The sequence below is a fragment of the Streptomyces melanogenes genome (assembly GCF_014649795.1).
In the GTDB taxonomy this organism is placed as follows: domain Bacteria; phylum Actinomycetota; class Actinomycetes; order Streptomycetales; family Streptomycetaceae; genus Streptomyces; species Streptomyces noboritoensis.
Map to the genome: position 1 here is coordinate 56,683 of NZ_BMTS01000016.1, position 57,671 is coordinate 114,353.

At 71.5% G+C, this 57,671-nt stretch carries 47 protein-coding genes (2 of these 47 only partly in view); 22 read left to right on the top strand and 25 right to left on the bottom strand.

Annotated features, from left to right (window positions below; genetic code table 11):
• On the bottom strand, nucleotides 1-727 hold the 5' portion of the coding sequence (locus tag IE252_RS30065) for an alpha/beta hydrolase (RefSeq protein ID WP_190092574.1). The gene continues 386 nt to the left of window position 1, outside the view; only the first 727 of its 1,113 coding nucleotides appear in the window; its start codon is at nucleotides 725-727; its stop codon lies off the left edge, out of view.
• 153 nt (nucleotides 728-880) lie between these two features.
• Between IE252_RS30065 and IE252_RS30070 the strand changes: the two genes are divergently transcribed.
• On the top strand, nucleotides 881-2,728 hold the full coding sequence (locus tag IE252_RS30070) for a phosphatidylglycerol lysyltransferase domain-containing protein (RefSeq protein WP_190092575.1): 1,848 nt from the start codon (nucleotides 881-883) through the stop codon (nucleotides 2,726-2,728).
• A gap of 129 nt (nucleotides 2,729-2,857) precedes the next feature.
• Here the strand turns inward: IE252_RS30070 and IE252_RS30075 are convergent, their stop codons facing one another.
• Nucleotides 2,858-4,348: an MFS transporter gene (locus IE252_RS30075; protein ID WP_373298640.1), complete on the bottom strand. Its 1,491-nt coding sequence runs from the start codon at nucleotides 4,346-4,348 to the stop codon at nucleotides 2,858-2,860.
• Nucleotides 4,349-4,505: 157 nt separating this feature from the next.
• On the opposite strand from IE252_RS30075, the gene IE252_RS30080 reads away from it, so the two are divergent.
• The 6 genes from IE252_RS30080 (at nucleotide 4,506) to IE252_RS30105 (ending at nucleotide 8,112) form a co-directional block, all read left to right on the top strand.
• Nucleotides 4,506-4,988: a MarR family winged helix-turn-helix transcriptional regulator gene (locus tag IE252_RS30080; RefSeq protein WP_229848863.1), complete on the top strand. Its 483-nt coding sequence runs from the start codon at nucleotides 4,506-4,508 to the stop codon at nucleotides 4,986-4,988.
• A gap of 64 nt (nucleotides 4,989-5,052) precedes the next feature.
• Nucleotides 5,053-5,946, top strand: a complete 894-nt coding sequence (gene folP, locus IE252_RS30085) for a dihydropteroate synthase (protein WP_190092576.1) — start codon at nucleotides 5,053-5,055, stop codon at nucleotides 5,944-5,946.
• The gene (locus IE252_RS30090) at nucleotides 5,943-6,404 is read left to right on the top strand and encodes a nuclear transport factor 2 family protein (protein ID WP_190092577.1); all 462 of its coding nucleotides are present in this window, start codon (nucleotides 5,943-5,945) and stop codon (nucleotides 6,402-6,404) included. The genes folP and IE252_RS30090 overlap by 4 nt, the downstream gene beginning before the upstream one ends.
• A 207-nt stretch (nucleotides 6,405-6,611) precedes the next feature.
• The gene (gene folB, locus IE252_RS30095) at nucleotides 6,612-6,971 is read left to right on the top strand and encodes a dihydroneopterin aldolase (RefSeq protein ID WP_101389407.1); all 360 of its coding nucleotides are present in this window, start codon (nucleotides 6,612-6,614) and stop codon (nucleotides 6,969-6,971) included.
• Nucleotides 6,968-7,582, top strand: a complete 615-nt coding sequence (folK, locus tag IE252_RS30100) for a 2-amino-4-hydroxy-6-hydroxymethyldihydropteridine diphosphokinase (protein WP_190092578.1) — start codon at nucleotides 6,968-6,970, stop codon at nucleotides 7,580-7,582. The genes folB and folK overlap by 4 nt, the downstream gene beginning before the upstream one ends.
• Nucleotides 7,583-7,632: 50 nt before the next feature.
• On the top strand, nucleotides 7,633-8,112 hold the full coding sequence (locus IE252_RS30105) for a DUF3180 domain-containing protein (protein WP_190092579.1): 480 nt from the start codon (nucleotides 7,633-7,635) through the stop codon (nucleotides 8,110-8,112).
• 21 nt (nucleotides 8,113-8,133) lie between these two features.
• Here the strand turns inward: IE252_RS30105 and IE252_RS30110 are convergent, their stop codons facing one another.
• From IE252_RS30110 to dacB, 7 genes are all read right to left on the bottom strand, one after another.
• Entirely contained in the window at nucleotides 8,134-9,123 is a 990-nt protein-coding gene (locus IE252_RS30110) for a hypothetical protein (protein ID WP_229848864.1), read from the bottom strand.
• A 71-nt stretch (nucleotides 9,124-9,194) separates the two neighbouring features.
• On the bottom strand, nucleotides 9,195-9,800 hold the full coding sequence (gene folE / locus IE252_RS30115; RefSeq protein ID WP_190092580.1) for a GTP cyclohydrolase I FolE: 606 nt from the start codon (nucleotides 9,798-9,800) through the stop codon (nucleotides 9,195-9,197).
• Nucleotides 9,801-9,907: 107 nt separating this feature from the next.
• Nucleotides 9,908-11,935, bottom strand: a complete 2,028-nt coding sequence (ftsH, locus tag IE252_RS30120) for an ATP-dependent zinc metalloprotease FtsH (protein ID WP_190092581.1) — start codon at nucleotides 11,933-11,935, stop codon at nucleotides 9,908-9,910.
• 181 nt (nucleotides 11,936-12,116) lie between these two features.
• Entirely contained in the window at nucleotides 12,117-12,656 is a 540-nt protein-coding gene (hpt, locus tag IE252_RS30125; protein WP_067161225.1) for a hypoxanthine phosphoribosyltransferase, read from the bottom strand.
• A gap of 45 nt (nucleotides 12,657-12,701) precedes the next feature.
• On the bottom strand, nucleotides 12,702-13,763 hold the full coding sequence (gene tilS, locus IE252_RS30130; protein ID WP_190092582.1) for a tRNA lysidine(34) synthetase TilS: 1,062 nt from the start codon (nucleotides 13,761-13,763) through the stop codon (nucleotides 12,702-12,704).
• Between the two features lie 209 nt (nucleotides 13,764-13,972).
• Nucleotides 13,973-15,112 carry an Rv3626c family coenzyme F420 biosynthesis-associated protein gene (locus IE252_RS30135; RefSeq protein ID WP_190092583.1) on the bottom strand — a complete coding sequence of 380 codons (1,140 nt, stop codon included), beginning with the start codon at nucleotides 15,110-15,112 and terminating at the stop codon, nucleotides 13,973-13,975.
• A 54-nt stretch (nucleotides 15,113-15,166) separates the two neighbouring features.
• Nucleotides 15,167-16,582, bottom strand: a complete 1,416-nt coding sequence (gene dacB / locus IE252_RS30140; RefSeq protein WP_190092656.1) for a D-alanyl-D-alanine carboxypeptidase/D-alanyl-D-alanine endopeptidase — start codon at nucleotides 16,580-16,582, stop codon at nucleotides 15,167-15,169.
• 212 nt (nucleotides 16,583-16,794) lie between these two features.
• On the opposite strand from dacB, the gene IE252_RS30145 reads away from it, so the two are divergent.
• Both IE252_RS30145 and IE252_RS30150 read left to right on the top strand, forming a co-directional pair.
• The gene (locus IE252_RS30145) at nucleotides 16,795-17,289 is read left to right on the top strand and encodes an inorganic diphosphatase (protein ID WP_101389400.1); all 495 of its coding nucleotides are present in this window, start codon (nucleotides 16,795-16,797) and stop codon (nucleotides 17,287-17,289) included.
• A 130-nt stretch (nucleotides 17,290-17,419) separates the two neighbouring features.
• Nucleotides 17,420-19,060: a threonine/serine exporter family protein gene (locus IE252_RS30150; RefSeq protein ID WP_190092584.1), complete on the top strand. Its 1,641-nt coding sequence runs from the start codon at nucleotides 17,420-17,422 to the stop codon at nucleotides 19,058-19,060.
• A 101-nt stretch (nucleotides 19,061-19,161) separates the two neighbouring features.
• On the opposite strand, the gene IE252_RS30155 is transcribed toward IE252_RS30150, so the two are convergent.
• A complete protein-coding gene (locus IE252_RS30155; RefSeq protein ID WP_190092585.1) occupies nucleotides 19,162-19,854 on the bottom strand; it encodes a DedA family protein in 693 nt (230 codons plus the stop codon).
• 177 nt (nucleotides 19,855-20,031) lie between these two features.
• Here IE252_RS30155 and IE252_RS30160 point away from each other — a divergent pair, with 177 nt between their 5' ends.
• Both IE252_RS30160 and gad read left to right on the top strand, forming a co-directional pair.
• Nucleotides 20,032-20,397 (top strand): YbjQ family protein, encoded by a 366-nt coding sequence (locus IE252_RS30160; protein ID WP_190092586.1) that lies wholly within the window; start codon nucleotides 20,032-20,034, stop codon nucleotides 20,395-20,397.
• Between the two features lie 13 nt (nucleotides 20,398-20,410).
• Complete coding sequence (gene gad, locus IE252_RS30165; RefSeq protein ID WP_373298641.1) at nucleotides 20,411-21,841, top strand: glutamate decarboxylase; 1,431 nt, start codon at nucleotides 20,411-20,413, stop codon at nucleotides 21,839-21,841.
• A gap of 108 nt (nucleotides 21,842-21,949) precedes the next feature.
• Here the strand turns inward: gad and IE252_RS30170 are convergent, their stop codons facing one another.
• The 3 genes from IE252_RS30170 to IE252_RS30180 all read right to left on the bottom strand — a co-directional run bounded on the left by IE252_RS30170 (nucleotide 21,950) and on the right by IE252_RS30180 (nucleotide 25,043).
• The gene (locus IE252_RS30170; RefSeq protein ID WP_190092587.1) at nucleotides 21,950-22,549 is read right to left on the bottom strand and encodes a PadR family transcriptional regulator; all 600 of its coding nucleotides are present in this window, start codon (nucleotides 22,547-22,549) and stop codon (nucleotides 21,950-21,952) included.
• A gap of 50 nt (nucleotides 22,550-22,599) precedes the next feature.
• Nucleotides 22,600-24,057 (bottom strand): aldehyde dehydrogenase family protein, encoded by a 1,458-nt coding sequence (locus IE252_RS30175; protein WP_190092588.1) that lies wholly within the window; start codon nucleotides 24,055-24,057, stop codon nucleotides 22,600-22,602.
• Between the two features lie 122 nt (nucleotides 24,058-24,179).
• The gene (locus IE252_RS30180; RefSeq protein ID WP_101389393.1) at nucleotides 24,180-25,043 is read right to left on the bottom strand and encodes a Sco1979 family transcriptional regulator; all 864 of its coding nucleotides are present in this window, start codon (nucleotides 25,041-25,043) and stop codon (nucleotides 24,180-24,182) included.
• Between the two features lie 311 nt (nucleotides 25,044-25,354).
• Between IE252_RS30180 and IE252_RS30185 the strand changes: the two genes are divergently transcribed.
• The gene (locus tag IE252_RS30185) at nucleotides 25,355-25,858 is read left to right on the top strand and encodes an ATP-binding protein (RefSeq protein WP_190092589.1); all 504 of its coding nucleotides are present in this window, start codon (nucleotides 25,355-25,357) and stop codon (nucleotides 25,856-25,858) included.
• A 91-nt stretch (nucleotides 25,859-25,949) separates the two neighbouring features.
• On the opposite strand, the gene IE252_RS30190 is transcribed toward IE252_RS30185, so the two are convergent.
• A complete protein-coding gene (locus IE252_RS30190) occupies nucleotides 25,950-26,189 on the bottom strand; it encodes a DUF397 domain-containing protein (protein ID WP_190092590.1) in 240 nt (79 codons plus the stop codon).
• Nucleotides 26,190-26,429: 240 nt separating this feature from the next.
• Here IE252_RS30190 and IE252_RS30195 point away from each other — a divergent pair, with 240 nt between their 5' ends.
• Entirely contained in the window at nucleotides 26,430-26,924 is a 495-nt protein-coding gene (locus IE252_RS30195; RefSeq protein ID WP_190092591.1) for a hypothetical protein, read from the top strand.
• Between the two features lie 9 nt (nucleotides 26,925-26,933).
• Here the strand turns inward: IE252_RS30195 and IE252_RS30200 are convergent, their stop codons facing one another.
• The 3 genes from IE252_RS30200 to IE252_RS30210 form a co-directional block, all read right to left on the bottom strand.
• Nucleotides 26,934-29,027 carry an FUSC family protein gene (locus tag IE252_RS30200; RefSeq protein ID WP_190092592.1) on the bottom strand — a complete coding sequence of 698 codons (2,094 nt, stop codon included), beginning with the start codon at nucleotides 29,025-29,027 and terminating at the stop codon, nucleotides 26,934-26,936.
• A gap of 282 nt (nucleotides 29,028-29,309) precedes the next feature.
• Nucleotides 29,310-30,443 carry a DUF2786 domain-containing protein gene (locus tag IE252_RS30205; protein WP_190092593.1) on the bottom strand — a complete coding sequence of 378 codons (1,134 nt, stop codon included), beginning with the start codon at nucleotides 30,441-30,443 and terminating at the stop codon, nucleotides 29,310-29,312.
• Entirely contained in the window at nucleotides 30,440-30,859 is a 420-nt protein-coding gene (locus tag IE252_RS30210) for a winged helix-turn-helix transcriptional regulator (protein ID WP_190092594.1), read from the bottom strand. Before IE252_RS30210 ends, IE252_RS30205 begins: the two co-directional genes overlap by 4 nt.
• 106 nt (nucleotides 30,860-30,965) lie before the next feature.
• Between IE252_RS30210 and IE252_RS30215 the strand changes: the two genes are divergently transcribed.
• Both IE252_RS30215 and IE252_RS30220 read left to right on the top strand, forming a co-directional pair.
• Complete coding sequence (locus IE252_RS30215) at nucleotides 30,966-31,787, top strand: NAD(P)H-binding protein (protein WP_190092595.1); 822 nt, start codon at nucleotides 30,966-30,968, stop codon at nucleotides 31,785-31,787.
• Between the two features lie 56 nt (nucleotides 31,788-31,843).
• Nucleotides 31,844-33,544 (top strand): bifunctional 3'-5' exonuclease/DNA polymerase, encoded by a 1,701-nt coding sequence (locus IE252_RS30220; RefSeq protein ID WP_190092596.1) that lies wholly within the window; start codon nucleotides 31,844-31,846, stop codon nucleotides 33,542-33,544.
• Nucleotides 33,545-33,663: 119 nt separating this feature from the next.
• On the opposite strand, the gene IE252_RS30225 is transcribed toward IE252_RS30220, so the two are convergent.
• From IE252_RS30225 to pdxR, 5 genes are all read right to left on the bottom strand, one after another.
• Complete coding sequence (locus IE252_RS30225; RefSeq protein WP_229848865.1) at nucleotides 33,664-34,905, bottom strand: hypothetical protein; 1,242 nt, start codon at nucleotides 34,903-34,905, stop codon at nucleotides 33,664-33,666.
• Nucleotides 34,906-35,004: 99 nt separating this feature from the next.
• Nucleotides 35,005-35,541 carry a SigE family RNA polymerase sigma factor gene (locus IE252_RS30230; protein WP_190092597.1) on the bottom strand — a complete coding sequence of 179 codons (537 nt, stop codon included), beginning with the start codon at nucleotides 35,539-35,541 and terminating at the stop codon, nucleotides 35,005-35,007.
• A 63-nt stretch (nucleotides 35,542-35,604) separates the two neighbouring features.
• A complete protein-coding gene (locus IE252_RS30235; RefSeq protein ID WP_190092598.1) occupies nucleotides 35,605-38,559 on the bottom strand; it encodes an AfsR/SARP family transcriptional regulator in 2,955 nt (984 codons plus the stop codon).
• Nucleotides 38,560-38,855: 296 nt separating this feature from the next.
• Complete coding sequence (locus tag IE252_RS30240; protein WP_229848866.1) at nucleotides 38,856-40,640, bottom strand: alpha/beta fold hydrolase; 1,785 nt, start codon at nucleotides 40,638-40,640, stop codon at nucleotides 38,856-38,858.
• Nucleotides 40,641-40,706: 66 nt separating this feature from the next.
• Nucleotides 40,707-42,137 (bottom strand): MocR-like pyridoxine biosynthesis transcription factor PdxR, encoded by a 1,431-nt coding sequence (gene pdxR / locus IE252_RS30245; protein WP_190092599.1) that lies wholly within the window; start codon nucleotides 42,135-42,137, stop codon nucleotides 40,707-40,709.
• A gap of 250 nt (nucleotides 42,138-42,387) precedes the next feature.
• On the opposite strand from pdxR, the gene IE252_RS30250 reads away from it, so the two are divergent.
• From IE252_RS30250 to IE252_RS30270, 5 genes are all read left to right on the top strand, one after another.
• The gene (locus IE252_RS30250; protein WP_190092600.1) at nucleotides 42,388-43,899 is read left to right on the top strand and encodes an FAD-binding oxidoreductase; all 1,512 of its coding nucleotides are present in this window, start codon (nucleotides 42,388-42,390) and stop codon (nucleotides 43,897-43,899) included.
• Nucleotides 43,900-44,090: 191 nt separating this feature from the next.
• Nucleotides 44,091-44,456: a hypothetical protein gene (locus IE252_RS30255; RefSeq protein WP_190092601.1), complete on the top strand. Its 366-nt coding sequence runs from the start codon at nucleotides 44,091-44,093 to the stop codon at nucleotides 44,454-44,456.
• Complete coding sequence (locus IE252_RS30260) at nucleotides 44,453-48,769, top strand: polymorphic toxin type 17 domain-containing protein (RefSeq protein WP_190092602.1); 4,317 nt, start codon at nucleotides 44,453-44,455, stop codon at nucleotides 48,767-48,769. The genes IE252_RS30255 and IE252_RS30260 overlap by 4 nt, the downstream gene beginning before the upstream one ends.
• Nucleotides 48,770-48,840: 71 nt before the next feature.
• Nucleotides 48,841-49,089, top strand: coding sequence for a hypothetical protein (locus IE252_RS30265; RefSeq protein ID WP_190092603.1), 249 nt, complete (start codon nucleotides 48,841-48,843; stop codon nucleotides 49,087-49,089).
• 10 nt (nucleotides 49,090-49,099) lie between these two features.
• Nucleotides 49,100-49,315 (top strand): hypothetical protein, encoded by a 216-nt coding sequence (locus tag IE252_RS30270; RefSeq protein WP_190092604.1) that lies wholly within the window; start codon nucleotides 49,100-49,102, stop codon nucleotides 49,313-49,315.
• A gap of 285 nt (nucleotides 49,316-49,600) precedes the next feature.
• Here the strand turns inward: IE252_RS30270 and IE252_RS30275 are convergent, their stop codons facing one another.
• The 3 genes from IE252_RS30275 to IE252_RS30285 form a co-directional block, all read right to left on the bottom strand.
• Nucleotides 49,601-53,635, bottom strand: coding sequence for an nSTAND1 domain-containing NTPase (locus IE252_RS30275; RefSeq protein WP_190092605.1), 4,035 nt, complete (start codon nucleotides 53,633-53,635; stop codon nucleotides 49,601-49,603).
• A gap of 1,255 nt (nucleotides 53,636-54,890) precedes the next feature.
• Nucleotides 54,891-55,415, bottom strand: coding sequence for a hypothetical protein (locus IE252_RS30280; RefSeq protein ID WP_229848875.1), 525 nt, complete (start codon nucleotides 55,413-55,415; stop codon nucleotides 54,891-54,893).
• Between the two features lie 112 nt (nucleotides 55,416-55,527).
• On the bottom strand, nucleotides 55,528-55,977 hold the full coding sequence (locus tag IE252_RS30285) for a DoxX family membrane protein (protein ID WP_190092607.1): 450 nt from the start codon (nucleotides 55,975-55,977) through the stop codon (nucleotides 55,528-55,530).
• Nucleotides 55,978-56,155: 178 nt separating this feature from the next.
• On the opposite strand from IE252_RS30285, the gene IE252_RS30290 reads away from it, so the two are divergent.
• Nucleotides 56,156-57,394, top strand: coding sequence for an amidohydrolase family protein (locus tag IE252_RS30290; protein WP_190092608.1), 1,239 nt, complete (start codon nucleotides 56,156-56,158; stop codon nucleotides 57,392-57,394).
• Between the two features lie 103 nt (nucleotides 57,395-57,497).
• Nucleotides 57,498-57,671 carry the 5' end (the start) of an FkbM family methyltransferase gene (locus IE252_RS30295; RefSeq protein ID WP_190092609.1) on the top strand. The gene runs 750 nt beyond the window's last position, so 174 of the gene's 924 nt are visible here — the first part of the coding sequence; the start codon lies at nucleotides 57,498-57,500; its stop codon lies off the right edge, out of view.

The following is a 57,671-nucleotide window of genomic DNA, read 5'->3' on the forward strand; positions in this document are numbered from 1 at the left end:
TCCCGATGAAGCCCCAGTTCTGCGGCTTGGTGCCGACCCGGTAGGTCTGGGAGACGGCCTTGGGCAGGTCCTGGGCGAAGAAGGTCTCGGTCTGCGGGCCGCCCGGGACGTCCACGCACTCGGTGTCGCGCGGCGGCGCCACGGTCGGGCGCATCATCACCAGGATCATCGGCTGCGCCTTCTTCTGCTTGACCTGCGCCCACGCCGTCTTCGGGTACCTCAGCCCCTTGATCAGGTTCTCCGCGGTGCCCGGGTAGCCGGTGAGCACCACGGCCGCCGGGAACTTCTGGTTCTCGTACTTCTTCTGGAAGTACTCCGGGGGCAGATAGACGTAGGCGGGGCTGGCTATTTTGGAGCGCTGGCCCTGGACGACCACCTTCTGGATCTCACCCCCCGCCGCGGGGTTCCCGGCACCGGGGGTGTCGGGCTTCTGCTTCCCCGTGACCTTGATGTCCTTGCTTCCGGCGGAGTGGTCGACGACCACGCCCATGCCGTTCTCCTGGCCGAACAGGTCCGCCCACGAGCCGTAGAAGAGGAAGGAGTTGTTGGCCGCGAGGCCCACCGAGGCGAAGAGCATCAGCTGAGTGCCGAGGAGCAGGCCGATCCGGCCCAGAACGGCTCGCCAGCTGCGGTTGGCCAGCTTCGGCCAGAGCCAGATGGTGAGCGCGAACAGCACCACCGCCAGTACGACGGCGAGCGCCAGAACCTTGTTGCTCGTGAGACCCATGAGTCGTCGAAACTTTCTGACTGAGATTTTCCTGAGACCGAGGGAACCCGCCCCCGGGAAGTGCCGTCCTAGAGGGCGCAAATTGTCCGGAACACAGCGGCGACCTTGTCACTGTGGCGGACAACAGAATCTCTCGCGGAGTCACGGGAAGCGATGTCTGTCAGGATAGATGGGGACAAAAAGGGTTCGGTTCCGGCCGGCGCGCGCAAAGTCCTCCGCGGACCGCGCCCCGAGACGGTACCTTCACTGGTCGGCAGGGCCGCGACGTTCGTGGGCCTGCTCAACATCGCCGCCGGCATCTTCCCGCGCTTCCGCGCCAGCCGGATGCACGCCGTCACCGAGGTCCTGCCGGGTACGACGGGTCCCTTCGCGGCGGCCCTGGCCCTCAGCACCGGCGTTCTGCTGCTGCTCCTGGCGCACGGCCTGAAGCGGCGCAAGCGGCGGGCCTGGCGGGCCGCGGTCGCCCTGCTGCCGATCGGCGCGGTGGCCCAGTTCCTCTACCGGCACTCGGTCGTCGGCGTACTGATCTCGATCGCCCTGCTGGTGCTGCTGGTCAGGCACCGCAGCGAGTTCACCGCGCTGCCCGACCCGCGCAGCCGCTGGAAGGCGCTGGCCAACTTCATCCTGCTCGGCTCCGGCTCGCTGGGCCTGGGCCTGGTGATCGTCTCGGTCCACCCGGGCCGGGTCGTCGGCAACCCGTCGATCGCCGACCGCATCCAGCACGTGATGTACGGCCTGTTCGGCTTCGAGGGCCCCGTCGAGTACGCGGGCGACACCAGCTGGACCGTCGCCTACTCGCTGGGCGCGCTCGGCCTGCTGACCGCGATCACCACGATCTACCTGGCCTTCCGCCCGGAGCACCCGGCGGCCCGGCTCACCGAGGACGACGAGCGCCAGCTGCGCGACCTGCTCGCCAAGCACGGCGCCCGCGACTCGCTCGGCCACTTCGCGCTCCGCCGCGACAAGGCGGTCGTCTTCTCCCCCAGCGGCAAGGCGGCCGTCACCTACCGGGTGGTCTCCGGTGTGATGCTCGCCTCGGGCGACCCGATCGGCGACGTCGAGGCCTGGCCCGGCGCCATCGAGCGGTTCATGGACGAGGCCAAGGCCCACTCCTGGACCCCGGCCGTGGTCGGCTGCTCGGAGACCGGCGGCGAGGTGTGGACCCGCGAGACCGGGCTCGACGCCCTGGAGCTGGGCGACGAGGCGGTGGTGGACGCCGCGGATTTCTCCCTTTCCGGGCGCGCCATGCGGAACGTACGCCAGATGGTCAAGCGCATCGAGCGCAATGGCTACGAAACCCGCGTACGGCGCGTCCGTGATCTCTCCGTAGGTGAGCTGGAACGGATCCGGCGGGCCGCCGACGACTGGCGCGGCACCGACACCGAGCGCGGCTTCTCCATGGCGCTGGGGCGGATCGGCGACCCGGGCGACGGCGACTGCGTGATCGCCACCGCCCACAAGGCCGACGACGACGGCTCGGGCGAGCCGGGCCCGTACGGCGACCTCAAGGCAATGATTCACTTCGTCCCCTGGGGAACCGACGGAATGTCGCTGGAGCTGATGCGCCGCGACCGCTCCGCCGACCCGGGTATGAACGAGCTGCTGATCGTCGCCGCGCTCCAGGCGGCGCCCAAGATCGGCATCGAACACGTCTCCCTGAACTTCGCGATGTTCCGCTCGGCCCTCGCGCGCGGCGAGAAGATCGGCGCGGGCCCGGTGCTGCGCCTCTGGCGCGGACTGCTGGTCTTCCTGTCGCGCTGGTTCCAGATTGAGTCGCTGTACAAGTTCAACGCAAAGTTCCAGCCACGCTGGGAGCCGCGCTTCATGGTCTACCGCGCCCACGGCGACCTGCCGCGCATCGGCTTCGCGGTGATGCAGGCGGAGGGCTTCGTGAACGTCGCCCTCCCCCGCCCCTTCACCCGCTTCAGCCGCACCCACCGCCAACGCCCGTGCGCCCACCTGACGGCAACGGAGGGCGAGAGAGCGGTAAGGGCGGCGTAGCGCCGCTTGAGGGGGCGGCGGAGCCGCCATCTAAGGGGCGCGGGGAACTGCGCGACCAGCCATGCACGGTCCGCAGCTTGTAGACGACAGAAAAAGGGGCCCGGGGAAACTCCCCGGGCCCCTTTCGCGTTACGCGGAGACGGACTCCGCAGCCTTCTCGGCCACAGCAGCCTCCGGCTGCTCCGGCTTCGGCCGACGGTCAGAGTGCAGCCCGACCAGCGCAACCAGGACGACCAGCAGGAACGCACCGCCCGCGAGGGCGAAGCTCAGCGTGAACTGGCTCTCCTGCGGCAGCGGCGGCACCCCCGCAGGCAGGTGCTCGATCGTCTTCGACGCGAGCAGCGACGTGATCACCGCACTGGCGATCGCACTGCCGACCGACCGCGAGATCGAGTTGATCCCGTTGGCGATACCCGTCTGGTGGTGCGGGACGCTCGCCACGATCAGCGCCGGCATCGCCGCGTAACCGAAGCTGATGGCGACGCCGATCACCATGCCGGCCAGGATCACCGAGGCGCTGGAGTCGTGCGCGCCGGTCAGCCAGGCGAAGCCGATGACACCGAACGCGGCACCGGCGGTCAGCGTGAAGCGGGCGCCGATGCGGCGGACCAGCATGCCGCCGATCTGGGCCGCGAGCAGCGACATGATCGTGGTGGGCAGCAGGTACTCGACGGAGGCGCGCAGCACCGACGCGGTGAAGCCGTAACCGGTGACCTTCTCCGGCATCTGCACCAGGTACGAGACGCCGATGAACTGCGAGAACATCGCGAAGCCGAGCAGCAGTCCGGCCGCGTTGGTGAAGAGCACCGGGCGGTGGGCGAACATCTTCATGTCCACCATGGGCTCCTTGACCTTGCGCTCGACCAGGACCCAGACCCCGGCCATCACGACGGCCGCGACGAACAGGCCGAGGGTGCGGACCGAGGTCCAGCCCCACTCGTGGCCCTGCGAGATCGGCAGCAGCAGGAGGACCAGGAGGGCGGCCAGCGTGCCGGCGCCCAGCCAGTCGGTGCGCCCGCCGGGCTTGTGGCGCGAGGCCGGGACGCCGACGACGACGGCGACCAGGGCCACGATGGCGAGCACGGCGGCCAGCCAGAAGACGCGGTGGTAGTCGGGGTTGTCGCCCTGGGTCAGCAGGCCCGCGCCCACCAGGGCGAGGCCGCTGCCGAACGCCAGGGTGCCGCTGACCAGCGCCATCGCGCCGTGCAGCTTCTCCGGGCGGATCTCCTCGCGCAGCACCGAGAGGGCCAGCGGGAAGATCGCGGTGGCGGCGCCCTGCATGACGCGGCCGACGATCAGCCAGAGCAGCGAGCTGGTGGTGGCCGCGAGCACCGAGCCCGCGACCATCAGCACCAGGACGCCTATGAGCGTGGGCTTCTTGCCGTGCATGTCGCCGAAGCGGCCGAGCAGCGGGGTGAAGACGGCGGCGGAGAGGAGGGTCGCGGTGGTGACCCAGCTGACGTTGGCGGTGGAGGTGCCGAGGTCGTTCTGGATGATGCCGAGGATCGGCACGACCAGGGTCTGCATCATCGAGACGACCATGGCGGCCAGCCCGAGGACCAGGACGAGCGCGGGGCCGCCGGTGGGGCGCGTGGGCGCCACGTGATGTGTGGGAGTCACGGTTTCTTCCGTAGGAGTACGTAGGGAAGGGGTCGCTTGAGGTCTTCAATGCTCTTCGATACTTGACTACCTCAAGTGCTTGATTACCCCAAGCAACTAGACTGACGGTAAACCTCAAAGGTTGAGATCGTCAAGTTTCTCGCGGTAAGGTGGCGTCATGTCTGGAACCAGCCGCCCGGCCGCCGTGACCGACGCCGTCACGAACGACGCGCTCATGGACGCCCTCTGGGACTCCCTGGCGGACTACTACGGCGACTTCACCGCGGCCGCCGCCGAGGCCGGCCTCACCGCCAGCCAGGCCAAGGCCCTCACCGTGCTGCGCCGGGGCCCCGCCGCGATGCGCTCGCTCGCCACCACGCTCCACTGCGACGCCTCCAACATCACCGGCATCGTGGACCGCCTCGAAACCAGGGGCCTGGTCCGCCGCGAGGCCAGCCCCACCGACCGCCGCGTCAAGAACGTCCTGCTGACCGACGACGGCGTCCGCACCGTCGAATCGATCCGCGCGGGCATGCACGGCACCCACAGCGCCCTGGACGCCCTGGCGGACGCCGATCGCGGCGCCCTCCACGAACTGCTGCGCCGCCTGTTCCCGGGCCCCGCCGCCCGCCCGGGCCCCGGCCCGCGGGCCCTCGGCTGACGTACGGCCGGGGCCCGGCGGAGGTCTGGTCCGAAGACCACCGGCTGACGCCTACGCTGGACGTATGAGTACGTTGCGCCGACGGGGCACGGTGACCGGACTGCCCGAGTGGGACCGCTGCGCGGTCATGGGCGTGGTCAACGTCACGCCCGACTCCTTCTCCGACGGCGGCCGCTGGTTCGACACCGCCGCCGCCGTCAAGCACGGCCTCGACCTCGTCGCCGAGGGCGCCGACCTGGTGGACGTCGGCGGCGAGTCCACCCGCCCCGGCGCCTCCCGCGTCGACGAGGACGAGGAGCTGCGCCGGGTTGTCCCCGTGGTGCGCGGCCTCGCCTCCGAAGGCGTCACCGTCTCCGTCGACACCATGCGCGCCGCCGTCGCCGAACAGGCTGTCGCGGCGGGCGCGTCGCTGGTCAACGACGTCAGCGGCGGCCTCGCCGACCCCCACATGATCCCCGTGGTGGCCGCCACCGAGGCCCCCTTCGTCGTCATGCACTGGCGCGGCTTCAGCCAGGACATGAACAGCCGCGCGGTGTACGCGGACGTGGTCGGCGAGGTCGTCGCCGAGCTCCACGCGCGCGTGGAGGCCGTCGTCGCCGGCGGCATCGCCCCCGAGCGCATCGTCATCGACCCCGGCCTCGGCTTCGCCAAGCAGGCCGAACACGACCTCGCGCTCGTCGCCCACCTGGCCGAGCTGCGCGCCCTGGGCCGCCCCCTGCTCGTCGCCGCCTCCCGCAAGCGGTTCCTGGGCCATGTCCTCGCCGGGGACGGCTCCGGCCCGCCCCCCGCCCGCGAACGGGACGCCGCCACCGCCGCCGTCTCAGCCATCGCCGCCCACGAGGGCGCCTGGGCGGTCCGGGTCCACGAGGTCCGCGCCACCGCCGACGCCGTACGCGTCGCGCGCGCGGTCGAAGGCGCGGCGGGCGGCCCGGCCCGGCCCGCCGAGGGGACCGCGTGACGGCCCGCACCGACGTCGAGGCCGTCGAGCTGGCCAACACCGCGTTCTACGAGACGCTGGAGCGCGGCGACTTCGACGGGCTCTCCGAGCTCTGGCTGAGCGCCACCGACGCCGGGGACACCTCGATCTCCTGCGTCCACCCCGGCTGGCCGGTCCTCTCCGGCCGCGGCGAGGTGCTCCGCTCGTACGCGCTGATCATGGCGAACACGGAGTACATCCAGTTCTTCCTGACCGACGTGAAGGTCGTCGTCCTCACCGACACCGCCCTGGTCACCTGCACCGAGAACATCCTCAGCGGCGGCCCCGCCCAGGAGAGCGGCGAGCTCGGTCCGCTGGTGGGACAGCTCGTCGTCGCCACCAATGTGTTCCGCCGCACACCCGAGGGCTGGAAGCTCTGGTCCCACCACGGCTCCCCCGTTCTGGCCGAAACGGGCGACGACGAGGGTTCCGAGGACTGAAGCCCGGGCTGCCGGCGGTTGAAGACCCGGATCACGAGGATTGAAACAGGGGGCTCGGGGTAGGGGCGGATACCAGTCCCGACGCCGTCTGTCCATAGCCCCCGTGGGCGAGCGTTGTCAGTGCCCGCAGGTAGATTCGATGGTGGGTATCGAGCCGCCCGCACGCGGCGGGTGCCCGACCGACCAACGACAGCAGGAGTGATTCGCGTGGATCGTGTCGCGCTGCGCGGCCTCAAGGCCCGCGGGCACCATGGCGTCTTCCCCCGGGAGCGCGAAGAGGGCCAGACCTTCATCGTGGACCTGGTGCTCGGCCTCGACACCCGCCCCGCGGCGGCCGACGACGACCTGGCGAAGACCGTGCACTACGGAGTGGTGGCCGAGGAAGTCGTGGACGTGGTCCAGGGCGAGCCGGTCGACCTGATCGAGACGCTGGCCGAGCGCATCGCCCAGCAGTGCCTGAAGCACGCGGGGGTCCAGCAGGTGGAGGTGTGCGTCCACAAGCCGGACGCGCCGATCACCGTCCCCTTCGACGACGTGACCATCACCATCACCCGGAGCCGAGTATGACTGTGTTCTCCCACGAGAGCCCGCAGAGCGACCCGACCGTGCAGCCGGTGCCCGCCTCCGTCGTCGAGCAGGTGGACGCGGCCGACGTCACCCTCTCCAACCCGAAGCGCGCCGTGATCTCCCTCGGCTCCAACCTCGGCAACCGCCTGGAGACGCTCCAGGGCGCGATCGACGCGCTGGAGGACACGCCGGGCCTGCGGGTCAAAGCGGTCTCCCCGGTGTACGAGACGGAGCCCTGGGGCGTCGCGCCCGGCTCCCAGCCGTCGTACTTCAACGCGGTCGTCGTCGTGAAGACGACCCTCCCCCCGACCTCCCTCCTGGAGCGCGGCCAGGCCATCGAAGAGGCCTTCGACCGGGTCCGCGAGGAGCGCTGGGGCCCGCGCACGATCGACGTCGACATCGTTGCCTACGCCGATCTCGTCCTGGACGACCCGGTCCTGACACTGCCCCACCCGCGCGCCCACGAGCGGGCGTTCGTCCTCGCCCCCTGGCACGACGTGGACCCGCAGGCCCAGCTCCCCGGCCGCGGTCCCGTCGCCGCGCTGCTCGACGCGATCGGCCGCGAAGGCGTGCTGCCGCGCCCCGACCTGGAACTCCGCCTGCCCGAGTAGTCGTTAGGCTGCTGACGGCGAGTAGGTTCCGACACGAAGGGCACTCTTCGGTGAAACAACTGAGGCTGGGCGTACTGGCGGGACTCTTCGCCGTCGCCGGAGTGCTCTCCTGGGCAGGGGCCCGGCTGTGGGACTCCCTGGGCACCCTGCCGAGCGTCCCGCTGGCCGCGCCGATCGTGCTGACCGTGATCGCGGTCATCCTCCTCGCCACGGCCCTGTCCATCCGCTCCCGGCTGCGCGCCCAGCGCGAGCGCCGCCCCGGCGCGAAGGGCGTGGAGCCCCTGATGGCGGCCCGCGCCGTGGTCTTCGGCCAGTCGAGCGCCCTGGTGGCCGCCCTGGTCTCGGGGATGTACGGCGGAACGGGCGTCTTCCTCCTCGACTCCCTGGACATCCCGGCCCGCCGCGACCAGGCGATCTACGCGGGCTTCTCGGTAGCGGCCGGCATCGCGGTCGTGGCGGCGGCGTTCTTCCTGGAACGCGTCTGCAAACTCCCGGACGACGAGGACGAGGGCACGGCGCCGGTGGCGTGAGGAGGCGCCTCCTGGCCCCGGTCACCACTCCTGGCGTACGAGGTGGCCGTTCACCGGGAAGGTGGGGTGCGGCTCCAGCCGGAAGTCGTAGAGCGTGAACGGCTTGTCGGGCACGGCGCGGAAGCGCACCTCGTGCACTTCGGCCCATGCCGACTCCGTCAGCTCCAGCGGGTGCCTCTCGGTGCGGAACGTGCCGCGTGCGGGCCAGCTGTCGGCCAGCACGAGGCGGGACACCTTGCCGTCGGTGCGGGGCGTGAAGCGTGCCCCCACGACCTTCGCGATCTCCGCGAGAAACGGCACGTTGGCACTGACGACGACCCGCGCGGGCCACCGCCGGACGCGGCAGCCGTCCCCGTCGACATAGCCGTCGAGAAATCCCTCGAACACCTCCCGTTCGCGCAGCACGACGCGCGGGAAGCTCTGGCGCAGGTGGTGCGCATCCCCGCCGACGTACTGGCGCAGCAGGTCCGCGAGGTACGACGAGACCACGCGCACCCGAAAGCCCGGCAGGTCTCTCCCCAAGTAGCCGGACGGCCGGGTGACGGGCTCCAGCCGTGCCGCCAGGCCGGTGGCGGCGGTGAGCGCTGCCGCGTACCGGGCGGCGAACTCCTCGTCGTTGACCACGAGCGAAACGTAGTTCTTGCCGACCGTTCCGTCCGCGCAGGTCGCTCCCAGGAAGTAGCCGAACTGACGCCCGGGCCGGATCGTCAGCCGTTCCCGGCGCCATTTGCGTGCCGGTGTCCACGCCAGCACGGTCCCCGCGGCATCCCGCGCGTGCACCCAGCCGTCGGGAGTCCCGAGCAGGGCATCAGGGGCCACGGAGAACGTCGTGTGGTCGGTCACGACATCCACGACCTCGCGCGCCTTGGCCGCGCTCACCTCCATCACAGAGGTCTGCACGCTGCACTTCCCGTCGAGCGTCCACAGACGGGCGCCCAAGGTGACGTCCCGCGCGCGTGCCCGTCCGCCGACCACGTTCACCGTCTGACGGCTCGGAACCCCGTACCCCATCGCAGTCCCCCCGGATCAACGATCGACTTCCCCTGATCCGGGACCGTACCGGGCGCCACTGACAAACCGGTCTACCGCGCCAGTATCAGACTCATCGCCTCGGCCCGGGTCGACGCTTCCCGCAGTTGCCCGCGGACCGCCGACGTCGTGGTCTTCGCGCCCGGCTTGCGGATGCCACGCACCGACATGCACATGTGCTCGGCTTCGATCACGACGATGGCGCCCCGCGCCTCCAGAATGCGCATCAGGGAGTCCGCGATCTGCGTGGTCAGGCGCTCCTGGACCTGCGGACGGCGGGCGTACACGTCCACCAGCCGGGCCAGCTTCGACAGGCCGGTGATCTTGCCCGACTCAGCCGGGATGTAGCCGACGTGGGCCACTCCGTGGAACGGCAGCAGATGATGCTCGCACAAAGATACGATTTCAATGTCCTTTACCAGGACCATCTCGTCGTGCCCCAAGTCGAACGTCGTCGTCAGGACGTCCTCGGGCTCCTGCCGCAGCCCGGCCAGGATCTCCCGGTACGCCCGAGCGACCCGCCCCGGCGTCTCCCGCAGCCCTTCCCGGTCCGGGTCCTCGCCGACCGCGATGAGGAGCTCGCGCACGGCGGCCTCGGCGCGCTTCTCGTCGAATTCGCCGATGGGGCCCTCGCCGTCCAGCGTCACCGGGTCGGTCATCTGTGCCTCGTTCCTCGTTCGTGTGCACGGGCGCACGACAGCGCCGCGCCCCCACAGGCTAAAACCTGGGGGGCGCGGAGTGCATTCCGGGTCCGAGGAGCCGGGGGTCAGCTCTCGGGGCGGTCTTCCACGCCCGGGAGCTGCTCGGTCGGGACCGAGTCGGTCGGGGCCGCGCCGTTGGCGGTCGAGGCGCCGTTGGTCAGGGCGAGCTCCCTGGGCGACAGGACCGGGGGGCGGGTCGACGGCGTGCGCCGCGACGAGCCCGTCCAGGCCGGACGCGCGGGGCGCCGGACGATGGGGGCGAAGATCTCGGCGATCTGCTCCTTGCCCAGCGTCTCCTTCTCCAGCAGCTGGAGGACCAGGTTGTCGAGGACGTCGCGGTTCTCGACGAGGATCTCCCAGGCCTCGTTGTGCGCCGTCTCGATGAGCTTCTTGACCTCTTCGTCGACGAGCGCCGCGACCTCTTCCGAGTAGTCGCGCTGGTGCGCCATCTCACGGCCCAGGAACGGCTCCGTGTTGTCGCCGCCGAACTTGATCGCGCCGAGCCGCTCGGTCATGCCGTACTGCGTGACCATCGCGCGGGCGGTGGCCGTGGCCTTCTCGATGTCGTTCGCCGCGCCCGTGGTCGGGTCGTGGAAGACGAGCTCCTCGGCCGCGCGCCCGCCCAGCATGTAGGCGAGCTGGTCGAGCATCTCGTTGCGCGTGGTCGAGTACTTGTCCTCGTCCGGCAGGACCATCGTGTAGCCGAGGGCCCGGCCGCGCGACAGGATCGTGATCTTGTGGACCGGGTCCGAGTTCGGGGAAGCGGCCGCGACCAGGGCGTGTCCGCCCTCGTGGTACGCGGTGATCTTCTTCTCCTTGTCGGACATGATCCGGGTCCGCTTCTGCGGGCCCGCCACGACGCGGTCGATCGCCTCGTCCAGCATGTTGTTGTCGATCAGCTTCTGGTTGCTGCGCGCCGTGAGGAGCGCCGCTTCGTTCAGCACGTTCGACAGGTCGGCGCCGGTGAAGCCGGGGGTGCGCCGGGCGACGGCCGAGAGGTCGACGTCCGGGGCGACCGGCTTGCCCTTCTGGTGGACCTTGAGGATCTCCAGACGGCCCTGCATGTCCGGGCGGTCGACCGCGATCTGGCGGTCGAAGCGGCCGGGGCGCAGGAGGGCCGGGTCGAGGATGTCGGGCCGGTTGGTGGCGGCGATCAGGATGACGCCGCCCTTCACGTCGAAGCCGTCCATCTCGACGAGCAGCTGGTTGAGCGTCTGCTCGCGCTCGTCGTGGCCGCCGCCGAGGCCCGCGCCGCGGTGCCGTCCGACGGCGTCGATCTCGTCGACGAAGACGATCGCCGGGGCGTTCGCCTTGGCCTGCTCGAAGAGGTCACGCACACGCGAGGCGCCGACACCGACGAACATCTCGACGAAGTCGGAGCCGGAGATCGAGTAGAAGGGGACGCCGGCCTCGCCCGCGACGGCGCGCGCGAGGAGGGTCTTGCCGGTGCCGGGCGGGCCGTACAGCAGCACGCCCTTGGGGATCTTGGCGCCGACGGCCTGGAACTTCGCCGGCTCCTGGAGGAACTCCTTGATCTCGTGGAGCTCCTCGACGGCCTCGTCCGCCCCGGCCACGTCGGCGAACGTCGTCTTCGGGGTGTCCTTGGTGATGAGCTTGGCCTTGGACTTCCCGAAGTTCATGACCCGGGAGCCGCCGCCCTGCATCTGGTTCATCAGGAACAGGAAGACGACGACGATGAGGACGAAGGGGAGCAGCGAGAGCAGGATCCCCACGATCGGGTTCTGCTTCGAGGGGGAGACCGTGTAGCCCTTGGTCAGGTCTCCGCTGTCGAACTTGCCCTGCAGCTTGTTGGCCAGGTTGGTGCCCTGGGCGTCGCCGATGTAGCTCGCCTGGATCTTGTTGGCGCCCTTGACCTTCTGGCCGTCCTTGAGGTCGACCTTGATGACCGACTCGTCGCCGGTCGTGATCTTGGCTTCGTCTACCTGGTTCTTGTCGATCGCCTGGACGACCTCGGAGGTGTCCACCGTCTTGTAGCCGCCCGACGAGCCGACGACTTGCATCAACACGACCACGGCGAGGACGGCCAGCACGATCCACATGACCGGCCCACGGAAGTATCGCTTCACGTCCATCCATACGGAGCGAGAACGCCCCGTCCCTCCTGCCCGTAGGTAAATGCTGCTGTGAGTAAAGACTGTTCTTCGGACGGTACCCCAGCATTGTCACCCGCGGCCGCAAGGGACGGCTGGCAAACCCGCCTTCCCAAGCTCCAACGCGGGAAGGGGGCTCTGGGTTCCCGACCGGGTTCCCGGCTCAGCCGCCGTAGACGTGCGGAGCCAGCGTCCCGACAAAGGGGAGATTGCGGTACTTCTCGGCGTAGTCGAGGCCGTAGCCGACGACGAATTCATTCGGAATGTCGAATCCGATCCACTTCACGTCGATCGCGACCTTTGCGGCATCCGGCTTACGGAGCAGCGTGCAGACCTCGAGAGAGGCGGGCTCGCGGGATCCGAGGTTGGAGAGCAGCCACGACAGCGTGAGGCCCGAGTCGATGATGTCCTCGACGATCAGGACGTGCTTGCCCTTGATGTCGGTGTCGAGGTCCTTGAGGATGCGGACGACGCCGGAGGACTGGGTGCCCGCGCCGTAGGAGGAGACGGCCATCCAGTCCATGGTGACCGGGGTGGACAGCGCGCGCGCCAGGTCCGCCATGACCATCACGGCACCCTTGAGGACGCCGACGATCAGGAGGTCCTTGCCCGCGTACTCCGCGTCGATCTTCGCGGCCAGCTCGGCCAGCTTGGCGTCGATCTCTTCCTTGGTGATGAGCACCGACTGGAGGTCGGTGCCCATGTCCTTCTCGTTCACCCGGGCCACTTTCGTTGTACGTACGTGAGCTCAGCTCTGCCGGATGACCAGTCTGCCACCCTGCCGCCGTGCCTCGACGCGCCCGGGGAGGTTGATGGCCCGCTGGCCGCGCCAGCTCGTGATGAGCCGGTCGACCTCCTCGACGTGGCGGGCGAAGAGCGAGCCGGCGGGGGAACCGGCGTGGATGAGGGCCTTGCGCAGCACCCGGCGGCGGACCGCGGCGGGCAGCGCGTAGAGCTTTCCGCACAGCAGCTCGCCGGCGTCGTCCCGGACGGACGGGTCGGCGTCGGCGGCCCAGGCGTCCAGGGCGTCTGCGTCGTCGCGGGAGAGCTCAGCGGTGCGCGCAAGGGCCTCCACTACGCCCTTGCCGAGGGCCTTCTCCAGGGCGGGCAGGCCTTCGTGGCGCAGCCGGGAGCGGGTGTAGGCGGGGTCGGCGTTGTGCGGGTCGTCCCAGACGGGCAGCGACTGGACCAGGCAGGCCTTGCGGGCGGTGTGCCGGTCGATCTGGAGGAAGGGGCGGCGGTAGCGGCCGTGGGCGCCGGAGACGGCGGCCATGCCGGACAGGGAGCGGGTGCCGGAGCCGCGGGCGAGGCCGAGCAGAACCGTCTCGGCCTGGTCGTCGCGGGTGTGGCCGAGCAGGATCGCGGCGGCGCCGTGGCGCTCGGCGGCGGCGTCCAGGGCGGCGTAGCGGGCGTCCCGGGCGGCGGCTTCGGGGCCGCCCTCGCGGCCCACCTTCACGGCGACGGCCTCGACCGGGTCGAGCCCCATCGCGGTGAGCCGGGCGGCGACCTCGGCGGCGCGCTGGTCGGAGCCGGGCTGGAGGCCGTGGTCGACGGTGACGGCGCCGGCGCGGACGGAGAGCTTGCGGGATTCGAAGGCGAGGGCGGAGGCGAGCGCCATGGAGTCGGCGCCGCCCGAGCAGGCGACGAGGACCAGGGGGCCGCTGTCGTCGCCCTCGCGCGCGTGGTCGCGGGGGGAGGTGTCGGGGGGTGGGGTGCGGCCGTCGCTGAGGACGAGCGCGTCGTGCAGTACGTCGTGGAGTACGCGGCGGACCGCCAGGCGTATCGCCGCGACCGCAGGATGGGGACCCATGTCCGGTGCCCTTCGGTGAAGTTGGGGGGTGCCTCGGGACGAGGGAAAAGATCGGTCACACAGAGTGCGTAGATGGTGACAGAACCGAGCCGATACCCGAGCATTGCACGCCTACCCATGCCCTACGGTCCCTCGGATGGGTGATCCTGCGCATTTCCGGGGGACACCTGTGGGCCCCGGGTACGTGGGTGCGGTCGGCGCTCGCCGGATCAGCCCTCCGTCCTGCGGTGCACCCGCGCGACCCAGTCCGCCGGTTTGGCGATCTCCGACTTGGTGGGGAGCGTGTTGGGCGAGGTCCAGACCCGGTTGAAGCCGTCCATGCCGACCTGGTCGACGACGGCCCGTACGAACCGCTCGCCGTCGCGGTACTGGCGCAGTTTCGCGTCCAGTCCGAGCAGCCTGCGCAGGGCCTGGTCGAGGCGGGAGGCGCCCTTGGCGCGGCGCTGCTGGAACTTCTCGCGGATCTCGGCCACCGAGGGCACGACCTGCGGCCCCACCCCGTCCATCACGAAGTCCGCGTGGCCTTCGAGCAGCGACATCACGGCGGTGAGGCGGCCGAGGATCTCGCGCTGGGCGGGGGTCTGCACCAGCTCGACCAGGGAGCGGCCGCTCTCGCCCTCCTCGCCCTCGGGGCGGCTTCCGGTGAGCGACTGGGCGGCCTCGCGCAGCCGCTCGAGGACGGTCATCGGGTCGACGTCGGTCTCGCCGAGGAATGACTGGATTTCGCCTTCGAGGTGGTCGCGCAGCCAGGGCACGCCGGTGAACTGGGTGCGGTGGGTCTCCTCGTGCAGGCACACCCAGAGCCGGAAGTCGTGCGGGTGGACGTCGAGCTCGCGCTCCACGTGGACGATGTTGGGGGCGACCAGGAGGAGGCGGCCGCCGCCGTTCTCCCCGGCCGGGAGCTCGCGGGTGGCGGGCGCGAACGTCTCGTACTGCCCGAGGACCCGCGAGGACAGGAAGCTGAGCAGCATGCCCAGCTCCACGCCGGTGACCTTGCCGCCGACCGCGCCGAGCACGGCGCCGCCCGGGCTGCTGCCCCGGCGCTCCTGCATCTTGTCGAGCAGCGGCTTCAGCACTTCCCGGAAGCCGGCCACGTTGGCCTTGACCCAGCCCGCGCGGTCGACCACGAGGACGGGGGTGTCGGCGGGCCGCACGCTGTCCGGGATCATCCGGGTGAAGGCCCGTACGTGTTCCTCGGAGGCCTTGGCGTGCCGGCGCAGCTCGGCGACGACGGCGCGCGCCTCGTCCCGGCTCACGTCGGGGCCCGGCCTCACCAGTCGGGTCGCGGTCGCCACCGCGAGGTTCCAGTCGACCATCCCAGCAGAAGCAGCACCACCGATGCCTGTCATGCGTCAACCGTACGTTGTCCCCTCCTCCAGGGGAGGAGGGTTGAAGCCGAGGGCTTACGGGGCGGGGGCGGCATGGCAGCCGCAGCGGGCCAGTTGGTCGGCGAGCCTGTCGAGGGCGCGCTGGGCCGGGTCGGGGCCGGGGGTGTCGGCGGCGAGGAAGGCGAAGGTGAGCAGGTGGCCGTCGGCGTCCACGACGGTGCCCGCGAGCGCGTTGACGCCGGAGAGGGTGCCGGTCTTGGCGCGGACCAGGCCGGTGGCCGAGGAGGTGGCCCCGTAGCGGGCGCGCAGGGTGCCGGTGAACCCGGCGACCGGCAGACCGGTGAGGACCGGGCGCAGCTCCGGGTGGGCGGGGTCGGCGGCGCGGGCGAGCAGCAGGGTCAGCAGTTGGGCGCTGACCCGGTTCTCGCGGCTGAGGCCGCTGCCGTCGGCGAACCGGGCGGTGGCGGCCTGCGGCAGGCCGAGTGCGGCGAGCCGGGCGGCGACGGCCTTGGCGGCCCCGCCGAAGTCGGCGGGGATCCGGGCCGCGAGGGCGGTCTGGCGGGCCAGCGCCTCGGCGAGGTCGTTGTCGCTGTTGGTCAGCATCCGCTCGACCAGCTCCGAGAGCGGCGCGGAGAGGGTGCGGGCGAGCTCGGTGGCGCCCTGCGGGGCCTTGCCGGGCGCGGGCGGGGCCGTGAGGGTGATGCCGCGTTCACGCAGCAGGGAGGCGAACATACGGGCGGTGTCGCCCGCCGGGTCCCCGGTGCGCGGGGCGGGCCCGCTGGAGCTGCCTCCCCCAGAGCCGAAAGCCTGGGAGGTGCCCCCGGTACGGCCCTCGTCGGTCATCAGGGCGACGACGGGCGCGATGTTCTCGTTCGGGCCGATGGGGTGCAGCTCGGGCCCGCTGTAGCGGGAGAGGTCGTAGGAGAGGGCCGCGTCGGTGAAGCCCCGGGTGCGCAGGGCGCGGGCGGTGGCGTCGGCGAGCGCGCGCAGACCGTCCTTGCCGAGGGTGGGGTCGCCGCCGCCGACGAGGGTGAGCAAGTTGCCGGTGGCGGGGGCGACGACCGTGGTGGGGATGCGGTGGTCGGGGCCGAGCGCCGACAGGGCGGCGACCGCGGTGGCGATCTTGACGGTGGAGGCGGGCGTCATGGCGGTGTCCGCGCGCTGCCCGTAGAGCTGCTTGCCGGTGGCCGTGTCGTACACCGCGGCGGCCGGCTGCGGGCCGAGGCCGGGCGCCGCGAGCAGGGGGCCGAGGACCTGGTCGAGCGCGGTGTCCGCGGGGGCGTTCGCGGGGGCGCTCAGCGCGGCGAGCACGCCCCTCGCGCTGGGCGCGGGCGCCGGTGCGGGGGGCGCGCCCAGGTGATGTGCGCCACCTGTTTGACGAGCGGCCGCCGCCTTGTCGCGCTCGGCCGTACGCTGACCCGAGTCCCAGGGACCGGCCGTGGCCACCGCTCCGGCCGCCACCGCCAGGCCTACCGCAGCCGCACCCGCCATGAGCTGCCATGTCTTGGGTCCCGGCACCGAGGACCAGCCCCTTTCGCGATCACACACCTGCGTGAGGGACACTTAATCACCAGAACTGCGTCTTGCCGCGAACATGGCACTCCGGGTCAGCACCGGCGGCCCGTCCGGCTGAACGTCCCGGGCCCGGCCCGGGGGCGCAGCAACCGTCCCATGCATGTGCTGATCACTGAGGAGAGCCACCCGTGGAGTTCGACGTCACCATCGAGATCCCGAAGGGTTCGCGGAACAAGTACGAGGTGGACCACGAGACCGGCCGGATCCGCCTGGACCGTCGGCTCTTCACCTCGACCAGCTACCCGGCGGACTACGGCTTCGTCGAGAACACCCTCGGCGAGGACGGCGACCCGCTGGACGCGCTGGTCATCCTGGACGAGCCGACCTTCCCGGGCTGCCTGATCCGCTGCCGCGCCATCGGCATGTTCCGCATGACCGACGAGGCGGGCGGCGACGACAAGCTGCTCTGCGTGCCGGCGTCCGACCCGCGCGTCGAGCACCTGCGCGACATCCACCACGTGTCGGAGTTCGACCGCCTGGAGATCCAGCACTTCTTCGAGGTCTACAAGGACCTGGAGCCCGGCAAGTCCGTCGAGGGCGCCAACTGGGTCGGCCGCGCCGAGGCCGAGGAAGAGATCAAGGCCTCCTACAAGCGCCTCGAGGCGCAGGGCGGCGCGCACTGACGCGTCTCTCACCCGTACGACGACGGGCGGTGCACCTTCCGGGGTGCGCCGCCCGTTGTCGTACGACTTGATGATCGCCCACATACTGGGCACACGCATGCGTACGGAAGGGACCGGAGGGAGGTAAGGGGTGGCTGAGCAGCAGGTGCCGGAGGAGCGCAAGCCGCCCTCGGACGAGGCGCGCAGCGCCTTCGCGGCTCCCGACGGGGTGGAGCAGCCCGGGCCCCCCGAGGAGGACGCGCCGACCTCCGAGTTCGCGCTGCCGGCCGGGGTGCCGGAGCCCGAGCCGGTCGTCGAGCAGCCCGTCTCCGCCTTCGCGCCGCCCCTCACCTACTCGGCCCGCGAGGCCCCGCCCGCGATGGTCACCACCGCCGGGCTGCCGCTGGTGCGGCTCTCCAAGGACGCGCCCTGGCAGGACCGGATGCGCACCATGCTGCGGATGCCGGTGGGCGAGCGGCCGGTGCCGGAGACAGCCCCCAAGGCCGACGAGGCCGGGCCCGCCGTGCCGCGCGTGCTCGACCTGACGCTGCGTATCGGCGAGCTGCTGCTGGCGGGCGGCGAGGGCGCGGAGGACGTCGAGGCGGCGATGTTCGCGATCTGCCGCAGCTACGGCCTGGACCGCTGCGAGCCGACGGTGACCTTCACCCTGCTCTCCATCACCCACCAGCCGTCGCTGGTGGACGACCCGGTCACGGCGAACCGGACGGTACGCCGCCGGGGCACCGACTACACGCGTCTGGCGGCCGTCCACCGGCTCGTCACGGACATGACCAGCCCCGACCACGACGTCACCCTCGAAGAGGCCTACCGCCGCCTCGCCGAGATCCGCCGCAACCGGCACCCGTACCCCGGCTGGGTCCTCACCACGGCCGCGGGCGGGCTCGCCGGGGCGGCCTCCGTGCTGGTGGGGGGCGGCGTCACGGTGTTCCTGGTGGCCGCGGCCGGCGCGATCCTCGGCGACCGGCTGGCCTGGCTCTGCGCGGCGCGCGGGCTGCCCGAGTTCTACCAGTTCGTGGTGGCGGCGATGCCGCCGGCGGCGATGGGTGTGGCGCTCAGCCTGCTCGGCTGGGACCTGCGGCCCTCGGCGGTGATCACCGGTGGGCTGTTCGCCCTGATCCCGGGGCGGGCGCTGGTGGCCGCCGTCCAGGACGGCCTGACCGGCTTCTACATCACCGCCTCGGCCCGCCTGCTCGAAGTCACGTACTTCTTCGTGGCGATCGTGATCGGCGTCCTCACCGTGCTGTACGGGGGACTCCAGGTCGACGCCAAGCTCAACCCGGAAGGGGCGCTGAGCCCCATCGAGCGCCCGATCGTGCAGACCCTGGCCTCGATGGCGCTGTGTCTGACCTTCGCCGTCCTGCTCCAGCAGGAACGTTCCACCGTGTGGATCGCGACGGTGAACGGCGGGATCGCCTGGGTGATCTACGCGTCGATCGCGGTCACCGCGAAGGGCTCGCCGATCATGGCGACGGCGGTGGCGGCGGGGCTGGTCGGCCTGTTCGGGCAGTTGGTCGCACGCTACCGCAACACCTCGGCGCTGCCGTACGTGACGGCGGCGATCGGGCCGCTGCTGCCCGGCTCCGCCACGTACTTCGGCGTGCTCGCGATCGCCCAGAACCACCGGGACCAGGGCCTCGCCAACATCGCCAAGGCGGCGGCGCTGGCGATGGCCATCGCGATCGGGGTGAACCTCGGGAGCGAGATGTCCCGGATGTTCCTCAAGGCGCCGGGAGCCGCCCGTAAGGCGGCGAAGCGGACCCGAGGGTTCTGAGGTTTGTCTGCGGGCCGGTGGGGGGCTGGTCGCGCCCACGCGGCGGAGTCGCACAATGACACAGCCCCGCGCCCCTTTGGGGGCGCGCCCGTACGCGAGGCTCAGCGCTTTGCGTGGCGCCTGCGCTGAGGGGTGGGAGAACCCGACGGCCCGGACGCCCCCGGACCCGCCTTCTTCGACTTGGAGCGGGCCCGTAGGAACTCGATCGCGATCGGGACCACCGAGACCAGCACGATCGCGACCAGCATCAGCTCGATGTTCTTGTGCACGAACTCGACGTTGCCGAGCGCCGCGCCGAGCAGCGTGACGCCCGCGCCCCACAGCGTGCCGCCGATCACGTTGTACGTGATGAAGGAGCGGTAGTTCATCCGGCTCACGCCCGCGATGATCGGCGTGAACGTCCGCACGATCGGCACGAACCGGGCCAGCACCAGCGACTTCGGGCCGTACTTCTCGAAGAACTCGTGGGCCTTCTCCACGTTCTCCTGCTTGAAGAGCTTGGAGTCCGGCCGGTTGAAGAGCGAGGGTCCGACCTTGCGGCCGAACAGGTAGCCCACCTGGTCGCCCACGACGGCCGCGGCCACGACCAGCAGGCAGACCAGCCACAGCGGGTGGTCGATCTTGCCGCTGGTGACCAGCAGACCGGTGGTGAACAGCAGCGAGTCGCCCGGCAGGAAGAAGCCGATGAGCAGGCCGGACTCGGCGAAGACGATCACCAGCAGACCGGCCAGGCCGAACGACGACAGCAGCTGGTCGGGGTCCAGCCAGCTCGGACCGAGTGCGAGGTTGGTCACGGGTTCCGGGCTCCTGGGTCAGGGGTCTGGGCGGGGGGCGCGCGTAAGCGCGCGTTGACGGGGCCAAAGCTATCAACGCGTTCGGCCCAATCCAGGTTCCACCGGGTTCCTGGGGATGCGCTGTGCCCGGGCGGGTACAAAGCTGGGTCCCAGGGTTCTCCAGGAGGTAGGCGACACATGGGCATCGAGGAATACGGCGGCGGGCAGGGCGCGCAGTCCGACGTACTGGTCGTGACGACGAACGACGTACCCGGCTATCAGGTCCAGCAGGTCATCGGCGAGGTCTTCGGCCTGACCGTCCGCTCGCGCCACCTCGGCAGCCAGATCGGCGCCGGGCTGAAGTCCATGATCGGCGGCGAGCTGAAGGGGCTGACGAAGACGCTTGTGCAGACCCGGAACCAGGCCATGGAGCGCCTGGTCGAGCAGGCACGCGCGCGTGGGGCGAACGCCGTCCTCATGATGCGGTTCGACGTCACCGAAGCGGCCGACGTCGGGACGGAGGTCTGCGCGTACGGAACGGCGGTCGTGATCACGAAGCTCTGAGGAGGGGACGGCCGTGGCACTGCACCAGGGCGCCGACAAGAAGACGCAGCAGTACGAGAAGGAGTACGGGCGGCTCGCCCTCAACCCGTTCTACGGGGAGGCCGACCCGGTCGGCTCCATGACGTCCGCGCCGCCCCGGCACCGGCTGCCGGACCGGCCGCTCGCCCCCTCCACGGCGTACCAGCTCGTCCACGACGAACTGATGCTGGACGGCAACTCCCGGCTCAACCTGGCCACCTTCGTCACCACCTGGATGGAGCCGCAGGCCGGGGTGCTGATGGCGGAGTGCCGGGACAAGAACATGATCGACAAGGACGAGTACCCGCGCACCGCCGAGCTGGAGCGGCGCTGTGTGGCGATGCTCGCCGACCTGTGGCACGCGCCCGACCCGGCCGGGGCGGTGGGCTGCTCGACGACAGGGTCGAGCGAAGCGTGCATGCTCGCCGGGATGGCGCTCAAGCGGCGCTGGGCGAAGCGGAACGCGGACCGCTATCCCGGGCGGGACGCGGTGCCGAACCTGGTGATGGGCGTGAACGTCCAGGTCTGCTGGGAGAAGTTCTGCACCTTCTGGGAGGTCGAGGCGCGCCAGGTCCCGATGGAGGGCGACCGCTTCCACCTCGACCCGCAGGCGGCGGCCGAGCTGTGCGACGAGAACACGATCGGCGTGGTCGGGATCCTCGGCTCGACCTTCGACGGATCGTACGAGCCGATCGCGGAACTCTGCGCGGCGCTCGACGCGTTGCAGGAGCGTACGGGGCTCGACGTACCGGTCCATGTGGACGGCGCGTCGGGGGCGATGGTGGCGCCCTTCCTGGACGAGGACCTGGTGTGGGACTTCCGGCTGCCCCGGGTCGCGTCGATCAACACGTCCGGGCACAAGTACGGGCTGGTGTACCCGGGCGTGGGGTGGGCCCTGTGGCGCTCCGCGCAGGAGCTCCCGGAGGAGCTGGTCTTCCGGGTGAACTACCTGGGCGGCGACATGCCCACGTTCGCGCTGAACTTCTCGCGGCCGGGGGCGCAGGTGGTGGCGCAGTACTACACGTTCCTGCGGCTGGGGCGGGAGGGGTTCCGGGCGGTGCAGCAGACCACCCGGGACGTGGCGCGGGCGCTCGCCGAGCGCGTGGAGTCGCTCGGCGACTTCCAACTGCTCACGCGCGGGAACGAGCTGCCGGTGTTCGCGTTCACGACGGCGCCGGAGGTGAAGCGGTTCGACGTGTTCGACGTGTCGCGGCGGCTGCGGGAGAAGGGGTGGCTGGTGCCCGCGTACACGTTCCCGCCGCACCGGGAGGATCTGTCGGTGCTGCGGGTGGTGTGCCGGAACGGGTTCTCGTCGGATCTGGCGGCGATGCTGGTGGAGGACCTGGGACGGCTGCTGCCGGAGCTGCGGCGGCAGTCCGGTCCGCTCGGGCGGGACGAGTCTGTGGCTACGGCCTTCCACCACTGAGTGGGGCGGGGGGAGCGCCGTTTTCGCTGGGCGCCGTGTTCGAGTGCGGATCGTGCGTGGTTGCTCGCGCCCACGCGGCGGAGCCGCACATGTCACAGCCCCGCGCCCCTATGGGGCGCCGTCCGCCAGTACCGCCACGAACCGCTTCCCCTCGCCCGCGAATCTGTACGCGCCGGCCTCGATCCTCGCGATCAGGCCGGTCGTCCACTCCGCCTCACCGTCCGCCGAGTGGACCCACATGTTCATGATCTCGCCGATGTGGCCGAGGGACTCGGGGCCGTCCTCGGGGATGTAGTGCTCCGTCACCCTGGCGCGCCACGCCGCCAGGCGCTCCAGGCGGTCGCGCAGGAGCGCCACCACCTCGGTGCGCGGCAGGTCGACCATGAAGCCGATTGCCGCCGAGAGCATGTCCATCTTCTGGTCGTACGAGGTCAGCGCCGCGCGCAGCAGCTTCAGATACTCCTCGAAGCCCGCGTCCGTCAGCTCGTACTCGGTGCGCGGCGGACCGCCCGCCGTGCTCGGCGCGATCTCGTGGGCGTGCAGCACGCCCTCCTTCGCCATCTGTTTGAGGGCGTGGTAGATCGAGCCGGGCTTGGCGTTGGACCACTCGTGGGCGCCCCAGTACTCCAGGTCGTTGCGGACCTGGTAGCCGTGCGCCCGGCCGTGCTGGCGGATCGCGCCGAGCACGAGGAGACGGATCGCTGACATGCGCCTCAGCCTATGACCTCACCCGTTCGCGAGAGCAACCACCTGGTCGCTCAGAACGGGAAGAGGCTCCTCCCGTGCTGTACGGAGATCCACTTCTGGGTGGTGAACGCCTCGATCGTCGAGTCCCCGTTCAGCCGTCCGAGCCCCGAGTACTTCTCGCCGCCGAACGACACCAGCGGCTCGTCCTGGATGGTCGAGTCGTTGACGTGGATCATCCCGGTGACGATCCGCTTGGCGAACCGCACGCCCCGCTCCACGTTGGCGGTGTGGACGGCGCCGCTCAGTCCGTACGGGCTGTCGTTGGCCATCCGTACCGCCTCCTCCTCGCCGTCGAAGGAGAGCAGCAGCACCACCGGGCCGAAGATCTCCTGCCGCAGCAGCGGGGAGTCCTCGGGCAGCCCGGTCAGGACGGTCGGCTCGACGAGGCTGCCGCGCGTGCGGCCCCGGACCAGCGCGGTGGCGCCCTCGGCGAGGGCCTGGTCGACCAGCGAGGTGAGCGCGTCCGCCTGGAAGCTGTTGATCACCGGGCCGATGTCGGTGGCCGGGTCGGCCGGGTCGCCGGTCTTGAGGGCCGCCACCCGCGCACAGAACTTCTCGGTGAACTTCTGCTCGATGCTCCGGTCCACCAGCACCCGGTTGGCGGCCATACAGACCTGCCCCTGGTAGACGAAACGACTGAAAACCGCCGCCTCGACCGCGTAGTCGATGTCCGCGTCGTCCAGGACGACCAGCGCGCTGTTGCCGCTCAGCTCCAGGATGGCCCGCTTGAAGTGGCTGCCCGCGACGGCGGCCACATGGCGGCCGGTGCGGTCGGAGCCCGCGAACGAGATCGCCTTGGGCACCGGGTGCTCTATCAGCGCGTCGCCTATCTCGGCGATATCCGTGACCAGCACGTTCAGCAGCCCGGCCGGCAGCCCCGCGTCCTCGAAGATCTTGGCGATGAGGCCGCCGCCGACCACCGGGGCGTTCTGGTTCGGCTTGATCACGACGGCGTTGCCGAGCGCGAGGGCCGGTGCGACCGACTTCAGCGTCACCAGGAAGGGGAAGTTGAAGGGGCTGATCACCCCGACCACGCCGACCGGCAGCCGGTAGACGCGGTTCTCCTTGCCGTCGACGGGCGAGGGCAGGATCCGGCCTTCCGGCCGTATCGCCAGCTGTATCGCCTCGCGCAGGAACTCCTTGGCGAGGTGCACCTCGTAACCGGCCTTCAGGCGGGTGCCGCCGAGCTCGGTGACGATCGCCTCGATGATCTCCGGCTCGCGCTCCTCGGTGATCCGCAGCGCGCGCTCGAAGACCAGTCTTCGGCTGTACGGGTTGGTCTCGCCCCAGCCGACCTGGGCGCGCTCGGCCGCGCGATAGGCCTGGTCGACCTCATCCACCGTGGCGACCGTGATGGCGGCGAGCTTCTCCCCGTTGTACGGATCGAAGTCGATGATGTCCCACGACCCGCTGCCGGTGCGCCACTCGCCGTCGATGTACTGGTGGGCCAGGTCGGTGAAGAAGGACATGCCATCCCTTACTGCTGCCACTGCGCCGCCACCGTGTCCGTCGCGAACGTGTTCGTCGTCGCGTCCACTGTGTCCCCCGCTTCTGGTACACAACCCTGATGTGACGTCATCGTACTGACGTATCAGATGAGTTGGAGTAGTCCACGGAGAAGATCGCGGCTTTCCTCCGGGCCCGGACTGTCCTTCTGGAGCCGTTCCATCGCCCTGTCGTACTGGGCGACCTCCTCCGGCTTGTCCAGGTAGAGGGAGCTGGTGAGCTGCTCCAGATAGACGATGTCGGAGAGGTCGGACTCCGGGAAGCGCAGCAGGGTGAAGGCCCCGCTCTCGCCCGCGTGTCCGCCGAAGCTGAACGGCATCACCTGGAGTGTCACGTTCGGCTGCTCGGATACCTCGATGAGGTGTTTCAACTGGCCGCGCATCACGTCCCGTTCGCCGTACGGGCGGCGCAGCGCCGCCTCGTCCAGGACGGCGTGGAACCTCGGCGCCCGCTCGGAGACGAGGGCCTTCTGGCGCTCCAGGCGCAGCGCCACACGGCGGTCGATCTCCGCGTTCGACCCGTTGGGCATACCGCGCCGGACGACGGCGTGGGCGTACGCCTCGGTCTGCAACAGGCCGTGGACGAACTGCACTTCGTAGATCCGGATGAGGGAGGCCGCGCCCTCCAGACCGATGTACGTCTGGAACCAGCCGGGCAGCACATCGCCGTAACTGTGCCACCAGCCCGCGATGTTGGCCTCTTTGGCCAGCCCCAGGAGCGACGCGCGCTCGGCGTCGTCGGTGACCCCGTAGAGCGTCAGCAGGTCTTCGACATCCCTTGCCTTGAAGCTCACCCGCCCCAACTCCATACGACTGATCTTCGACTCGGACGCCCTGATCGAATACCCGGCGGCCTCACGGGTGATGCCCCGGGACTCGCGCAGGCGCCTGAGCTGTGAGCCCAGCAGAATGCGCCGGACCACCGACCCGCTCGACTCTCCTGCGGTCACTTCGCTGTCCCTCCCCAACCGACGGTGCACGGCAGTCTGCCACCAAAACGCTTCACCCCGTACTCAATCGATTACGGAAATGGTCAAGCTCCGAAATCGGCCTCGGGAAGAAATGAGCAACAATCACCACGGGGTTGGACAGGTCTGGCACGTGCACGTGCATCTGCCCTTGCATCAGGAGCGGGCATTCGGAACCATGGTCCCCGCGCACCTGCGTGCTCGTCTTGTGTCCTGCTGTGCCTAGCGTGATGTTCTGCTGTACGCCACGTTCGCCTGTACCGCCACGGCCGCGAATCCCGGGAGTGCCTCGCATGGGGACGAATGGATCGACCATGCTGGAGCCGTTGGAGCCTTTAAGGCAGGCCCTCCCGCCCATCGACCCCTCCGCCGTGGCCAGTTCCGCCTCCTGTGGGCTGCCCGCCCGCTACGAAGCCGTGCGCGGCGCCAGACAGTTCACCAAGAAGACGCTCGGCCAGTGGGAGCTGTCGGAACGCTTCGACGAGGTGGCCCTGGTCGTCTCGGAGCTCGTCACCAACGCCCTGCGCCACGCGCTGCCCGCCGACACCGCCCGCGAGTCGGACGCGCCGCCCGTGCGGCTGCATCTGATGCGGTGGACCAGCCGGCTGGTGTGCGCGGTGCGCGACCCCAGCGTGGACAGCCCGTCCTCGCCCGGGTCGGACGACTGCGACGCGGAGTCGGGGCGCGGGCTGTTCCTGGTGGACTCGTTCAGCGACTCCTGGGGCTGGCACCCGCTCACCGGGACGCTGAGCGGCAAGGTGGTCTGGGCCTTGTTCCGCCTCCAACCGGCCGACTGACCAGTTCCTACACCCACTTCTCACCCGTACGACATGAGGGCCCCCTGATGGGGGCCCGTTCGCGTGTCCGGGGTCGGTGACTTCGGCGGGCTCAGTCGGCGATCAGGTGGTCGAACTCGCCGTCCTTGATGCCGAGCAGCATCGCCTCGATCTCGGCCCTCGTATAGACCAGCGCGGGCCCGTCCGGGAACGTCGAGTTGCGGACGGCAACCCTTCCTCCCGGCAGCCGGGCGAACTCCACGCAGGTCCCTTGGGAGTTGCTGTGCCTGCTCTTCTGCCAGACGACACCCTGAAGCTCTGTTGCCGCCATGCCGTTGTACGCGTGGTGCAAGGTCGCTCCCGGGGGATGTGCAGACGTGCATCTGTGAAAGGTCAACTGCCCCGGATCATAGCCGTGTTCATGTGCGCCTGCATGAGCATATGCACGTGCACGCGCGGTACTCGGGCCGTTACAGGCATTCCACCGGGTTGGACTACTCGTCCACTGGGTATAGACGCGTCCCGCGCCCCCCTGGTTCACGCGCTGGTAGCTTGACGCGTCCGGAAACCGACCGAGCAAGGGGATTTCGCAGTGCGCAGGCATGTACGTACCGGGGCGGGCGCCGTGGCCCTCGCCGCTTGTCTCGCCCTTGCCGGGTGCTCCAGCTCGGACGACGGCGACAAGCCCAAGGACAAGAACACCGGCGGCACCGGGCAGAGCGCGAGCCCGAGCGGCGGCAGCGGCAACGGCAGCAGCGGCGGCAAGGTGGCCGTCAAGGACATCGCCGGCGCCTGGGCGGCCGTCCTCCAGGGCAAGCCCACCGCCCTGGTGATCAGCGGTACGAACGTGGCGCTCGGCGGCGAACACACGTGCAGCGGCACGGTCAGCGACAACAGCATGGCGATGATCGAGCTGAAGTGCGCCGACGGCAACACCGACCGCGCGGCGGGCATGCCCTCGCTGAGCGCCGACGGCAAGACCCTCACGGTGAAGTGGGAGGGCGGCAAGACCGACACCTTCACCAAGTCGGAGCTGGACGGGAAGCTGCCGACGGGCATCCCGACGGCGGGCCTGCCGACCCCCTGACGCTCCCCGTCAGGACGTCGGCGGCCGGGCGTCCTTGAGGGCCATCGGCGGGGCGGGCGAGGCGAGCGCGTCCGAAAGCTCCTCCAGGGAGTGCAGCAGCAGGCCCGCGCCCTTGCGCACGACCCGGTCGGACCGGTCGGGCGCCCCCTCGCCGTCCCACGCGGCCAGCGCCTTCTCCGCCTCGCCCCACTGCGGCACCCGCCGCTCCCGCACCGCCTTCGCACCCCGCTCGGTGGCCCCGCGCAGCGCCCCGGCGAACGCGGCGGCGGCCGGGACCGGGGGCGCGCCGCGCTCGGGGACGTGCGCCTCCATCAGCATCGCGATCCGGCCGAGCTGCCCCACCGCGTGCCCGGCGCCCTCGGCAGCGGCCCGCGACAGGCCCCGGTGGCGCACCGGTTCGTGGGTGGCCCGCTCCAGCGCCTCCTGCCAGGCGACCCGGGCCGCGCGGGTGGCGAGCAGCGCCCGGCGCACCTCGTCGGCGGGCGCGGCGGGGTCGGCGTACCGGTCGGCTACGGCCGCCGCGTACCGCCCGCAGGCGGCCAGCCAGTCCGCGAGCCGGGTGCGCAGCCGGGGCGTCTCCCAGGCCGGGTAGAGCGCGTACGCGGCCATCGCCAGCACCCCGCCGAGCAGCGTGAGCAGCACCCGGTCGGGGACGGTCTGGGTCCACTGGAGGCCGCCGGTGCCGAGCAGGAACACCACGTAGGCGGAGGTGCACGCGCTGGCCGCCGCGTATCCCGTACGCATCAGCAGGTACATCAGGAACGCGCAGAGCACCGCGAGCGCGGCCGAGAGGCCGGGGCCGGGGTGGGTGAGCTGGACGAGGCCGGTGGCGAGCGCGACGCCGACCAGGGTGCCGCCGAAGCGGGCGACCGCGCGGGAGTACGTCTGCGAGAAGTCCGGGCGCATCACCATGACGGAGGCCATCGGCGCCCAGTAGCCGTGGCCGAGCGGGAGTGCCTTGCCCAGGAGGTATCCGGCGGCGGCGACCGCGCAGACCCGGGCGGCGTGCCGGAAGACCGGGGAGTCGCGGCGGCCCAGCTCGGCGCGCATGGTGCGCAGGGCGAGCGGGACGAGCCGGGGCAGGGTGGGCCGCAGCAGCGGCTCGGAGCCGTCGCCGCCGGTGCCCTCGGCCGTCTCCACCACGTCGCCGAGCAGCGCGATCAGGCGGGTGGCGGCGCGGAAGGCGGGGCCGGTGAGGATCGCGCCGGTGTCGGGCGTCTTGAGGGCGGCCTCGGCGGGCGCCGGGATGCGGACGGCCTCGCCGTGCCGGATCGCGCGGGCGGCCGCGTCGAGCACGGAGGCGGCGGCGCCGAGCAGTTCGCGCACCCGGTCGCGCTCGGGGCCCTCCTCCGGCACGCCGAGCGCGGGGTCCGCGAGCGAGGCCAGGACCGGCCGGATCCGCTCGGCCACGCCCCGGGAGCCGTGCAGCTCCGCCGGGCGGCGGCGGGCCTCCCGGGGCGTGACGGCGGCGGCGAGCCGGGCGGTCATCAGGGGCTCGGGGTCGAACGCGGCGCGCGGGTCCTGGCGGAGGCGGCGGGCGTAGTCGGCCTCGGCGGCCAGCGCGTCGGCGAGCGCGTCGCGCTGGGCGCCCCAGCGGCGGATCGGGACGAGGACGACCAGGGCCGCCTGCACGACGCCGCCCGCGGCGATCATCGCGGCGTGCCCGGCGGCGGTCGGGATCGAGGTGGGCAGGGTGACGGTGACCAGCATGATCGCCACGTTGGAGGAGGCGATGATCCCGGCGGTGGGGCCGACGGCCCAGGCGAGTCCGGAGGCGAACGTCCAGGCGGCGAGCAGGGCCAGGAAGAACGGGGAGTGGGCGCCGACGAGGTAGCCCAGGAAGGTGGAGAGGGCGAGGCTGGCGCCGGACGCGAGTGCCAGGACCGGGCGGGGGCGCCAGCTGCGCTGGAAGGTGGCGATGGCGGCCTGGAACGCGCCGAACGCGGAGCTGACGGCGGCGGTGGGGCCGAGGGTGACGAGGCTGACGCCGACGACGAGGGCGAGTCCGGCGGCCCCGCGCAGCGCGACGGCGGGCTCCAGCCGCCGCCGCTCGACGCTGAGCCCCGCCCGGGCGGTGGCGTTCAGGGCGTGCAGCCAGGTCATGGGGCCGAGAGTAGTCAGCCCCACCCCGCCCCTTCCCTAAACCCTCCGGGGGTGGGGGTGCGTGAAGGCGGTTTTCTCCAGGGCTGCGCCCCCGGCCCCCTCGTTCGTCTGCGGACCGTGGGTGGCTGGTCGCGCAGTTCCCCGCGCCCCTAAAAATGCCGCTGCGCGGCAATCCCCTGGGCGGCCCGGAGGGACGCTTCTAGGGGCGCGGGGAACTGCGCGAGCAACCCAGCACGGTCCGCAGACGAACGGGGACACGGGGCGCAGCCCCGGCACGTGGGGTCAGGGCAAGCGAGGCCGGCCCGGGCCGTGGTGGGCCCGGTTGGCCGCCGTCGTGCCGTCCTGCCAACCCGCCTCGTCCGTCGCCCCCCGAACCCGCGTCCGTACCGTACGAGGAAACATCTCCTCCGCCCGCCCCGCGACCGCCACCGCGCGCGTGGCCAGCACCGGCAGCAGCGTGGTGGACGCCGTCGACTCCACCTGGCGGGCCGTCGCCGACAGGAGGTCGCCGAGCCGGTTCGCGTACGCCAGCAGGAACGACTGCCGAAACGTCTTCGTCCGCTTGCGCCCGCCCGCCCGCTGCGCCGCCTCCGCCCGCGTCATCGCCGCGGTCCCCTGCACCAGCAGCGACGTGTAGAGCAGCTCGACCGCCTCCAGGTCGGCCTCGAAGCCCACCACCGTCGAGAAGCCGAAGTCCCCGTTCCACACCGCCCGGCAGTGGTTGGCCGAGGCGACCGCGTCCAGCAGGATCGCCTTGGACGTCTCGTACGGCGCGTCCACCCCGATCCGGCACGCCCCCGGCGCGTCCCCCCGGTGGCCGCCCGCCGCGAGCACCGCCTCGTCGATGCTGTGCAGCGCCATCAGCTCCTGCGCCTTGGTGCTCAGCGCCTCCGCCTCCTCCGGGAACTCCGTCGCCTCCGCCTTGGCGAGCAGCGCCCGGATCCGCGTCAGCGTCTTCGGCTCGCCGTGCACCGGCGGCAGGTGCACGGGCGTGCCCGGCACCGGCCCCACCGGCTCGATCGCGGGCAGCCGCAACAGCAGCCGGTACAGCTCAAGCACCGTCGTCGCGCGCGTGAAGCGGTCCTCCGACCGCTCGCCCGCGCCCCGGACGGCGTCCGCGAGCCCCTCGGCCTGCTCCGCCCACCGGGCCGGCAGCCGCTCGTACCGCTTCAGCTGGACGAGCACGAGCTCCACGGCCAGCCGTACGTGCGGCTCCGCCAGCTCGCGCCGGACCATCCGTACGACATCGGCCGGCTGCCAGCCCCGCTCCCACGCCCGCCCGACCAGCTCCCGCCCGCGCAGGGCGAGCTCGGCGTCGGCGGACGGGTCGGCGGCCAGCAGCGACGCGCCGGTGTCCAGGTCCGCGTCGGACTCGGCGTACAGCGCCGCGGCCAGCGCCCGCTCGACCGTCGTCACTGCGCCGCGTCCCAGTCCCGGCGGGCCTGCGCGATCGCGTCCCGGTGGCCGATCGACCAGTCCGCGAGCGCCTTGACCAGGTGGGTGAGGCTGTGGCCCATCGCCGTCAGCTCGTACTCGACCTGCGCGGGGACCGTCGGGTACACCGTCCGGTCCACCAGGCCGTCGCGCTCCAGGCGCCGCAGGGTCAGCGTCAGCATCCGCTGCGAGATGCCGGGAACGGCGCGCTGGAGCTGGCGGAACCGCTTGACGCCCGCGGCGAGTTCGACCACCACGTACACCGACCACTTGTCGCCGAGCCGGTCGAGCACATCGCGCACCCCGCACTCGTCCTGCGGGGTCTCGCAGCTGATCACCGGGTCGGTGATCACCCGCCGGCCCTCGGGGGTGGTTACCTCCGTGTGCCCCACTGACATCGAAGTGCCTCCTTACGCGCGCGTGCCGAACCGCAGACGATGGTCGCAGTTGTCGAACACCACCGCGAACAGAATCCTGTCCGCGTTGATCTCCTGGGGGTCCTCCATGCTGCTCGTCACCGGTGTCTCCGGCGGTCTCGGCCACCTCGTCGCCGAACGCCTCGCGGGCCGCGACGACGTCGTGCTCGGCACGCGCGCGCCGCTGACCGGCGCCCGGCGCGTCGACTTCGACGACCCCGAATCCCTGCCCGAGGCGTTCGCCGGAATCGACACCCTGCTGCTGATCTCCGCCGGTTACGGCGAGGACGACACCGTCATCGCCCGCCACGACGCCGCGATCTCGGCGGCCGAGCGCGCCGGGGTGGGGCACGTCGTCTACACCAGCCTCACCGGCGCGGGCGACCACCTGCCGTACGCCCTCGCCCACCGCTGGACCGAGCGCCGCCTGAGCGCGTCCACTTCTTTGAAGTGGACGGTCCTGCGCAACGGCCTGTACGCCGAGCTCCTCGCCCTCCTCGCCGCCCCCGGCACCGACGGCCGCCTCACCGCGCCGCTGGCCGACGGCCGCCTCGCGGCGGTGGCCCGCGCCGACCTGGCCGAGATCGCGGCCCGCGTCGCCCTCGACCCCGCCCCGCACGCGGGCCGGTTCTACGAACTGACCGGCCCCCGCGCCCTCGGCGGCGCCGAACTGGCCACCGCGACCGGAACGGCGTACGAGCCGGAGACCCTGTCCGAGGCGCGCAAGCGGATCTCCGCGTCCGGGGCCCTGGATTTCCAGGTCCCGATGCTGGTCGGCACGTACTCGGCGATCGCCGGCGACTTCCTCGCCACCCCGGACACGGGCGACCTCCACACCCTCCTCGGCCGCGCCCCGCTCGACCCGCTGGCGGTGTACGCGGAGGCGGTGGGCGCGGGCACCGGCTGGTAGCCCCTCCCCCGCGCCGCGGAACGCCGTTGTCAGTGGCCGGTGCCACACTCGCACTCGTGGACGAGAAGTGGGCGGTGGACCCCACCGAGGACGGCGGCGCGCGGCTCGTCGCCCTCGGGCGGGACGGGCTGCCCGAAGGGCCCGTGGCACACGAGCCCGATCTGGCCGCGGCGGTCCGGTCGCGGCCCGGCGTGGGGCGCTGGGTGTGGCGCTCCACCGCCGACGTCTACCCGCGCCTGCTCGCCGCCGGCGTCCGCGTCGAGCGGTGCTACGACATCGAGGCCGCCGAGCTGCTCCTCCTCGGCCACGAGGGCCGCCTCGGCGAACCGCGCTCGGCCGCGGCCGCCTGGGCCCGGCTGCACCACCTGCCCGTACCGGCGGACCCGCCCGCCCGCGCCGCCGAGCCCGGCCGCCAGTCCCCCCTCTTCGAGCCGCCGAGCGGCGGCACCGCCCTGCCCCTCGAAGCCCTGGTCGAGGTGTACGCGGAGCAGCAGCGGCGACACGAGAAGGCCGAGCACCCCGGCCGGATGCGGCTGCTCACCGCCTCCGAGTCGGCCGGGATGCTGGTGGCCGCCGAGATGAACCGGGCGGGCCTGCCCTGGCGCGCGGACGTCCACCGCGCCCTCCTGAACGACCTGCTCGGCGAGCGGTACGCGGGCGGCGGCGAGCCCCGCCGCCTCGCCGAGCTCGCGGACGAGGTCTCGGCCGCCTTCGGCCGCCGGGTCCGGCCCGATCTGCCCGCCGACGTCATCAAGGCGTTCGCCGAGGCGGGCATCCGCATCACCTCCACCCGCCGCTGGACCCTGGAGGAGATCGACCACCCGGCCGTGGCACCGCTGGTCGCCTACAAGAAGCTGTACCGGATCTGGACCGCGCACGGCTGGAGCTGGCTGCACGACTGGGTGCGCGACGGCCGCTTCCGCCCCGAGTACACCCCGGGAGGCACGGTCAGCGGCCGCTGGACCACCAACGGCGGGGGCGCGCTCCAGATCCCCAAGGTCATCCGGCAGGCGGTGGTGGCCGACGAGGGCTGGCGCCTGGTGGTGGCCGACGCCGACCAGATGGAGCCGCGCGTCCTCGCCGCGATCTCCCGCGACCCGGGGCTGATGGAGGTGGCCGGGCACGACGGCGACCTCTACACCGCCCTGTCCGACCGCGCCTTCTCCGGCGACCGCGACCACGCCAAGATCGCCCTCCTCGGCGCGATCTACGGCCAGACCTCCGGCGACGGCCTCAAGAACCTCGCCGCCCTGCGCCGCCGCTTCCCCCAGGCCGTCGCGTACGTCGACGACGCCGCGAAGGCGGGCGAGGAAGGCCGTCTCGTACGGACCTGGCTCGGCCGCACCAGCCCACCCGCGGCCGGGGCGGGCGACGACGGCGAGGCGGGCCTCCCCCAGGAGGGCGGCACCGAACTCACCTCCCCGGACGGCGAGTTCACCCCCGGCTACGCGTCCACCAACGCCCGCGCCCGGGGCCGCTTCACCCGCAACTTCGTCGTCCAGGGCAGCGCCGCCGACTGGGCCCTGCTGCTGCTCGCCGCGCTGCGCCAGGAGCTCGCCACCGCCGGGAGGCGGGCCGAGCTGGTCTTCTTCCAGCACGACGAGGTCATCGTCCACTGCCCCGAGGCGGAGGCCCCCCAGGTCGTGCAGGCGATCCGCGCGGCGGGCGAACTGGCCGGCCGCATCGCCTTCGGCCAGACCCCGGTGAGGTTCCCGTTCACGACGACGGTGGTGGAGCGGTATTCGGAGGCGAAGTGAGGCGAAGTAGGGAGCCGGGCAGGGGCGGCGGCGAATAGAGGCACGGGGCTGTGGCATGTGCGGCTCCGCCGCGTGGGCCCGACCAGACCCCGCCGGCCCGCACCCGACTCACCGCATCCCTAATGCAGCGTCTCCCACTTCGGATCCAGCGCTATCCCCTTCAGTTGGGCCATGGTCAGCGCCGGAGTGGCCCGGGTAGCAGGCGCGCTCTGGTTCCCCGTGTTGAACGCGCTGATCACCACCCGAAGGCCGTTCGTCCGGATCGTGTCGACCGTCCACCACACCACGCCCGCCCCGCCCTTCTCCCCCGGCCGCTGCTCCTCGCCGACCCGGGTCCCGTTGGGCAGCGTCGACACCGTGCCCTGGAGCGGCACGTCTCCCATCCCGGGCTGGACGTTTATGCCGACCAGGCTCTTGCCCTTGCCGTCGTCCACGACCGCGAACGCATAGCCACCCTCGTTGCCCTGGTCGACGACCTTGAGCCCCTTCGGCAGGGAGGCAACCAGCTCGCGCTGCATCGAGGCCCCGCTCGGCTCGCCCCGGGGCACCGACTCCGAGCGCGGCACCTTCGCGCCCGCCATGGTCGTCTTCCACACCCCGGCCGTGACCAGCGTCTTCATCTGCGCTCCGGTCAGCGGCGGGTCGACGCGGCTTGTCGTCGAGCCCTTCTCGGCGGCCGCGTTGTACTCGGTCGCGTCGACCAGTACGCCCTTCGGGGTGATCAGCGTGGCTCGCCAGTTCTTCGTCTCCTCGCGGCGGTCCGGGTACTCGTACCCCTGGAAGAGCATGAACCGCGAGCCGTCGGGCAGCACTTCGGCCGTGCAGTGGTCGTAGTCCGTGATCGCCTTCGACGGGCAGGTCACATACCCGGTGGCGCTCTCGCCCGCCGGGTCGATCGTGCTCAGCGAGATCCCGATCGACCCCTTGCCCTTGCCGTCGTCGAAGACGACCGACGCGGTCGGCGACATGAACTTGTCGCCCGACTGACCCGCGCCACTGCCCCGCTCGCCACTGGTCTTCCCGGGCGGGAGGAGCGAGATGAGGTTCTTGATCATCTGCTCGGCGGTGACCGATACCCGATCCGGAAGAGTCGACTTGGGCGGCGCCGCCACGGACGCGGACGCACCGCCGGAGCCCCCCGAGCCGCCGGAGGAGCCGCCGACCAGTCCGCTCGCCCAGGCGCCACCGAGGCCCACCGCGGCCAGCGCCACCACACTGCCGGTCACCGTGGCGGCCCGGCGCCGGGCCAGTCGGCGCCGGCCGCTCATCAGGGCGCCGTCGAGCAGCGCGCGGCTGTCCTGCGGGACGAAGCCGTCGCCGGTGCTGCGCATCGCGTCACCGAGCTGGTCTTCAAAAGGCATGGTGAAACCCCACTCCTCGCTTCGTGTTCCGTGGTCGGTGGTGCGTGATTCGTCTTGCGCGGTGCCTGTTGGGCACTGCCTGGTGCCTGGTTTCGCGGGTCAGAGCGCTGCGAGTTCCGCGAGGCTGCCGCCCAGGTGTTCGCGCAGTTTCGCCAGCGCGCGCACCGAGCGGGTGCGGACCGCGGCCGAGCTGACCCGCATCGCCTCCGCCGTCTCCTCGACGCTGCGGTCCTCCCAGTACCGCAGGACCACCACAGCGCGGTCCTTGGGCGCGAGCCGGGCCAGCGCGTCGAGCAGCGCGAGCCGCAGCGCCGGGTCCTCGTCCGTGGTCATGGGGCGGTCCGGCAGTTCCCCTATCGGCCGTTCGTCGGCCGAGCGGCGTCGCCGGTGGGTGAGGAACGTGCGCACGAGGATCGTCTGCGCGTATCCCGCGGGGTTGTCGATCCGGGAGATCCGACCCCACATCGCATACATCCGCCCGAGCGTCTCCTGCACCAGGTCCTCGGCGAGATGAGTGTCGCCGCTGGTCAGCAGGCACGCGGCGCGGAAGAGGTGGTTCGCTCGGCCCGACGCGAACTCCAGGAACTCATCCGTGCGCGCTTGTTTCGGCTGCCTCGGCTGCCCCAGCTTTCTCATGCTCTCCCCCGACCCTTTGACCTCCCCTACACCTCATTGACGCGTCGAGGGTCCGGGAATGTTTCACCCGACTTCCGCGGCCGACTTCACACCCGGCTCCTCGTCCAGCCCCGCCAGCAGCTCCGTCACCTCCGCGTGCGCCTTCGGGTCGCCGCCCTCCAGGGCCGTCAGTGCCAGCTCCCACTGGACCCGGGCCTGGGCGATCCGCCCGCGCGCCCGCTCCAGACGGCCGTACTCACGCCTGCCGAGCCCCTCGCTGTACGCGTCGCACCGCTCGACGGCCTGGTCGAGCAGGTCCGCGCAGGCGGCGTACGCCTCGTCGGTACGGCCCAGTTCGCCCAGGACCCGGACCAGGCCGACCCACGACTGGGAGCGCCCGTGCCAGTCGCCCTGGTCGCCGAGGATGCACAGCGCCCGCTCGAAGTGGCCGACGGCGGCGGCCCATTCGCCCAGGGTGAGGTGCGCGTACCCGATGTTGCAGTGCGCGGTGTGCACCAGGAGCTCGCTGCCGATGCGGCAGCCGGTCGCGAGGCTGCGCTCGTGGTAGGCGATGGCCACGCGGGCGTCGGTGTGCTCGTGCAGGTTGCCGAGGTGGCTGAGGATGATCGCCTCGCCGTACGCGTCGTCGAGCTCGCGGGTCAGGGCCAGGCTCCGCTCCAGCGGCTCGGCGGCCTCGGCGTGCCGGCCGAGGCGCTCCAGGAGCATGCCGCGGTTGGCGAGGGTGCGCTGGGTGCGGCCCCGCTCCCCGAGCTCCTGCCAGAGCGCGATCGCCTCGTCGTTGAGGGCCAGCGCCTCCTCGATGCGGCTGGCCAGGAAGTGCGCCCCGGCGAGGTCCCCGATGGCGTGCGCCTGCGCGACCAGGTCGCCGCTCGCCCGGGCGGCGCTCAGGACGAACCGGTTGAGATGGCGCAGCGCGCCGTACTTGCCCCGGTACTGGAGATGGCTGAAGTACGCCCTGACCAGCAGGAACACGGTCGGTGAGCTGCGCGCGTACCGCTCGGTGAGCGTCACCACGGCGGGCAGTTCGCGGTCCCCCCAGGCCAGCGCGGCGACGGTGTCCGGGAAGGGCTCGGCGTCGCCGACGGGCTCGGGCACGCGCGCGGGGCCCTCGCGCTCGGGCGGGGACAGGGCCAGGCCGCTCTGCCGGGCGGCCTCTGCGTACCAGCGCAGCCCGCGCTCGACGGCCGCCTCCCGGCCGTCGTCCTGGGCGGCCAGCTCACGGGCGAAGTCGCGCACCAGGTCGTGCGGCGCGTACCGCCCGTACGAGATCTCCTCCAGGAGCGCCACCTCGACGAGGCGGTCGAGCGCGGCCCCCGCCCGCTGCTCGGGCAGGCCCATCAGCCGGGCGACGACGGGGACTTCGTACGCGGGCAGGTCGAGCGCGCCCAGGCGGCGCAGGGCGAGCGCCGCGTCCGGGTCGAGCGCGCCGAGCGCGACGGCGAGCGAGCGGCGCACGCTCAGGTCGTCGTACTCCAGGTGGTCCAGGCGCCCGTCCTCGGCGTCGAGGAGTCCGGCGAGCGCGTCGGGGCTGAGCGCGCGGCGGGCGGCGAGCCGGGCGGCCGCGACCCGCAGCGCCAGCGGCAGCCGCCCGCACAGCTCGACCAGCCGGGCCGCGCCGTCGGCCAGTTGGCGCCCGGAGACGGCCCGGAGCAGGCCGAGGCTCTCGTCGGCGGTCATCGGGGCGAGCGGGAAGCGGGTGGCGCCGTCGAGCGCGGCCAGCGGCGAGCGGCTGGTCACGACCACCGCGCAGCCGTCCCCGGCGGGCAGCAGCGGCCGCACCTGGGCGGCGGAGGCCGCGTCGTCGAGGACGAGGAGCGTACGGGTCGGGGCGAGCCGGGAGCGCAGCAGCGCGGCCGCCGCGTCGGGCGTGTCGGGCACGTTGCGGGAGTCGACGCCCAGCGCGTTGAGCAGCGCGGCGAGCGCCTGGATCGGCGGGAGCGGAGGCAGCCCAGGGGTCGCGCCGCGCAGGTTCAGATACAGCTGCCCGTCCGGGAACTCCTCGCGCAGGGCGTGCGCCACATGGACGGCGAGCGCGCTCTTGCCGACCCCGGCCATGCCGGTGATCACGGCGAGGGCGGCGGTGGGCGCGCCCTCGTGCCGCGCGGCGGGGGCCCCGGGGTGCCGCTGGGTCAGGGCGGCCCACAGCTGCGCCACCAGGTCGTCGCGGCCGGTGAAATGGGCGGGTGCGGGGGGCAGTTGCGCCGGGGTGGGCAGCTCGGCGCGCGGCGCGGGCTCCCGCAGGATCTCCCGGTGCGCCTCCTGGACGGCGGGTCCCGGGTCGACGCCCAGCTCCTCGACCAGGGTGCGGCGCAGCCGCTGGTGCACGGCGAGCGCCTCCGCCTGCCGCCCGGTGCGGTGCAGCACCAGCATCAGCTGCCGGTGGAAGGCCTCGCGCAGCGGGAACTGGCCGGTCAGCGCCGCCAGTTCCGGCCCGATCCCCTCATGGCGGCCGAGCCGCAGCTCCGCCTCGTACTTCCACTCCAGGACGAGCAGCCGGGTCTCGCCGAGCCGCTGGACGAGGGCGGGCTCGCCGTCGGCCGGGTCGTAGAGCCCGCTGAGCGGCGCGCCGCGCCACAGCGCGAGGGCGGCGGCGGTCTCCTCGGCCACCACCGGCCAGTCGCCCCGGTTGTGCGCGGCGAGCGCCACGCGCGCGTGGGCCTCGAAGACCTCGGTGTCGAGCTCGCCCGGGTCGACCCGCAGCACGTATCCCGGCGGCACCGCCCGCACCCGGTCCTCGGAGTCGAGCAGCCGCCGCAGCCGGGCGACGTGGTTGTGCAGCGACGCGGTGGCGGAGGCGGGCGGTTCGTCGCCCCACAGGGCCAGCTTCAGGTCGTCGCTGGGGACGACCCGGCCGGGCCGCATCAGGAGGGCGGCGAGCAGTGACCGGACCTTGCCGCCGCCGACGGGCTCGCCTCCCACGGTCAGCGGGCCGAGCAGGCCGAATCGCACGCACACGCCGAACTCCACCGGTTCCCCCACTGCCCGTCCACCGGCTGCCCCGTTGACCGTTGGCCACATGTTAGCGATCTGTTGGTGGGCGCTGATTAGATCTTTTCATCGGATCCGGGCCGCCGGTGCTCGGTGGGACGACCACACTCGGGGGAGTGTCGCCGTCGGAACGGATCCGAAGGACAGAGAGGTCCTCGGGCATCCCAGGTGAGTGCCCGGGGACCTCGTCCTGTCTACGGACGCTCTTCGCCCTTCGGTGCCCGCCTGTTCGGCGACGCAGACCACCCCTTGACCGGTCCAGCGATTTTGCGCCAATTTTGTGAATGAGCACAACCTTTGGGCTGCTCAAGCGGCTTAGACGCCTCTCAGTCGGTCTGCCCGTCGAGCAGCGACGCGATGTACTCCTCCAGCCGTCCGCTCAGCAGCTCGGGCGTCAGGTCCGTGCGCCCGAGCTCCCGCCACGGCCCCGCGACCTTCTCGGCGTCCGGCGCGTACGCGAGCGCGTCCATGAGCTGCCAGTGGAGCAGTCCGGCGCCGAGCCGTCCGCCCCCGGCCGTGTACCGCGCCACGAACTCCCGGGCGGCACCGGTCCCGTGCAGCAGCGCGAGCGCCGTCGAGCAGTGCGCCACGTCGAGCGCGGCCGGGCCCCACGACGTCTCCACCCAGTCGACGACCCCGCTGATCCGCAGCGCGTCGCCCGAGCCGCTGAACAGCACGTTCCCCGGATGGAAGTCCCGGTGCAGGAAGCACCCCTCGTACGGGGGCGGCGGCTGCCGGATGACGTCGACCGCCCGCCGCCAGACCTCGGGCCGCCGGGTGTCCGCCGGGACGCGCACCCGGTCGGCGGAGGTCCAGGGCTCGTACTCCCTGGGCCGGTCGGCCGCCGCCACCGGGACGCGGTGGATGTCCAGCAACTGCCGTGCGAGCAGCCCGATCCGCCACTCCAGCCCGTCCTCGTCCAGCCGGACCGCGCCCTCCAGGCGGGTCATCAGCAGCGAGGGGTGGTCGCCGTGCTCGCCCTGCGGATCGGCCGCCACGAGCGCGGGCGCGGGCACGCCCGTCCCCGCCAGCAGCGCGAGCACCGCGGCCTCGCGCGCGAGGAGGCTCGCCGCGTGCCGCCGGTAGAAGGGCTTGGCGAAGGAGCGAAGCACCAATTCGCGGACGGGAGTGGCTGATTCAGTACGCACACCCTCGTCGCCGTCGCCGCTCTCTGCACGCAAGCCCTCAGCGCCGACGTCACCTTCTGTACGTATGCCGTCGACCGACTCCGTACGGATCAGCCGCATCTGCGACGTCCATCCGCCCCGCAGCGCCACCGCGTCCCGTACCCGCTCGCCCTCCGGAAGCGACTTGTCGACCCAGCGGCGGGTCAGCTCCCAGCCGTCCGCGCCCAGGTCGTCCAGGACCGCGTCCACGAACCGCCCGCGCTCTAGCGGGTGCTCCTTGAACCACATTCCGAGCCGGTGGTGCGCGCCCTCGAACACCAGCCGGGTGAAGCGGGGCTCGTTGCCCTCGGCCAGGGCCTGCGCCACCGCCTCCGTGACGACGTACGGAATGATCTCGTCCACTTCGGGTACGGCCAGGACCACCCGGGTGCGCAGCGCCCGGAAGACGTCCAGGGCGCGCGAGCCGCGCCAGCTGTCGGGCGTCCGGAGGATCTCGGTGAAGCGCGAGACGGGCGCCCCCGGCGGGGTCCCCGGCGCGCCCGGCTCGGCCCCGAACGGCTCGGACCAGGCCGCGTCCGCGTACACGGCGGGCGCGCACAGCCCGATCCCCGCGACCCGGGAGCCGTAGTGCGCGGCCAGGTCCGCGACGGTCTGGCCGCTCATGCTGAAGCCGGTCAGGACCAGGCTCTGACCAGGCGGAACGTACGCGTCGATCGCCTCCCGCGCCTGCCGGAAGCGGCGCTCCAGGCTCAGCTCCGCGAGGTCGCCGCTGGAGGCGCCGTGCCCGGAGAAGTCGAGGGCGAGGACGCGGTGGCCGCGGGTGCGGAAGTCCTCCCCCAGCTCCGCGAGCCGCGCCTTGTCGCCGATTCCGGCGCCGTGCAGCAGGACGACCGTGACGGAGGGGACCACTCCGTCGGGCTCGGACACCGCGCAGCTGATCCGCTCCCCGTCGAACTCTCCGACCAGCTCCGACACTTCGGCCACGTCAGCCACTCCCCCTCATGATCGCCAGGCTCCCCCAGCCTAGAGTCCCCGCCCTGAAGGCCGACCTCACGGCGCCGGTGGCAGCGCCCTGCACAGGGCGTCCAGGGCCGCCTGATAGGCGTGGTCCGGCGGGGTCGCGTAGCCGACGACCAGGCCGTCCTGGCCCGGCATGGTCGCGTCCGGGTGACGGAAGGCGGCCAGCCCGTCGAGCGCGATGCCCTGCCAGGCCGCGGCCTTCAGGACCGCCCGCTCGGTGCCCGGCGGCAGCCGCAGCACGGCGTGCAGCCCGGCCGCGATACCGGCCGCCGTGATGTGCGGGGCGTGCTCGTCGAGGGCGGCGAGGAGCTGGTCGCGGCGGCCCCGGTAGCGCTGCCGCATCCGCCGCACATGACGGTCGTAGGAGCCGCTCTCGATCAGGTCCGCGAGGGTCAGCTGGTCCAGGACGCTCGCCCACGCCTCACGCTGGCCCTTGGCCGCGAGCACCTCGTCGACGAGCTGCTCGGGCAGCACCATCCAGCCCAGCCGCACCGCCGGGGACAGGCTCTTGCTGACCGAGCCGATGTAGACCACCCGCTCGGGGTCGAGCCCCTGCACCGCCCCGACCGGCTCGCGGTCGTAGCGGAACTCGCCGTCGTAGTCGTCCTCCAGGATCACCCGGCCACGCGCGCGTGCCCAGTCGACGACGGCCGCGCGGCGCTCCGGGTGCAGCGGGCCGCCGGTCGGGAACTGGTGGGCGGGCGTGAGCAGCGCGGCCCGTACGCCCTTGAGCGCCGCCCGCTCCGTAAGCTCCGCCACCGTCGCGCCCTGCTCGTCGAGCGCGACCGGCACGGTCCGTACGCCCTCCGCCGCGAGCAGGGCGCGGTGGAAGCCGAGGCCGTACGACTCCACGGCGAGCGGGCCGCGCAGCACCTGGCCGCCGAAGAGCAGCCGCAGGGCGTGCGCGAAGCCGGAGCAGACCACGATGCGCTCGGGGGTGGTCCGTACGCCCCGCACGCGCGCCAGATACCCGGCGAGCGCCCGGCGCAGCTCGATGCGGCCCTGCGGATCGCCCGGTCCGAACGCCTCGTTGGGGGCCGCGTTGAGTGCCCGGCGGGCGGCCGACAGCCAGGCGCCGCGCGGAAACGATCCGGCGTCCGGCTGGCCCTGCATCAGGTTGTGCGCGGGGGCGGCGGCCCGGCGCGGCACCTTCTTGGGCACCCGCGCGCCCCGTACGGGCTCGGCGCGCGACGCGACCCGGGTGCCCGAGCCCTGGCGCGCGGTCAGCCACCCCTCGGCGACGAGCTCGGCGTACGCGTCGGCGACGGTGTTGCGGGCCAGGCCCAGGTCGGCGGCGAGCGAGCGGTACGGGGGCAGCCGGGTGCCGGGGGCGAGCCGCCCGTCCTGGACGGCGGAGCGCAGCGCGCGGATGAGCGCGGCCCGCCGGCTGCCGGATCCGGCCAGTTCCACATGGAGGTCTGCGCCGATCCGCTCCGCCGAATTGACCCATGAGTCCGCCATGAACACCCGCCCTGTACGTGGTCTCTACGGGGTCACCCTAGGGGGCGCGGAGAAGTCGACGGGCCACGTCAAGCTCCACACTTGAACGCGGTGGCGCACGCTCCGGATCGTGAACATGCCCAGCTCCAGCGGGACTTGAGTGACAGTCGAGGCCGAGCCGCACTGGCCAACTGCCCCACCCGTCCGCCGGTATCCGTGGCAGGATGCCGACCGCTCGGCGCTCAACGCGGCTTACAGGGGAGAGCAAGGCATGATCAATCGCAGGTCGTTCATCGGAATGGCGGGGGCCGGAGCTGCGGCTCTGTCCCTGTCGGGGTTCACCACGGCCACCGCCACGACCACCGGCCAATGGGACCGGCTGCGCGCGAATCTGACGGGCCAGCTGGTGCTGCCGTCCGACTCCACGTACACGGCGGCCAAGACCGTCGAGTACGGCCAGTACAGCCTCACCAATCCGCAGGCCGTCGTGTACGCGGCGAACGCCAACGACGTCACGACCAGCCTGATCTTCGCCGAGTACCACGACATCCCGGTGACGGCCCGCAGCGGCGGCCACAGCGGCGGCGGCTACTCGACCACCGAGGGCCTGATCATCGACGTCTCGAAGCTGAACGCGGTGACGGCGGGCTCCGGCACGGCGACCGTCGGCGGCGGTACGCAGCTGGTCGACGTCGTCAACGGCCTCGGCGCGAGCGGCCTGGCGATCCCCGGCGGCATGTTCCCGACCGTCGCGCTCGGCGGCTTCCTCCAGGGCGGCGGCGTCGGCCTGCTCACCCGCCAGCACGGGCTCGGCGCGGACAAGGTCACCTCGGCGAAGGTCGTCCTGGCCAGCGGCCGCCAGGTCACCGCGTCCCCGACCTCCAACCCGGACCTGTACTGGGCGATCCGCGGTGGTGGCGGCGGCAACTTCGGCATCGTGACCCAGTACACGGTCACCCCGACCGCCGTCCCGAACCTGAACGTGGCCGAGCTGCTGTTCACGTACGACCACGCGGTCGGCGCGATGCACGGCCTCACCCAGTGGCTGGAGGGCGCGCCGACCACGTTCGGCAGCCGCTCCAACATCGACCTGTTCGACTCGGCCGCGGGCAACGCCCCTCTGGTGACGCTGCTCGTCACCTCGATCGGCACGCGCGCGGAGTTCGACACCGAGATCGCCCGACTGATCGCCCTGACGGGCGCGGCGCCGATCCAGCAGAACGTCTACACGGACACCTACAAGTCCGCGATGATGAAGATCTTCGGCTGCGGTACGTACTCGCAGCAGCAGTGCCACAACAACACCTGGGACCCGGCGAACGGCAAGCTCGCCCCGTTCGGCCACGTCCTGGGCCGCGGCCGGCTGCTGAGCCGGTCGCCCTCGGAGACCGAGTGGGCGCGGCTGGTCAGCGTCTTCGACACCGAGCGCACGGCCGGGCACTTCCACAAGTTCGAGATCATGGCGCTCGGCGGCGCCGCCAACAAGGTCTCGCGCACCTCGACGGCGTACGTCCACCGCGACAGCACGCTGCTGATGTCGTACTACACGTTCGCCTTCGGCATCCTCTCCGGCGACCAGCTCACCTCCGGCCAGCGCTTCGTCGACAACGGCTTCAACGCGGTGAACCCGATCTCGAAGGGCGAGTCGTACCAGAACTTCATCGACCCGGCCCTGACGGACTGGCGCACGGCGTACTACGGCGAGAACTACGACCGCCTGTCCTACGTGAAGTCGAAGTACGACCCGTACGGCGTGTTCTCGTTCGCGCAGGGCATCGACTGACGTTACGTCACGTCAACTCACTGAGCGCGTTTTCGCTCGTTGGGGCCGGGTCGGAACTCCTCCGACCCGGCCCTTCGTTACGTACCCACGACCTCCGCTTTGCGATCCATTGACCCTGGCCTCCTACGGTCAAGGAACGGCATGTGCGGCGGACAAGGGCGCGTGCGGGAACGACGGGGGAAGGTGCCCAGGTGGGCGACGACGGCAAGGTTCTGGACATCAAGACGGCTGATCTGAAGCTGTCGGCACCGGTCTTCCACGAACAGGCGAAGAACCTCAGCACCGCGCTGACCAACCTGGTCAAGGCGCTGGACGGCTTCGGCAAGCCGTGGGGCGACGACGAGCAGGGCAAGGCGTTCGGGGACGCTTACGAGCCACAGCAGAAGGCGATCGAGCGAGGCGCCGGGATCCTGGTGCTCGGGCTCACCAGCATCCACGAAGCCATGATCGACATGTCCGACGGGCACGTGGACAACGACGAGTTGATCGCCGGGATGTTCGCGAAGGTGAAGCCGCAGGACAAGGCCCAGGACCAGCCGCAGGACGGTGCCGAGTGAGCATCGAGGACGAGGCCAAGAAGATCCTGCTCAAGCTGGGCATGTGGTGGCCGGACGCGAACTCGGGCACCCTGCGGCACGCGGCCAAGGCCTGGCGGGACTTCGCGGACGCGGTCGACGACGTCCGCACCCCGGTGAACAACACGGCGAACTCGCTCATCCACAACAACCAGGGTGAGGCGATCGCGACCTTCACCACCTTCTGGGAGCGGTACGCGAAGGGCAAGGACGCGGGCTGGCTCAGCGACCTCTCCAAGTCGTCGCGGAACATGGCGGACGCCCTTGAGAAGTTCGCGGACGCGGTGGACGACGCGATCACCAAGCTGTGGACGCAGATCGGCATCGACGCGGCGGTGATCGCGGGCGGGATCGCCCTGGCCTTCTTCACCGCGGGCCTCGCCTCCGGGGCCGCGGTGGCGGCCGCCGACGTGATCATCGAGATGGGCGCCACGCTCGGCGTCGCGGTCTCCACCACGGTGGCGGAGATCGCGGCGGGCACGCTGGTGGCGGCCGCCTTCGGCGGCATCGAGTCGGTCACCGTGGACCTGGCCGTGGCCCAGCCCCTGAAGATCGCCACCGGTCTGCAGGACGGCTTCAGCCTCGACGAGGTCAACCAGGCCGCCAAGGACGGCATGATCTACGGCGGCGCGCTGGGCGCCGGAAGCGGCGTCCTGAAGGCGGGCGTCGAGGGCGCGTTCACCAACCCCACCCCCTTCATGCTGCGCCCGCCCTCACTCCGCCCCGACCTGGTGGAGCTCGGTCCCGCCGCCCGCAACTGCGACCGCACCCGCTGCGTCGGCGAGCCGATCGACGTGGCGACCGGGGCGATGCTGATGGCGCAGACCGACCTGTCGCTGCCCGCCTCGCTGCCGTTCGTCTTCGAGCGCACGCATCTGTCCTCGTACCGGGGCGGGGTGTGCCTCGGCCCGACCTGGATCTCCACCCTGGACGAGTGCGTCCAGATCGACGGCGAGGGCGTCGTCTTCGCGGGCGCGGACGGGATGCGCCTGGTCTACCCGGTGCCGACCCCCGGCGAGCCGGTGCTGCCGGCCAAGGGCCCGCGCTGGCCGCTGGAGTGGGACGGCAAGCCGGACGGTGTGATGACGATCACCGACCCGGCCACCGGCGTGGTCCGCTCCTTCAGCACCCCGCTCAACTCCGCCACCCCCGGCGTCTTCCACCTCCCCATCGACGCCTGGCAGGACCGCAACGGCGCGCGCGTGGACGTCGAGCGCAACGCGGGCGGCGTCCCCGAGGGCATCCGCCACTCCGGCGGCTACTACCTCGCGGTCGACTCCCACGGCCCCCGCATCACCGCCCTGCGCCTGCTCGACCGGGCCCCCGACCGCTACACCGGCCACCTTCCGCAGGACGCGGGCACGGTGGTGATGCGCTACGGGTACGACAAGGCGGGCAACCTCACCGAGGTGATCAACTCCTCGGGCGAGCCCCTGACGTTCGCGTACGACGACCAGGGCCGCATGACCCGCTGGACGGACCGCAACGGCACCTGGTTCTCGTACGAGTACGACGCGCGCGGCCGGGTCGTCCGCACCGACGGCGTCGACGGCATCCTCTCCGGCACGCTCACGTACGACGACGCGGCCCGGACGACGACGTACACCGACTCGCTGGGGCACTCCTCCAGCCATCGCTACAACGCGGAGGGCCTGGTCGTCGAGGAGACCGACGCGCTCGGCCACACCACCCGCACGCAGTGGGACGACCGCGGCGACAACCCCCTGACCAGCACGGATCCACTCGGCCGCACGACTCGGTACGGGTACGACGAGCACGGCAACCTGACCGAACTCGCGCTGCCCGACGGATCGGTGGCCCGCGCCGCCTACAACGGGCTCGGTCAGCCCGTCGAGGTGGTCGAACCGGGCGGAGCCACCTGGCACCACACGTACGACGAGCTCGGCAACCTCCTCACCACCACCGACCCGCTGGGCGCGCGGACCACCCACGTCTACGACGAGTCGGGCCACCTGACCGCCGTCACGGACGCCCTCGGCGGCACGCGGCACATCACCCCGGACCCGGCGGGCCTCCCCGCCGCGATCACCGATGAACTCGGCCGCACCACGACCGTCCGCCGCGACCCCTTCGGCCGCCCGACCGAGGTCACCGACCCCCTCGGCCACACCACCCGCACCACGTGGACCACGGAGGGCAAGCCGGCCCGGCGCGAGCACCCCGACGGCACGGCGGAGTCGTGGACCTGGGACGCGGAGGGCAACCCGCTCGCCCACACCGACCAGGCGGGCCACACCACCCACCACACCCCGGCCCCGTTCGACGTCCCGGCCACCCACACCACCGCCGAGGGCGCCACCTACACCTTCACCCACGACACCGAGCGCAGGCTCACGGGCGTCACCAACGCACAGGGCCTGACCTGGACCTACACCTACGACGAGGCCGGTCGCCCGACAGCGGAGACCGACTTCAACGGCCGCACCCTCACGTATACGTACAACGCGGCGGGCGAGCTGGTCTCGCGCACCAACGGGGCGGGGGAATCCCTGCACTTCACGCGGGACCCGCTCGGCCGGACCATCGAACAGCGGTCCCAGGCGGGCGATGCCGGTACCGCAGGTGGGACCACGACCTACGCCTATGACCCGGCCGGCCATCTGGTCCGCGCGGTCGACGCCGACGCGGAGGTCACCTTCGTCCGGGACGCGCTCGGCCGGGTGACGGCCGAGACGGTGAACGGCCGCACGACGACGTACGAGTACGACGCGGGCGAGCGGCTCGTCCGCCGCACCGCCCCGTCGGGGCTGGTCTCGCGCTGGTCGTACGACGCTACGGGTCGCGCGCTCGAACTGGCCTCGGACGCGGGTACGTTGACGTTCGCGTACGACGCGGCCGGTCACGAGACCTCGCGCCGCATCGGCGACGGGGTGATCCTCCACCAGGCCTGGGACGCCGGGGACCGGCTGGCCTCCCAGTCCCTCACCGCCCGCTCGGAGCAGGCCGACCGCCTCCTCCAGCACCGTACGTACGCTTACCGCGCCGACGGCCACCTGACCGAGATCCGCGACCTGAGCTCGGGGACGCGGAGGTTCACCACCAGCCCGGCCGGCCGGGTGACCGGCGTCCGGGCCCACGGCTGGACCGAGGCGTACGCGTACGACACGGCGGGCAACCTGACGCGCGCGGCTGCTCCGGCGGCGGGTACCGATGCCGACGACGCCGACGCAGGCTCCGGCGAGCGCGAGTTCGAGGGCACCCTGATCCGCCGGTCCGGGAGCACGACGTACGAGCACGACGCGCAGGGCCGTCTGGTCCGGCGCACACGCAAGCTCCTCAACGGGCAGCGCCGGAGTTGGACCTTCACCTGGAGCCCCGAGGACCGCCTCACCTCGGCGGTGACCCCCGAGGGAGAGCGCTGGCAGTACACGTACGACCCGCTGGGCCGCCGCATCGCCAAGTACCGGCTGCTCGACGACGGCTCGACGGCCGACCGCACCGACTTCACCTGGGACGACACCCGCCTCGCCGAGCAGACGGCCCCCGACGGCCGGGTCACCGCCTGGGACTACGCCCCCGGTACGCACACCCCGCTGACGCAGACGGGCCACCGCCCCCTCGTCCGTACCGGAGGTACGTCCCTGCTGGCGTCGCTGGCCGAGGACACCACCGCCGACCGGACGATCCGCTTCCACGCCGTCATCACCGACACGGCGGGCACCCCGACCGAACTGGTCACACTCGACGGCGAGTTGGCGTGGCAGCGCCGCGCCGTCCTGTGGGGCGCCCGCCACGCCACCGCGCTGGACGAAGCCTCGGCCGACTGCCCCTTGCGTTTCCCGGGCCAGTACGCCGACCCCGAAACCGGCCTGCACTACAACTACTTCCGCTACTACGACCCGGAAACGGCCCGCTATCTCTCGGCGGACCCCCTCGGCCTCGACCCGGCGCCGAACCACCACGGATACGTCGACACCCCGCTGTCGATGATCGACCCGCTGGGTCTGAAGACCTGCGACGAGCCGGTCCCGACGCAGAAGCCCCGGACGGGCGTGAAGGGCCTCATCAAGGAGGCCCAGCTGCCCACCTCCGGTCGCATCCGGTTCGTACCGTCGCAGGACGTGAACGTGAACTCGGGCCTGCCCCGGGGCACTCGGAAGGGCTACATCGACCGCTTCGGTAACGAGTGGATCAAGGGCCCGTCGCGCACCGCGGGCCAGCCGTTCGAGTGGGACGTCCAGCTGAGCAAGAAGGGCAAGGCCCAACTGGGCTGGCTGAGCCGCGACGGCAGCCACCTGAACGTGTCGCTGGACGGCGAGATCACCCACAAGTGAGCCCCAGTGAGCCAACTGAGACAGTGGACGGCGTCACAGCCGCCAAGACAGCAGGAAACGGACCGCCCACGATGGACCAGACCGAACAGCCCCAAGAGGACGCGTTCCACTTCTACGCCGAAGTACGCATCACCCACTCCCCCCGCCGCCCGGAACTGGCGGGCCGCCTGGGCGCGATCCTCGGCATCACGGAACCCCGCGACCCGGCGGTCCCCCCGGCCTACGCGGTCATGGTGGACGACTACGACTACACGGTGCAGTTCGAACGCGAGGAGCTGACCCCTACGGGGCGGGACCGGAAGCACGAGGACTACTACTGATCGGCTGCCGATGAAATACGTCAAGATCGACTGGATGCGGTCGGACGCCGTCCTCCTCGACGAGCTCCTGCCCGCCGACGACGGCGGCTGCACCCACGAGACAGCCCTGGCGGACGCCACGATCACGGTCCACGCCCACGACCTCCGCGCGGTCTGGGAGGAGGCGCCTGGCAGGGCGGGGCGGGGTGACACCGGACCGGCGTACCGGCCGGGCGGCGGCACCTAAAAGCCCAGGAATTTCCTGCCCCGCTGCCAGCGGGATCAAGCCCGGCTCCCCCACAAGCACCCCCGGCCCGATCTGCGTTATGCCCAGCTATTGGCTTGGTGTGGGCCAGATATCGGTCGCCGAAAAGCGCTTCGCAATTCCTGGCGGACACGCAAGCGCCCGACCGCTGGCGACGGGGGATGCACCAGCGATCGGGCTGTAGCCAACCCTAACAACCCTGCTTGCGCTGCGGGAATGGCCTGCTCGGCCTCAACGGCGACTTGTGATCGGGATCACATCGCGTGGTTACTGGTCGCAAGGAGGCGAGTACGACAGACGAGGTAGATTCTCATGCCATTTATCTGGCGTCAGGACACCCCGAGTGGTCGCGCAAATACGGCTGATGGCCTCATCCGCGTCCAAGTTCCACAGCCGGACGGTATCGCTGCCGCTCGACACTCCGAGCATGTGGCTGTTGGGGCTGAAGGACAGGAAGTTTCCCGTCTTGGCGTTGGGGCTCATCGACTTGCCGATGGGGGTGGCCGCGGACGGGTGGGCGACGTTCCAGAGCCGGACCGCGTTGTCGTTGCCGCCGCTCGCCAGGGTGCGGCCGTCCTGGCTGAACGTCAGGGACACGACCGCTTCGGTGTGGCCGGTGAGCGGTGAGCCCAGCCGGGCCGCCTTGAGCGGGTCGGTGATGTTCCAGAGGCGGACCGTGTCGTCGTCGCTGCCGCTGGCCAACGTAAGACCGTCCGGACTGTAGGAGAGCGCGTTGATGGGACCGAGGTGTCCTGTCAGGGGTGCGCCGAGTGGGGGGACCCGGCGCGGGTCGGCCACGTCCCACAGCCGGATGGTGCCGTCCGCGCTGCCGGACGCGAGAGTGCGGCCGTCCGGGCTGAAGACGAGGGAGTTGACGTACCCCTTGTGACCCGAGAGCGGCGTGCCGAACGGGCGCGGCCGGGCCGGATCGCCGACGTTCCACAGCTGGATCGTGCGGTCGTCGTACGCGGTCGCCAGCGTGCGCCCGTCCGGGCTGAACGCCAGCGCGTCGGGGCCCGAGAAACGGGTACGCAGGGCGACAGGCGACCCGTAGGGGCGGGGACGGGTCGGGTCGGTGACGTTCCACAGCTGCACCGCGCGGTTCCTCATCAGCACCGCGAGCGTGCGGCCGTTGGGAGAGAACGCCAGCGAACGTACGTCACCGTCCCCCGGCGTGAACGGCTCGCTCAGCGACACGGGCCGGTTGGGCGTCTCCACGTTCCACAGCCGGACCCTGCGGTCGCGCGCGGCCGTGGCGAGCACCCGCCCGTCCGGGCGGAACGCCCCGATACGGCCAATCATGTCCGACGTCGGTATCGACCACAGACGGACCTTGCTGTCGCCACTCCCGGTGGCGAGGGTCCGGCCGTCGGGGCTGAAGCCCAGGGCGTACATCTCGCCGCTGCTCCCCGCGAGGGGCTCGCCGACCTGCGACGGGTACGCGGGATCGCTGACGTTCCACAGGCTCGCCGTGCTGTCCGCGCTGGCGGCGCCGAGTTTGGTGCCGTCCGGGCTGAAGGCCACCGACCAGACGGGGCCGGTGTGGCCGGTGAGCGGTGTGCCGAGGGGGGCCGCGTGACGGGGGTCGGCCACGTTCCAGAGGCGGATGGTGTCGTCCGCGCCGCCGCTGGCGAGGGTGCGGCCGTCGGGGCTGAAGGCCACGGAGTGCACCGTGCCGGTGTGGCCGGTCAGCACCGTGTCGATCGGCACCGGTCTGAGCGGGTCCGCGGTGTCCCACAGCCTGATCGAGCCGTCGTCGCCACCCGCTGCCAGCGTCCGCCCGTCCGGACTGAACGCCACGCAACGGGCGGCGGCGGTGTGGCCGGTCAGGGAGCCGAGGGCTTTCGGCCGGCGCGGGTCGGCCACGTCCCACAGCCGTACGGTGTGATCCTCGCTGGCGGAGGCCAGGGTGTGCCCGTCCGGCCTGAAGGCGAGGAGGTAGATCGTGCTGTCGTGGCCGGTCAGGGGAGCGCCGAGCGGCTGCGGGCGGCTCGGGTTCCGTACGTCCCACAGCCGGATCGTTCCGTCGTCCGAGGCGCTGGCGAGGGTGCTGCCGTCCGGGCTGAAGACCGCGCTGCTCACCCAGCTCGTGTGGCCGGTGAGCGGTTTGCCCAGCTGCTTGGGCTGGGTCGGATCGGCCACGTCCCACAGGCGAACGGTCCGGTCGTAGCTGGCGGTGGCCAGGATCCGGCCGTTCGGGCTGAAGGAAGTGAGGTAGACGGCTCCGGTGTGGCCGAGGAGCGGAGTGGCCAGCGGAGCGTTCACGATCGAGATCAGTCGGTTGTTCGCGCCCTTGTCGTGAGGCCGCAGGTTGTGCGCCACCAGGGCGAGCTGAGCGGAGAGCGAAGGGTCGGTGTGCTGGGCGCGGTCGGCTTCGGCGACCACCTGCTCGAACACGGCGTCGTCCCGCTGCTCCCGTGCGACCCACGCCGCGCAGACGGCCAGTATCGCCAGGACGACCAGGGCGGATATCGCACTGCGACTGATCCAGACCGTGCGCTTGCGCAGCTTGACCGAAGCGGCCAGGAATTCGACCGCGTTCCGGGTGAGGAAGGTGTTTCCGGCGGACTTCGCCCAGGCGTGGGCCTGCTCCAGGCGGGAACCCCGGTAGAGCAGCGAGGTGTCCCGCTTCGAGTCCTCCCAGGCCCGGCCGTCCTCCTCCAGCCGCTGACGGAGCAGATTGTCGCTTCTATCCTCGTCGATCCAGTCGCGCAGGCGCGGCCAGGCGTGGAGGAGCGCCTCATGGGTGATCTCCACGGTCTCCGCGTCGAGCGTCACCAAGCGGGCGCGCACGAGCGCTTCGAGCGACTCCTCCGTCCTGCCGGGGTCCGTCGACTCCTCCGCCAGTTGGCGCCGCGTCCCCCGTCTACGGGTGGCCTGGGTGTCCTCGCTCAGTCTGACCAGCCTGAGCAGGAGCAGTCTCGCGGCCGTACGGGCCGCCGGGTCGAGGCTCGACCAGGCGCGCTCGGCGGTCGCCGCCACCGCTCCCTGGATTCCGCCCGCCGCGCGGTAGCCGGCCAGCGTGAGCCGCCCCGCCTTCCGTCGCTGCCAGGTGGCGAGGAGGGCGTGGGAGAGGAGCGGCAGCGCCCCCGCGTCGTGCACCCCACGGGGCCCGTCGGCGCTCACTTCCCGGACGATCAGCTCCGCCAGCCCCGGTTCGAGCTCCATTCCCACGGCCTTGGCCGGGCCGGCCACCGCTTCGCGGAGCTCCGCGGTGGTCAGCGGCCCGAGCACCATGTGGCGGTGTTGCAGCGCGTCGGCCAGTTCGGGGTACGCGAGGCAGCGCTCGTAGAAGTCGGCGCGTATGCCGAGGACGATGAGCATGGGGGCCGGGTTGCCCGGTTCACCCGGTTCGCCCGGATCGGCGGGCGTGCAGGCGGCGTGGAGGAGCTGGACGAACGTACGCCGGTTCGCCTCGTCGGAGCAGAGGGTGAAGGTCTCCTCGAATTGGTCGACGATGAGGACGGGTGGGGTGGGACTGGCGGGGCTGGCGGGGGAAGGGGTCTCGCGTCGGGCCCATGCGGTGACGGCTTCCCTCACCGCGTGCGCGAACTGCGGAGTGCCGGGCTCCGCTGCGGCGGAGACGACGGGTGCGAGCTCGGGGATCCGCTGGGTCAGCTCCGCGAGAGGATCACTTCCCGGTACGAGCTGAAGCACCTCCCGCGCCTGGCTGTCCTCGTCACTCGGTCCGGCGTTCCGCAACGCGGGCACCAGCCCGGCGTTGAGCAGGGAGGACTTTCCCGCTCCAGAGGCGCCCACGAGCATGACCAGGCCGCCGGTCTTCTCCGCCGCGCGAAGCTGCGCGACGAGGGCGTCCCTGCTCCGCTCGCGACCGAAGAACCACCGGGCGTCTTGCTGACGGTACGAAGCCAGGCCTCGGTACGGGCACACGCCACCGGGGACGGCCCCCGCTTCGACCGCGGGGCGCTCCTCTTCCTCGGGCGAGGCGGGGCGATCACCAACAGGGTCGGCAACCGCGCGCTCCCACAGGCGCTGCCAGTGCGCCATGTCGTACAGGCCCTTGGACACGGGTGCGGGCCGCGAGCGCCGCGCCTCGGGGATCAGGACGTGCAGCACCACGGCGAGGGCGGCGAACTGGGCAGGCACGTTCCGGGCCCGTCGCCAGTCGCTGATTCGCTGAGCGGACACCCGCACGGGCCGCCCTCGCTCGTCGACCCGCTGAAGCCGGACGACCGCCTCGGCCACGCGCTTGAGAGGCGGATTACCGGCCTCCGTATACAGCAGCGCGAGACGTTCCGCGAAGGCTATGCGTGCCCCTGAGTCGGAACTCAAGGTCTCCACTCCTCACTTCCCCCGCGCCTGGACATCCGGACCGGAAAACTCACCCTATACGGCTGACCTGCGGTTAAGCCGTGAAAACGATGCCAGGGCCTCCTCGGCGGAAGCCTCGGCTGGCAGGATCTCGACTCAGTAGCGCACCAACCGGGCAACGCCCAGGCAGGGCCACCAGCCCGGCGCTCGAAGAGACAGCTCATGATGCCGCATGTTCTCGGTCAGCTTCGATTCGGAGCCACGAGAGGGCGGCGACGGCCTCGCCGCGTGAGCCTGAGGGATCCGTGGAGCCGGCCGTATGCGGACGGCTGGTCCATCCACGGGTCCGGCATCCCTTGATCCGCGCCACATACCCGGCACGGATCGACGCCGACCGTGTGGCCCGGCACCGGTCCCAACAGGGGAGGGACTGGCGCCGGGCCCATGCGGTCGGGTGTGAATGCTTCGGCCGGCCTCAGAGGGCGCCGACAGCAGCCGATGCGGAAGAGGCCGTTCTCTCGGGGGGTTCTCTCGGGGAGCGGCCTCTTTGGCGTTGCTGGGTACGACGAGGTGCTGCGGACCTCGGGACGGGCTCTCGACCAGGCCCGGCTCACTCCTGAGCTCCCATGCCTCCTCCGTAAATGGCCGCTCGCCTTCCAGCTCTAGATCCAACCCGCCGCCCGAGCAGCAAGCGACGCATCAGCCTCAGCCGCATCCGCGTCGGCATTCAAGCCTTCATTCCTGCCCATACCCTCGCTGCCCGCAGCCTGCATAGCAGCCTGGGACGCCTTCAATGCCGCTCGGTAAGCGGCGGCGGACGGCTCCGTCGCGCCACCATGGTCACGAGCTACCTGAGCGGCGATAGCCGCGGCGGCGGCAGCGTTCCTCGCGCAGCGGGCGTCCGCTGCTGGGTCCAGGGGTGAGTGGTCCAGCTCCGCGAGGACCTGCGCGGACAGGCGGAGGGCGTTCGCTGCCTTCGCGGCGGGGTCTCTGGGCACGGCTTGGGCGTCATGTTCCTCGACGCCGGCGTAGCGGCACGCAGCCGCAGCACGGTCCAAGGCCCTTCTGCCTCGTGCGGCGTGCACCTTCCTGAGCGCAGCTGCCGAAGCCGTGCCGCCCTCGGCCTGTGAGGTGGCCAGTTGCTCAGTGCCAGCGGGTTCGCTCATCGCCATCTCCCTGTCTTCCCGGACCACGGTGATCAAGCGCCGTTGCTCGCCCCAGGCAACGGTTGCGCGGCAGGGTGACACGTCCAGCGCCAACAAACCAGTGCGGCCCTTGAATCCGGTCAGGAAGCGTCGCCGTCACGGCGGGCCGACGGCAGCAGGAGATCGCGCTCGGGGTGCTTCTCGCCCGTGACCCTCCCCTGAATGCCGAGATCCGCCCGCGCCGTTTCATGGAACGCGTTGATCACACGGAACGCACCACGGTGCCGCTGGCGCCACTCCTCCAAGCTCCCGGCTATCTTCCCCGTGGCCTGCCACTCGATCTCCGCGAGGACGACGTTCAGCTCGTGCGCCGCCTCGATCGCATCGTCCCCACCGAGCAGCATGACCCGCTCGAAGCTGCGCCCCCAGGTGAGCGAGGCGTCCGCCAGATCGTCACGGAGCTCGCGCTCGGTTCTCTCCTCCTGGCGCAGGCCCTCCCCGAACTCATAGAGCCGGACAGCCATGGCGATCTTCGCCTTCACCGCGTCGACGTAGTTGGCGTAGGCGTCGATCTTCTTGTCGTCCCACCTGGTCAGGAGCTGGTAGTGGTTACGGCTCCGCTCCATCGCGTGGTTCGTCACGTACGTGGTCCCCGCACCCAGCATCACGGCGGCAACGGTGACAAGCTGCTCGACGGCCCCCACTGCATCCCCCAGACGCGGCAGACATGTAGATGTCCAGAGGATCTTAGGCGGGCCGCACCAGAAGGGCTCAGCGCTACGAGAACAACCCCAAGGCATCATCAACAGACCACCTCTGCCAGCACACAGCAAACAGCCCAGCCGCAGATATGAGCGCCATCATCAGGTTCTGCCCCTGCTCCGCCCAGTCGTGGATCATGAGCACGAAGTAGATGAGGTTCAGCAGCAACCCGCCCACGAGCGCGACCGGCGTCAGGAAGCCGAAGATCAGGCCGAGGCCGAGGGCCAGTTCCGCGTAGGCGACGACGTACGCCATCAGCTTGGGACGGGGCTTCACCACCAGGTCGAAGCCGTGCCGTACGAACGGCCAGCGGTGCTCGTTCGCGATTCCCGCCGCCCAGGAGATGCCCCCGCCGGCGAACCATGTCTTCTTGTCCTTGTGGCGCCAGCTCTCCAGCCACCACAGGCCGAGCCCGATCCGCAGGACCGCGAACCACTCCGCTCCGCCGAGCCACATCGTCTCCACGGCCGATCCCTCCCTTGGGCGTACCTGATGGGTCGTCAGTTGACCGTGAAGGTGAGCAGTCGCGCAAGAGTCCGGCTCGCGCTGCTCCTTGCCGCCCCGCGAGTGACCCCCTAGCCTCGATCTGATGGATCGTCAGATTCGAGTCGGTTGAACCGGCAGGCAGTAGGGGGTAGACGGCGTGGTCAACGGCGACATCGGCACCGGTGGCGTGCCCCGGGTCATCAGCGTGGACGATCACGTGATCGAGCCCGCGCACCTCTTCGAGACGTGGCTCCCCGGCAAGTACCGCGACAAGGGGCCGAAGCCCTTCACCGCAGGCATCGGGGAGCTGGCGTACGTCGGCGGGAAGTACCGGTTCACCACGGACCCCGCGGGCCAGATCACCGACTGGTGGGAGTACGAGGGCCTGCTCTTCCCGTACAAGCGGATCATCGCCGCCGTCGGCTTCTCCCGGGACGAGATGACGCTCGACGGCATCACCCGGGAGGAGATGCGGCGGGGCTGCTGGGACCCCAAGGCGCGGCTGGACGACATGGATCTCAACCACGTCGAGGCCAGCCTCTGCTTCCCCACCTTCCCCCGGTTCTGCGGCCAGACCTTCGCCGAAGCCCAGGACAAGGAGGTCGCGCTGGCCTGCGTGCGCGCGTACAACGACTGGATGGTGGAGGAGTGGTGCGGGGACAGCGGCGGGCGGCTGATCCCTCTGTGCCTCATCCCGCTGTGGGACATCGACCTCGCCGTCGCCGAGATCCGCCGCAACGCCGCACGCGGGGTACGGGCCGTGACGTTCTCCGAGATCCCCACCCACCTCGGCCTGCCGTCGATCCACTCCGGCTACTGGGATCCCTTCTTCGCGGCCTGCGAAGAGACCGGGACCGTGGTCAACATGCACATCGGCAGCAGCTCCCAGATGCCCGCCGCGTCCCCCGACGCCCCGCCCGCCGTCCAGGCCTCGCTCAGCTTCAACAACGCCATGGCCTCGATGATGGACTTCCTGTTCAGTGGCGTCCTGGTGAAGTTCCCGCGCCTCAAACTGGCGTACAGCGAAGGCCAGATGGGCTGGATCCCGTACGCCCTGGAGCGCGCCGACGACGTATGGGAGGAGCACCGCGCCTGGGGCGGGGTCAAGGACCTCATCCCCGAGCCGCCCTCCACGTACTACTACCGGCAGATCTTCTGCTGCTTCTTCCGCGACAAGCACGGCATCGCGTCCATCGAGACCGTGGGCGTCGACAACGCCACCTTCGAGACCGACTATCCCCACGTCGACTCGACGTGGCCGCACACCAAGAAGGTGGCGGAGGACCACGTGGGCGGCCTGCCGGAAGAGGTGGCGTACAAGCTCCTGCGCGGGAACGCCATCCGCATGCTGGATCTTCCATTCGACCGGGAGCGGAGGGTCGGCTCGACCGCCTGACGCCTCGGGTTTCGCCGCAGCCGGACGCTGGGGGCGTGCGCGCCCTCAGCGTTACCGTTCAAGGTGAGACCCGCGGAGAGGTGGACGGCGGAGAGGTGGACGCATGAGCAATCCCGTGTCAGAGGCCCTGGTCACCGTGGGGCGCGGCTATGTGCGCCACGCCCCCACCGCACTCGGCAAGGCTCCGCTCTCCGCGCACTACCTGAACCCTCGGCTACGGGATCGCCCCCGTCAGCGCATGGCCCGCACCCGCTTCGGCGCGCGCTTCGCCGTCGAT

What these genes read in the sequence shown, in the direction of transcription:
- IE252_RS30070 (WP_190092575.1), top strand. Translation starts at nt 881, where the DNA reads ATGTCTGTCAGGATAGATGGGGACAAAAAGGGTTCGGTTCCGGCCGGC.
- IE252_RS30080 (WP_229848863.1), top strand. Translation starts at nt 4,506, where the DNA reads ATGTCTGGAACCAGCCGCCCGGCCGCCGTGACCGACGCCGTCACGAAC.
- folP (WP_190092576.1), top strand. Translation starts at nt 5,053, where the DNA reads ATGAGTACGTTGCGCCGACGGGGCACGGTGACCGGACTGCCCGAGTGG.
- folK (WP_190092578.1), top strand. Translation starts at nt 6,968, where the DNA reads ATGACTGTGTTCTCCCACGAGAGCCCGCAGAGCGACCCGACCGTGCAG.
- IE252_RS30110 (WP_229848864.1), bottom strand. Translation starts at nt 9,123, where the DNA reads ATGGGGTACGGGGTTCCGAGCCGTCAGACGGTGAACGTGGTCGGCGGA.
- folE (WP_190092580.1), bottom strand. Translation starts at nt 9,800, where the DNA reads ATGACCGACCCGGTGACGCTGGACGGCGAGGGCCCCATCGGCGAATTC.
- ftsH (WP_190092581.1), bottom strand. Translation starts at nt 11,935, where the DNA reads ATGGACGTGAAGCGATACTTCCGTGGGCCGGTCATGTGGATCGTGCTG.
- hpt (WP_067161225.1), bottom strand. Translation starts at nt 12,656, where the DNA reads ATGGGCACCGACCTCCAGTCGGTGCTCATCACCAAGGAAGAGATCGAC.
- tilS (WP_190092582.1), bottom strand. Translation starts at nt 13,763, where the DNA reads ATGGGTCCCCATCCTGCGGTCGCGGCGATACGCCTGGCGGTCCGCCGC.
- IE252_RS30135 (WP_190092583.1), bottom strand. Translation starts at nt 15,112, where the DNA reads ATGACAGGCATCGGTGGTGCTGCTTCTGCTGGGATGGTCGACTGGAAC.
- dacB (WP_190092656.1), bottom strand. Translation starts at nt 16,582, where the DNA reads ATGGCGGGTGCGGCTGCGGTAGGCCTGGCGGTGGCGGCCGGAGCGGTG.
- IE252_RS30160 (WP_190092586.1), top strand. Translation starts at nt 20,032, where the DNA reads ATGGGCATCGAGGAATACGGCGGCGGGCAGGGCGCGCAGTCCGACGTA.
- IE252_RS30170 (WP_190092587.1), bottom strand. Translation starts at nt 22,549, where the DNA reads ATGTCAGCGATCCGTCTCCTCGTGCTCGGCGCGATCCGCCAGCACGGC.
- IE252_RS30175 (WP_190092588.1), bottom strand. Translation starts at nt 24,057, where the DNA reads ATGTCCTTCTTCACCGACCTGGCCCACCAGTACATCGACGGCGAGTGG.
- IE252_RS30185 (WP_190092589.1), top strand. Translation starts at nt 25,355, where the DNA reads ATGGGGACGAATGGATCGACCATGCTGGAGCCGTTGGAGCCTTTAAGG.
- IE252_RS30200 (WP_190092592.1), bottom strand. Translation starts at nt 29,027, where the DNA reads ATGACCTGGCTGCACGCCCTGAACGCCACCGCCCGGGCGGGGCTCAGC.
- IE252_RS30210 (WP_190092594.1), bottom strand. Translation starts at nt 30,859, where the DNA reads ATGTCAGTGGGGCACACGGAGGTAACCACCCCCGAGGGCCGGCGGGTG.
- IE252_RS30215 (WP_190092595.1), top strand. Translation starts at nt 30,966, where the DNA reads ATGCTGCTCGTCACCGGTGTCTCCGGCGGTCTCGGCCACCTCGTCGCC.
- IE252_RS30225 (WP_229848865.1), bottom strand. Translation starts at nt 34,905, where the DNA reads ATGCCTTTTGAAGACCAGCTCGGTGACGCGATGCGCAGCACCGGCGAC.
- IE252_RS30230 (WP_190092597.1), bottom strand. Translation starts at nt 35,541, where the DNA reads ATGAGAAAGCTGGGGCAGCCGAGGCAGCCGAAACAAGCGCGCACGGAT.
- IE252_RS30235 (WP_190092598.1), bottom strand. Translation starts at nt 38,559, where the DNA reads ATGTGGCCAACGGTCAACGGGGCAGCCGGTGGACGGGCAGTGGGGGAA.
- pdxR (WP_190092599.1), bottom strand. Translation starts at nt 42,137, where the DNA reads ATGGCGGACTCATGGGTCAATTCGGCGGAGCGGATCGGCGCAGACCTC.
- IE252_RS30250 (WP_190092600.1), top strand. Translation starts at nt 42,388, where the DNA reads ATGATCAATCGCAGGTCGTTCATCGGAATGGCGGGGGCCGGAGCTGCG.
- IE252_RS30265 (WP_190092603.1), top strand. Translation starts at nt 48,841, where the DNA reads ATGGACCAGACCGAACAGCCCCAAGAGGACGCGTTCCACTTCTACGCC.
- IE252_RS30270 (WP_190092604.1), top strand. Translation starts at nt 49,100, where the DNA reads ATGAAATACGTCAAGATCGACTGGATGCGGTCGGACGCCGTCCTCCTC.
- IE252_RS30280 (WP_229848875.1), bottom strand. Translation starts at nt 55,415, where the DNA reads ATGCTGGGTGCGGGGACCACGTACGTGACGAACCACGCGATGGAGCGG.